This window comes from Streptomyces sp. NPDC031365 (assembly GCF_055569765.1).
In genome coordinates this window covers 92,201-147,924 of the sequence record NZ_JBVIIM010000015.1, presented here as the reverse complement: position 1 = coordinate 147,924, position 55,724 = coordinate 92,201, and the positions used below count along the sequence as shown (strand labels likewise).

Genomic DNA, 55,724 nt, shown 5'->3' with positions numbered 1-55,724 from the left:
GATCTGCACTCCGGGCACGTGGGACGGCGACCGGGTGGCCGCGGCGGTCAGCCCCGCCTGGTCGGCCATGTCGGTGTACGGGGTACCGGCCAGACCCGCGGTGGTCAGATCGGCCAGACAGGCACTGCGCTGATGTGCCGCGCCAGGTACGGGCACCCGCTTGTGGCGCGCGCACTGGCCGTCCCCGGCCGCACCGGCCGGAGTCGGGGCGGTGAGGGCGGCCGCGGCGAGGACGGCGGCGAGCAACGGAACGCCACGGGAGGGGCGCATGACGGCCTCCGAAAGGACGGACAGCGGAACGGGGCAGGGGGTTGATCGTGGAACTGCCCCATGGTGAGGGTCCGACCTCGCGGTCCTCGATAGGGCGGGGCCATACGGAACGGCGCCCGTACGTGGGGCCGCAGCACACGCTGACGTCCGATACCCGTGCCCCTGCCGAAGGCCGCGCCTGCTCAGAGCGGCCGTACGGCCATCCGGTCGAGTGCTTCGAGCAAGCCCGGCAGCTCCGGTCCCCGGCCCACCGGGAGAACCTCACCGGGTTCGTCGTCGAGCAGCACGAACGCGATGTCGTCCGTCCTGGCCACCAGCGACCAGCCGGGGCCGTCGGCGCGCAGCGTGCGCGCACCGCCCGGAGCGAACGACGAGCGGACGCGGCCGAGCGGCGGCGGCGAGTCGACATAGGCGCGCGCTTCGGCCAGGACCCGCCGGATCCCGCCGTGCCCGCCCGGCGGCGCCTCCCGGCTCCCGCTCTCCCGGTGCTCCTCGCCCTCCTCGTCCCTCCGGCTGCCCTCCATGGTGTCCTCCGGGCCCTTTGGCGCCTCCGCCGAGCCGTCCGGTGCCGGGAACGCCGTGTCGTCGACCTGCTCCCGCCAGGTCGCCCACTGGAGCGCGATCTCGTCGGCACCCAGACGGCGCTGGGCCGGGCCCCATACACCGGCGTCCGGCGGCGTCAGTGCGGGACCGTCCGCGGCGTCGGGGCCGGGATCGTGCGGCGCCGGCACGTTCGGCGCCGCGACGGCGACCGCGAGGGGCCATCCCGCCAGCGCGGTGACGACCGTGCGCTCGTCCGGCGACAGATCGTGCTCCATGCCGCAGTCCCAGGAAGCGATCGCGACGGCGACCAGCGAGACGTCGTCGACGACGACGGTCCACCGGGCACCCTCGGCATCCTGACCGAGCACCAGCCCGTACCCGTCCGCGAGAGGCGGAAGGCCGAGCGCCGCGCACGCCTCCGGATAGTCGTCGCCCAGCACGCTCGGGAACTTCGCCGGCGTGAGCAGCGCCGCCGTCAGCACATAGAGCGCGTCGTCCGCGGCGGCGACGGCTTCCTCGTCCGTCCCGGCCATCCCAGCCTCCCCATCGGTTCGTCCATCGGCGCGCACCCTATGCCGACCCCGAGCCCCTTGTCACGACCCCCCAGCCGCTCCCGGAGCTGCAGGTTTCCGGCCGGACAGGGCGAATCGCCCACGCGCCGGCGAGGATGCCCGGACGGCCGGAAGCCCCAGCGGCGCCCGTGCGACCGCTCCCGGGAACGCGTCGCGCTCCCCGACGAGCGCGACGACCGCACGGCACGCCGACTCGTCCACCCCGCACGGCAGCGCCTGCGACGACACCCAGACGGCCGCCTCGCCGATCCGGTCCCGATCGGCCTCCGCCCACACCGAGGCACAGGCGGAGTCCGCCTCGGACAGGACAGGCGGTGAGGACGCTGCACCGGTCCGGACGCCCGGTCTGCGCAGTCGTGCTCGCCGACCGTTCATCTCCCACTACTCAACGTAGAGTTGCAGCGTCGACGGCAGAAGGGGGCGGCACGGTGCGGCGCTTCGAACGACTGGAACGGATCCGGCGAATGGATCCCCGCCGGGAGGCCACGGAGATCTACCGGCTCAGCTCGGCCTACGAGTTCCCCTGGGACTTCACCCGGTCCCTGGAACTGGCCCTCTACCGCACCTACGCCGTCCCCCGGATCGGCCGGCTGCTCGCGGAAACTCAGGAACTCACCGACCGGTCCCAGAAACGCTACGACGACACCTCGCTCCTCCTGGACGCCATCGTCGAACACGGCTTCGGCAGTGACCAGGGCCGGACCGCGATCCGCCGTATCAACCGGATGCATCACGCCTACGACATCCCCGACGACGACATGCGGTACGTCCTGTGCACGTTCGTGGTGATGCCCAGGCGATGGATCGACGCCTACGGATGGCGCAGGCTGTCCCGGCACGAAATCACGGCCAGTGCCGTCCATTACCAGACCCTGGGCCGGCACATGGGCATCAAGGACATCCCCCGGTCCTACGAGGAGTTCGAAAGCTGCCTGGACGCCTACGAGGAGGCCCACTTCGACTGGGACGAGGGGGCGCGCCGGGTCTCGGACGCCACCCTCGACCTCATGGCCTCCTGGTACCCGCGCCCGCTCGCCCCCGTGCTGCGCACCGCCACGCTCGCCCTGCTCGACGAACCCCTTCTGCGCGCCTTCCGCTACACCCCTCCGAGCGCGGCCACGCGCGCGTGGGTGCGTCGCGCGGTACGGCTGCGGGGCCGGGCCGTGCGCCTGCTGCCGCCCCGCCGGGCCCCGCACTTCGCCCGGCAGAACCGGGAGATCAAGAGCTACCCGGACGGCTACCGGCTGGCGGACCTGGGCACCACCCCCGTACCGGGGCTGCGGGGCTGTCCGGTACGGCACCCGGACTGACCGCCGGACGTACGGCGGAGGTTCAGTCCGGGCGCACGGCCAGCGCCAGGAATCGGGTGTCCTCGTCGGTGTACGACGCCATGTGCCAGCCCGAACGCGTCAGCAGGGCGCGGAGATTCGGCTCCGCGCGGAGGTCGTCCGGTGTGATCGTGCGGCCCTGTCGCGTGGCGAGTGCCGCCCGTCCGACCGGATGGAACAGTGCCAGCACACCACCGGGCCGCACCACCCGCGCGATCTCCCGGAGGTTCCCGGCCGGGTCGGGCAGATGCGCGATCAGCCCCGCCGCGAACACGGCGTCCAGCGAGGAGGAGCGCAGCGGCAGCGCGGCGACGTCGGTCAGCAGCAGCGCCCCGTCGCGGTCCCGTCCGGCCCGTGCCGCCGCCCGCAGCATGGCCGGGGTCAGATCGGCGCCGAGGACCACGCCCGAGGGCCCCACCGCCGCCCGCAGCGGAGGCAGGGCACGCCCGGTGCCGCAGCCGGCGTCGAGCACCCGGTCGCCCTGCCGCAGCCCGAGTTCGGCGACGGCGGCGGCGTAGGCCGGGCCGTCGTCGGGGAAACGGCGGTCCCAGTCGGCGGCACGCGCGGTGAAGAACTCCTGGACGTGTGTGTGGTCGTCGCTCATGCTCCGCATGATCCCTCACCGGGACGAGCGACACTGCTGTGTGCCCGTCCGGACGTGACGCGGTCGTTCCGGTGCACCACCGCGTCAGGCTCCAGCCGCTTGCGAAACGCGCTTCCTTCACGCGCCCGCCCCCTCCAGTGTCCCGGGGCCATGGGACACCTGGACCACGGCACGGTCGGTCGCCGAACCCGCAGCGCGGACCGGCCTGTCCGTCGGCGGGGGCCGGGTGATCTCTGCGACCTGGCGCGGCGCGGTTGCGTCACCGGCGGCCGCCCCCGTACCACCGACTCTCCGGTCCCTTGGCACACCCCTGCCCTGCCGATCGCGGCCGGCACTCTGCTTCGCGGGAACCCGGCGCCACGACACGCGGAACGTCTGCCGTGCACTCGACCTGGACTCCGGAACGCCCGTCCTGCTGTGCGACGCACGCGAGCGCGACTCGGGCAAGGAGGTGCTGATCCGGCTCGTCGAGTACGCCGGACGGATCCACACCGTCCGGCTGCCCGGCTCAGTGGGATGACCGCGGGAGCCGCCGCCCCGCGGTCGTGTCACCCCGCGACGTCCCCTTCCGCCACGACTTTCTCGATCACGACCCGCACGAGGAGTTCGCCGGGCACGGCATTGCGTGCCCCGAACTCCTCGGCGCGGTCCTCGCCCATGTACCGCGCGCCGATCCGGGTGGCCCAGCGCCGGAGCTCCTCGGGATCCTGCGAAAGCCGCGCCCGGCCCTGCAGCACCACGAACCCGAAGGGGGGCCGGTCGTCGTCCACGCAGAGGGCGACCCGCCCGTCTCGTGCCAGGTTGCGTCCCTTCACGGTCCGCTCTCCGGTGTTGAACACCACCTCGTCCCCGTCGACCAGGAACCAGATCGGGGCCACATGCGGGCTGCCGTCGGCACGGACGGTGGACAGCTTGGCGGTGCGGGTGCCGTACGAGACGAACTCCCGCCACTCTTGGTCGGTCATCTTGTGTCCCATGGCTTCCATCCTCCTTGCCCGGCGCCCGGTCGTGGGGAAGGCTGGCGGCGGGGACCCTCCCGAACGGAGGGGACGGCACACGGGGCAGACCACGGGGAAGATCAGGGGGAGAATCACGACATGGGGCAGAACCACGGACTCGACTGGCTGCTGGACGACCTGACCCAACGCGTCGAACACGTACGGCACGCGCTGGTCCTGTCCAACGACGGGCTGGTGACGGGTGCGAGCACGGGGCTGCGCCGTGAGGACGCGGAGCACCTCGCCGCCGTCTCGTCCGGACTGCACAGCCTCGCCAAGGGCTCGGGACGGCACTTCGGCGCGGGCGGGGTACGCCAGACGATGATCGAGTTCGACGACGCGGTCCTCTTCGTCACGGCCGCCGGCACCGGCAGTTGTCTGTGCGTGCTCAGCGGCGCCGAGGCGGACATCGGCCACATCGCCTACGAGATGACGCTGCTGGTCAACCGAGTCGGCGAACATCTGGACGTGGACGCCCGCCGACCGGAACCCGGCACAGACCTCTGACATGGGGTTTCGCGCCCTCATACGGAGTTGTCCACAGGCTCGCCACGGAGTGTGACGGAGCGGCTACGGTTTTTCGGAGCGGGCGCACCCGGCGCCGGCCGCGCACACTCCACGGGGGAAACGAGCATGCCCGGACACCACGTCCTCACGCACGACGCCACCGGCACCGTCGGCGCCGAACGGATCACGGCAGACGGTGACGCCTGGATCACAACGAGCCGCGCGGCGCGAGAACTGTGCCTCGAACGTACCGAGTTCGACCTCGCCGTACATCTCGGCCGGGTGCGTACGGACCCCGGCGACGGTGGAGAAGGCCGACGCGTCGCCCGGGCCGAGATCGAGCGGCTCCGCGCCGGTCCGGGCTTCCCCGAGACGCTGCGCCGGAGCGTGCGGGCCGTGGGGACCACGGAGGGCGCAGCTCTCCTGGAGGTGCCGAGGACCCGGTTCACCCGCCTGGCGCGGCTGGGACTGCTGGTGCCCGTGAGTTTCTGTCCGAACCGCTACCGCGCCGTGGTCTGGCTCTATCTGGCGGAAGAACTACGGCTGTTCGGGGGCGACGACAAGAACACACCGCTGTTGACGGGGCGCATGGCCGAAGCGCTCAGGAGCCAGCTCGACTCCGGCCTCGACCTGCGCCCCCGCAACTGGCGTACCCGGCACCTGGGTTTCCTGCTCCGGCGGGCCGACAGCCCCTGGGAACGGGCCGGCGCCGTGGCGTCGCTGCTCGACCCGCTCCACGTGGCGCAGGCCGTCACGGACCCCTGCGACCGGTCCCATCTGAACAGGTTCCGCGAGCCACCGCCCTCCGCTGGGGCGCCCGGCCCACCGACCGCCCACCTCGCGGAGGACCTCATGACGGCCCAGGACCCGGACGAGATCGCCTGGTTGCAGTCCGAACTGACCCGGCTGACACACGAGGCACGGGAACACCGTCAGGCGCCCCGCCCCTCGCTGCCCGGGCCGGACCACCGGCCGCCCCGGACCGTCGAACCGGCCCGGCGGAGGTCCGGAGGCGTGCTCGCCCGCCGGCGCCGCAGAAACCGGTGATCTACAGCGCCCGGAAGAGCCCCTCCTGTACGACGGACACCAGCATCCGGCCCTCCGGGTCGTAGATCCGCCCGCGGGCCAGACCCCGGCCGCCCGTGGCGATCGGTGACTCCTGGTCGTACAGGAACCACTCGTCCGCGCGGAACGGACGATGGAACCACATGGCGTGGTCCAGCGACGCCATGTCGAAACCGCGCGGCCCCCACAACGGCTCCACCGGGATGCGCACGGCGTCCAGCAGGGTCATGTCACTGGCGTAGGTCAGGGCGCAGGTGTGCACCAGCGGATCGTCGCCGAGTGGGCCCACCGCGCGCATCCACACCGCGCTGCGCGGCTCCGCGTCCTTGACCTCGTCGGCACCCCAGCGCAGCCGGTCGACGTAGCGGATGTCGAAGGGCTGCCGGCGCGCCATCCGCTCCAACTGCTCCGGAAGCGCGCCCAGATGCTCACGGATCTCGTCGGTGACCGATGGCAGCGACTCGGGGGCCGGGACCTTGCGGGCCGGCGGCAGCTGGTGCTCGAAACTCCCCTGTTCAGGCTTGTGGAAGGAGGCGGTGAGATTGAAGATCGTGCGGCCCTGCTGCACGGCGGTGACCCGGCGGGTGGTGAACGACCGGCCGTCCCGCACCCGTTCGACCTGGTACACGATCGGCACCCCCGGTCGGCCCGGACGCAGGAAGTACGCGTGCAGCGAGTGCACGGGACGGTCGCCCTCCGTGGTGCGGCCGGCGGCGACCAGCGCCTGCCCGGCCACCTGCCCTCCGAAGACCCGCTGCAGCGACTCCTGCGGGCTGCGGCCACGGAAGATGTCGACCTCGATCTGCTCCAGGTCGAGCAGGGCGACGAGGCTCTCCGCCGGATTGGTCATGGGTGGGATCCTCCGGTGCTCACAACTGGCCGACATCGGTGACACGGACGACCGCACGGCCCTCGGTGTCGGAGGCGGTGAGGTCGACATCGGCGCTGATGCCCCAGTCGTGGTCCCCGTTCGGGTCGTCGAAGATCTGCCGGACCCGCCACAGCCGGTTCTCCGGCTGTTCCTCGATCAGCAGCAGCTTCGGGCCGCGGGCGTCGGGACCGGTGCCCAGCTCCTCGTACTCGTCCCAGTACTTGTCCATCGCCTCGCCCCAGGCGCCGGCATCCCAGCCCCCGTCAGCGTCCAGTGCGCCCAGCTCCTCCACCTGGTCGAGGGCGGCGAGCTCGACCCGGCGGAACATGGCGTTGCGGACCAGGACCCGGAAGGCGCGCGCGTTGGCGGTGACCGGCTTGACCTCGTCGGCCTTCTCCTGCGCCTCCTCGGCGGTCATCACCTCCGGATTGGCCAGCTGCTCCCACTCGTCCAGCAGGCTGGAGTCGACCTGGCGCACCATCTCGCCCAGCCAGGCGATCAGATCCTCCAGGTCCTCCGACTTCAAGTCGTCGGGAACGGTGTGCTCCAGCGCCTTGTAGGCGCCGGCGAGGTAGCGCAGCACGATGCCCTCGGTGCGCGCCAGCTCGTAGTGGGACACCAGTTCCGTGAACGACATCGCCCGCTCGTACATGTCCCGGATCACGGACTTCGGCGACAGCGGGTGGTCACCGACCCAGGGATGGCTCTTGCGGTAGGTGTTGTACGCGTGGAAGAGGAGCTCCTCCAGTGGCTTCGGGTAGGTGACGTCCTGGAGGCGCTCCATGCGCTCCTCGTACTCCACCCCGTCGGCCTTCATCGCGGCGACCGCCTCGCCACGGGCCTTGTTCTGCTGGGCGGCGAGGATCTGGCGCGGATCGTCCAGCGTGGACTCCACCACGGACACCATGTCCAGCGCGTACGACGGCGATTCCGGATCCAGCAGCTCGAACGCCGCCAGCGCGAACGTGGACAGCGGCTGGTTCAGCGCGAAGTCCTGCTGCAGGTCCACGGTGAGCCGGACGACACGGCCTTCGGCGTCCGGCCGGTCGAGCTTCTCGACGATGCCGCCGTCCAGCAGCGAGCGGTAGATGGCGATCGCACGTCGGATGTGCCGCAGCTGCTGCTTGCGCGGTTCGTGGTTGTCCTCCAGCAGCCGGCGCATCGCCTCGAAGGCGTTGCCGGGCCGGGCGATCACCGACAGCAGCATCGTGTGCGTGACCCGGAAGCGGGAGCTCAGCGGCTCCGGCTCGGATCCGATGAGTTTGTCGAAGGTCTGCTCGCTCCAGGCGACGAATCCCTCGGGCGCCTTCTTGCGCACGACCTTGCGGCGCTTCTTCGGGTCGTCACCGGCCTTCGCCAGGGCCTTCTCGTTCTCGACCACGTGCTCGGGGGCCTGGGCCACCACGAAGCCCTCGGTGTCGAAGCCCGCGCGTCCGGCGCGTCCCGCGATCTGGTGGAACTCACGGGCCCGCAGGGTCCGTACGCGAGTGCCGTCGTACTTGGTCAGGGCCGTGAACAGCACCGTGCGGATGGGGACGTTGACGCCCACACCGAGCGTGTCCGTTCCGCAGATGACCTTCAGCAGACCTGCCTGCGCGAGCTTCTCCACCAGCCGCCGGTACTTGGGAAGCATGCCGGCGTGATGCACACCGATGCCGTGCCGGACGTAACGGGACAGGTTGCGGCCGAACTTGGTGGTGAAGCGGAAGTTGCCGATGAGTTCGGCGATCCGTTCCTTCTCCTCACGCGTGCACATGTTGATGCTCATCAGCGCCTGTGCCCGCTCCACCGCCTGCGCCTGGGTGAAGTGCACGATGTAGACCGGCGCCTGCCGGGCCGCCAGCAGATCGGTGAGCGTCTCGGTGAGCGGTGTGTACCGGTACTCGTAGGAGAGCGGAACCGGCCGGGACGCCGAGCGCACCACGGCGGTGGGGCGGCGGGTGCGGCGGGCGAGGTCCTTCTCGAAGAAGGACATGTCGCCGAGAGTCGCCGACATCAGCACGAACTGCGCCTGCGGCAGCTCCAGCAGGGGGATCTGCCAGGCCCAGCCGCGGTCCGGTTCCGCGTAGAAGTGGAACTCGTCCATCACGACTTGACCCACGTCGGCGTGCTTGCCGTCGCGCAGCGCGATCGACGCCAGCACCTCGGCGGTGCAGCAGATGACCGGGGCATCGGCGTTGACGGAAGCGTCGCCGGTGAGCATGCCGACGTTCTCCGTGCCGAAGATCTTGCACAGTTCGAAGAACTTCTCCGACACCAGCGCCTTGATGGGTGCGGTGTAGAAGGTGACCTCGTCGCGCGCCAGGGCGGCGAAGTGGGCGCCCGCCGCGATCATGCTCTTGCCGGAACCGGTGGGCGTCGACACGATCACGTTCGCGCCGGAGACCACCTCGATCAACGCCTCCTCCTGGTGGGGATAGAGCGTGAGACCGCGTTCCTGGGCCCACGACTCGAAGGCTTCGTAGAGGGCGTCGGGGTCGGCGGTCGGCGGCAGCTGATCGATGAGGGTCACGTCCCCATCTTGCCTCTCCGCCCGTCCGATGCGGGAATCGGCTACTGGTCCGAAGATCGCGAACGCTACGCTGTGTCGCCGGTGGGGCGTCCATGCGACCGGTCAACCGGACAGCGGCGAACGAGGAATGGGGCGGGCAACGGCGATGATGGGACCAGCACACTCACTTTCGGGCGCCGCGGCCTGGCTCGGGGTCGGTGCGGCCGCGGCCGCGGCCGGACACGCGATGCCCTGGCCGGTGCTCCTGGCCGGCGCCCTGATCTGCGCCGGTGCCGCGCTCGCCCCGGACCTGGACCACAAGGCGGCCACCATCTCGCGGGCCTTCGGGCCCTTGTCCCGCTGGCTGTGCGAGATCGTCGACAAGCTGTCCTACGCGGTCTACAAGGCCACCAGGAAACAGGGCGACCCACGCCGCTCCGGCGGACACCGCACGCTGACGCACACCTGGCTGTGGGCTGTTCTCATAGGCGGCGGCGCCGCCGCCCTGGCGATCACGGGCGGCCGCTGGGCGGTGCTGGCGATCCTCTTCGTGCACATGGTGCTGGCGATCGAGGGCCTACTGTGGCGGGCGACCCGCGGATCGAGCAGCGACGTCCTGGTGTGGCTGCTGGCGGCAGCCAGTGCCTGGATCATCGCCGGCGTCCTGGACCAGCCGGGCAACGGCTCCGACTGGCTGTTCACCGCGCCGGGCCAGGAGTACCTGTGGCTGGGGCTGCCGATCGTGCTGGGAGCGCTGGTGCACGACATCGGGGACGCGCTGACCGTCTCCGGTTGCCCGATCCTGTGGCCCATACCGGTGGGCCGCAAGCGCTGGTACCCGATCGGCCCGCCCAAGATGATGCGGTTCCGCGCGGGCAGCTGGGTGGAGCTGAAGGTGCTGATGCCCGTGTTCATGCTGCTGGGTGGCGTGGGCTGCGCGGCGGCGCTCAACGTGATCTGACGGTCCGCCCCGCCCGGGGGTCAGCCGCTGCCTTCACCGCCGTAGCGGCGCTCGAAGCGGGCCACGCGACCTTCCGTGTCCACGGTGCGGGCCTTGCCCGTGTAGAACGGGTGGCTCTCCGAGGAGATCTCCACATCCACCACCGGGTAGGTCTCGCCGTCGTCCCACTCGATGGTCTGGTCGCTGGTCGCGGTGGACCGTGTGAGGAAGGCGTAACCGGCGGCACGGTCGCGGAAGACGACCGCACGGTAGTCGGGGTGCTTGTCCTGCTGCATGAATGCTCCTCGGGCGACTCGGGTCCGCGCTGCGGCGGGGGAGGAGGGGCGGGGTCAGCCGGGCAGGGTGTCCTCGTCGACGACGTGCATGGCGGCCTCCTCGGCGGAGGCGGCCGCGCCGTCGATGCCGACGTCCGTGGCGACCAAGGCCTCCTCCTCGTCCTCGTGCGCCCCTTCGTCGGGCGCCACGAGCCGGCCGGAGCGTTCGGCGCCGACCTCGTTGTCCAGGAGTTCCCCGTCGGTGCCCGGCGAATCACCGAGCCCGTCGCCGTCGGAGGCGGCAGGATCCGGAAGCTCCTCGGCGAGCCGCTGGTCGAGCGTCTCGCCCTCATGGCGCTCGGCCGCCGTCACGCCGTGGTGCTCCACGGCCCACGGCCGCTCCGGAGGCGACCAGCCCCGGTCGAGCGGGTCGGCGACGCCGTCGTTCTCCAGGGTGTCCTCCGCGTCGAGCAGTCCGGCGTCGTCCTGAATCTCGGACGCGTCGGGCTGGTAGACGTCGTCTCCCCAACCGTCGGCGCTGTTCACGGGTACCTCCAGGGGGTGGGGACGGGCCCGTTCCCGACGCGGCCCGCGCCGGGCCGTCCGAACGGGGCACTGGCGCCACCCGTTCCCGGTCCGTCAGGATCCGGGTGCTCCCCGAGCCGGTGTCTGACTCCAGCCTTCCACCGGAGCTCCCCACCGCGCAACGGCACGCCCGGCGCGGGTGGTGCGTGGGCCCTCGCGTCGGTCCCGGGGGAGGAGGAAGCCAGCCGTGCCGTGGCCTGTGGCCGGGTGGTGCGGTCGAGTGTGTGATGCGGACCAGGCCCTCGTGGGGCGCCCCGCCAGGAGGAAGGCACCTCGGGACGGTGCGGGGTCACCCGTGCCAGGACCGCCACAGGGCCGCGTACGCGCCGTTCGCCGAGACGAGTTCGTCATGGCTGCCCAGTTCAGTGATGCGGCCGTTCTCCACGACGGCGATGACGTCCGCGTCGTGCGCGGTGTGCAGCCGGTGGGCGATGGCGACCACCGTCCGGCCGTCCAGGACCCGGGCCAGGGAGCGTTCCAGGTGACGTGCCGCGCGCGGGTCGAGCAGCGAGGTGGCCTCGTCCAGGACCAGCGTGTGCGGGTCGGCCAGCACCAGCCGGGCCAGCGCGATCTGCTGGGCCTGGGCCGGGGTGAGCGCGAACCCGCCCGAGCCGACCTCGGTGTCGAGGCCGTCGTCGAGCGCGCCCGCCCATCCGTCCGCGTCGACCGCCCCGAGCGCCGCCCACAGCTCGGCGTCCTCGGCGTTCGTCCGGGCGAGCCGCAGATTGTCGCGCAGGGAGCCCACGAAGACGTGGTGCTCCTGGTTGACCAGGGCCACGTGTTCCCGGACCCGTTCGGCGGTCATACGGGACAGCTCCGCGTCGCCCAGGGTGACCCGCCCGTCCCGGGGCGCGTAGATCCCGGCAAGCAGCCGGCCCAGCGTGGACTTGCCCGCGCCCGAGGGACCGACCAGCGCCATCCTGGTGCCGGGTGCGACCTCCAGGGACACCTTGCGCAGGACGTCCACGCCCTCCCGGTAGCCGAAGTGCACCCGGTCCGCGTGCACCCGGCGTCCGTCGGGGGCCAGAGCGGCATCCCCGGCGTCGGGCTCGATGTCCCGGACCCCGACCAGCCGGGCCAGCGACACCTGCGCCACCTGCAGCTCGTCGTACCACCGGAGGATGAGCCCCACCGGGTCCACGAGCATCTGCGCGATCAGCGCGCCCGTGGTCAGCTGGCCGACACCGATCCAGCCCCGCAGGACGAACACCCCGCCGATCATCAGCACCGAGCCGAGCACGGTCACATGGGTGATGTTGACGACGGGGAAGAGCACCGAGCGCAGCCAGAGCGTGTAGCGCTCCCAGGCCGTCCACTCCCTGACCCGCTGGTCGGTCAGCGCCACGCGACGCGTGCCGAGGCGGTGCGCCTCCACGGTCCGCCCCGCGTCCACGGTCTCGGTGAGGGCGGCAGCCACGGCGGCGTACCCGGCCGCCTCCGAGCGGTAGGCGGCCGGCGCCCGCCGGAAGTACCAGCGGCAGCCGGCCACCAGCAGCGGCACCGCGACCAGGACGGCCGGTGCCAGTTCGGGCGCCGTGACGACCAGCCCGCCCAGCAGCAGCACCACCCACACCACGCCGATGGCCAGCTGGGGCACCGCCTCCCGCATCGCGTTGCCGAGCCGGTCGATGTCGGTGGTGATCCGCGACAGCAGATCACCCGTACCGGCCCGCTCCAGCACGCCCGGCGGCAGTCCGACCGACCGCACCAGGAAGTCCTCGCGCAGATCGGCCAGCATCCGTTCACCGAGCATGGCCCCGCGCAGCCGGACCTGCCGGACGAACGCCGCCTGGACGGCCAGCGCGAGCACGAAAATCCCCGCGGTGAGCTCCAGACGCAGCTCCCGCTCCCCGGCCGAGACCCGCTCCACAAGCCCGCCCAGCAGATACGGCCCCACCATGGAGGCGATCACGGCGACCGTGTTCACGGTGATCAGCAGCAGAAAGGCCCGCCGGTGCCGGCGCAGCAGTTCCGTGACATAGGCACGCACGGTCGCGGGCGCGCCCACGGGCAGCGTGGCCGCCGCCGTCGGGGCCGCCGGGTCGTAGGCCGGTCGCGCCACGCCGATCATGCTGTCTCCTCGATCTCTTCGAGCTCTTCCAGCTGTTCCAGTCGACGAAGGGCCCCGTCCTCGCGCAGGTCCTGTGCGACGGCCGGCGCGGCCCCGTCCTCGGTCTCGCGCGTCACCACGGCCCGGTACCGGGGTTCGGTGCGCACCAGATCGCGGTGGCCGCCGACCGCCACGACGGTGTCGCCGTGCAGGAACACCACCCGGTCGGCGCGGTCCAGCAGCAGCGGGGACGAGGTGAACACCACGGTGGTGCGGCCCGCACGCAGTCCGCGCACGCCTTGGGCGATCCGGGCCTCGGTGTGCGAGTCGACGGCCGAAGTCGGCTCATCCAGGACGAGCACCTCCGGGTCCGTGACGAGTGACCGGGCCAGCGCGAGCCGTTGGCGCTGCCCGCCCGACAGGGACCGGCCGCGTTCGGTGATCCGGGCGTCCATGGGTTCCCCTGCGCCCTGTGAGCCCTGTACCAGAGCCGCCAGCACGTCCGCGCACTGCGCCGCGTCCAGCGCGTCGCGCGGGTCGACCGCACCGGACGCGGGCACGTCGAGAAGCTCGCGCAGCGTGCCGGACAGCAGCACCGGATCCTTGTCCTGCACGAGGACGGCCTCCCGGGCTGAGTCCAGCGGCAGTTCGTCGAGGGGCACCCCGCCGAGCAGCACCGCGGTGCCCTGCTCCGAGGCGTGGCCGCCGAGCCGTTCGGCCAGCCGTCCTGCCGCGTCGGGATCCCCGCAGACCACGGCGGTGAGCCGGCCCGCTGGGGCGAGCAGCCCGGTCGCCGGGTCGTACAGGTCACCGGCCGGGGCCCCGGCGGTACGCGATCCCGCGGTGTCCGTGGCACGTTCCAGCGACAGCACGTGCGCGGCCCGCCTGGCCGAGGGGCGCGAGAAGGAGTACGCCATCGCGATCTCCTCGAAGTGCCGGATCGGATAGGTGAGCAGCATCACCGAGCTGTAGACGGTGACCAGTTCACCGACGGTGATGTGGCCCTTGCCGGCCAGATGGACGCCGTACCAGACCACCGTGATCAGCAGCAGACCCGGCAGCAGCACCTGGATCGCGGCGATCAGCGACCACATCCGCGCACTGCGCACGGCGGCGTGGCGCACCTCCTGGGAGGCACGGCGGTAGCGGTCGAGGAACAGGTCCTCGCCGCCGATGCCGCGCAGCACACGCAGCCCCGCGACGGTGTCGGAGGCGAGCTCGGTGGCCCGCCCGGCCTTCTCGCGCTGGACGTCCGCCCGCCGGGTGGCACGGGGCAGCAGCGGGAGGACAGCGATCGCCAGCACGGGCAGGCCCACGGCGACGACGACCCCGAGCGCCGGCTGGTATATCACCAGACCGGTGCAGACCAGCACGATCGTGGCCGCCGCCGCGGTGAACCGTGACAGGGCTTCCACGAACCAGCCGATCTTCTCGACGTCACCGGTGGAGACGGCCACGACCTCGCCGGCCGCGACCCGCCGGGTCAGCGCCGAGCCCAGCGTCGCGGCCTTGCGGCCCAGGAGCTGCTGCACGCGGGCGGCGGCGGTGATCCAGTTGGTGACGGCGGCGCGGTGCAGGAAGGTGTCACCGACCGCGTTGCCCACGCAGGCCAGCGCCATCAGACCGCCGGCCAGTGCGAGCCGGCCGCCGGAGCGGTCGACCGCGGCCTGGACGGCGACACCGACGCAGAACGGCAGCGAGGCGACGGAGACGAAGTGCAACAGACCCCACGCCAGCGACTGGAGCTGCCCGGACAGTTGGCCGCGGAAGAGCCACCACAGGAATCGGGGACCCGAACGGGCGTCGGGCATCCCCGGGTCGGGATACGGAAGGTCTTGAATCTGCATGACGTCCCAGTGGCTCGGGTCAGGGGGCGGCGGAAGGGCAGGACGAGGGGGCACAACGGTGCCGGTGAAGATCCACGGGCACGCCTGCGCGCCGTCCGCGGACGGCAAGCAGCAAACCGTGACAGGTTGACGCCGCCACGCACGGGGAGGCAAGCGGTTTTCCGCACCACGGCGCGGAACCGGCAGCCCGGCGGACCTTCACCCGACAGGCATCAGGCGGGCGTCTCGCGGCACGACGGGACGGCCTTCCCGTCGATCAGGGTGTCCAGCAGCTCGCCCAGTGCCTCGCGCTGCTCGTGGCCGAGCGGGGCGAGGATCTCCTCCGCCGCGCCCCGGCGAGCGGCCCGCAGTTCCCGCAGCGCCGCGCGCCCGTCGTCGGTGAGCTCGATCCGGATCACCCGCCGGTTGGCCGGATCCGGCACCCGCCGCACCTTGCCGTTCGCCTCCAGCCCGTCGACCAGCGTGGTGACGGCCCGGGGGACCACCTCGAGCCGCTCGGCCAGATCGGCCATGCGCGGCGGTGAGCCGTAGTGCGCGAGCGTGCGCAGCAGCCGGGACTGGGCGGGGGTGATGCCGAGCTCCCGCCGCTCCAGATGGCGCTTCTGGATGCGATGGACCCGGCGGGTGAGCCGAAGCAGCTGCTCGGCCAGCAGGCCGTCGGGATCGGGGGCGGTCATGCGGGAACAATATCAGGATGATGTTCATTGTGAATATAGGTAACAATGAGCTAGGTTCCGCTTGACCCGGGGCACCTCCTCCGGGCGTCCGTCCCTGAGGAGACCATGCACCCCGACCACGAAACCGGCTGGACCCCGCCCGCCGGCACCGAGGAGCAACCCCGGCAGGTGCGGCGCATCCTGAGGCTCTTCCGCCCCTACCGCGGGCGCCTCGCGGTCGTCGGCCTGCTCGTCGGCGCCGCCTCGCTGGTCTCCGTCGCCACACCGTTCCTGCTGAAGGCGATCCTTGACGTCGCGCTCCCCGAGCGCCGCACCGGACTGCTCAGCCTGCTCGCGCTCGGCATGATCCTCAGCGCGGTCCTCACCAGCGTCTTCGGTGTACTGCAGACCCTGATCTCGACGACGGTCGGCCAGCGCGTCATGCACGACCTGCGCACCGCCGTCTACGGGCGGCTCCAGCGCATGTCGCTCGCCTTCTTCACCCGCACCCGCACCGGCGAGGTCCAGTCCCGCATCGCCAACGACATCGGCGGGATGCAGGCCACCGTGACCTCCACGGCGACGTCCCTGGTGTCCAACCTCACCAGCGTGGTCGCCACCGTCGTCGCGATGCTCGCGCTCGACTGGCGGCTGACCGTCGTGTCGCTGGTGCTGCTGCCGGTCTTCGTCTGGATCAGCCGCCGTGTCGGCAACGAACGCAAGAAGATCACCACCCAGCGCCAGAAGCAGATGGCCGCGATGGCCGCCACGGTCACCGAGTCGCTCTCGGTCAGCGGCATCCTGCTCGGCCGCACCATGGGCCGGTCCGACTCCCTGACCGGGGCCTTCTCGGACGAGTCCGAGCGCCTGGTCGACCTGGAAGTGCGGTCGAACATGGCCGGCCGCTGGCGCATGGCCGTGATCACGGTCGTCATGGCCGCGATGCCGGCCGTCATCTACTGGACGGCCGGCATCGCCCTGCAGACGGGCGGCCCGGAGGTCTCCATCGGCACGATCGTCGCCTTCGTGTCGCTCCAGCAGGGCCTGTTCCGCCCGGCCGTGAGCCTGCTGTCCACCGGCGTCCAGATCCAGACCTCGCTCGCTCTCTTCCAGCGCATCTTCGAGTATCTGGACCTCCCCATCGACATCAGCGAGCGCGAGGACCCGGTGCGCCTGGACCGGATCAAGGGTGAGGTCCGCTTCGAGGACGTCACCTTCGGCTACGACGGCAAGAGCGGCCCCGTCCTCGACGGCATCGACATCACCGTGCCCCCGGGAGGCACCCTCGCCGTCGTCGGATCGACCGGTGCCGGCAAGTCCACGCTCGGTCATCTCGTGCCGCGGCTGTACGACGTCACGGGAGGCCGGGTCACCCTCGACGGGGTCGACGTTCGCGATCTCGACTTCGACACGCTGGCCCGCGCGGTCGGCGTCGTCTCCCAGGAGACCTATCTCTTCCACGCCTCCGTCGCCGACAACCTGCGCTTCGCCAAGCCGGACGCCACCGACGAGGAACTGCACGCGGCGGCGAGGGCGGCCCAGATCCACGAGCACATCGCTTCGCTGCCCGACGGGTACGACACCGTGGTCGGCGAGCGCGGCCACCGGTTCTCCGGAGGCGAGAAGCAGCGTCTGGCGATCGCCCGCACCATCCTGCGCGACCCGCCGGTCCTGGTGCTGGACGAGGCCACCAGCGCCCTCGACACCCGTACCGAGGCCGCCGTCCAGCAGGCCATCGACGCGCTGTCGGCCAACCGCACCACGCTCACCATCGCCCACCGGCTGTCCACCGTTCGCGGCGCCGACCGGATCGTGGTGCTCGACTCCGGCCGCGCGGTCGAAAGCGGCACGCACGAGGAACTGCTGGAACAGGGAGGGCGTTACGCGGCTCTCGTGCGCCGGGACGCCCGACTGGAGCCGACAAAATGAAGATATGCCGGGTTTATGGGGGTGTGCGGGTTACCGTGCCCGCATGCAGACGAACACTCCGTCACGGAGCACGATCCGACTGACGCGCCGGGGCCGCCTGGCCCTCGCGACGCTCGGAGCCGTCGTGGCCGGCACCGCCGTGGCGGTGCCGCTGCTGGTCATGGACGGCGACGACGCGTCCCGCCCCACGGCCCTGGTCGTCCCGGAGGGCTGGCGGGCGAGTCAGGTGTACGCCGCCATCGACAAGACCCTCGACCTGCCGGCGGGTACCACGAAGAAGACACTCGCCAGGGCGGACCTGAAACTGCCGAACGAGGCCGAGGGCAATCCGGAGGGCTACCTCTTCCCGGCCACCTATCCGCTTCAGGAGAAGGCCACCCCCCAGAAGCTGCTCGCGCGGATGGTCGACACGGCCGACAAGAAATTCAACGGAGTCCCTGTCGCCGCCGGCGCCCAGCGCAACGCGATGAACGTCTATCAGGCGGTCACCGTCGCGAGCATCGTCCAGGCCGAGGCCGCCACCAAGGCCGACATGGGCAAGGTGGCACGCGTGATCTTCAACCGGCTGGAGCGGGGGATGCCGCTGCAGATGGATTCGACCGTCAACTACGCCCTGGGCCGCTCGGCACCGCGCACGACAGAGGCCGACACCAAGATCGACAGCCCGTACAACTCCTACCAGCGCATGGGACTGCCGCCGACCCCGATCGACAACCCCGGCGAGGACGCGGTGCGCGCCGCGATCAGCCCGACCCCGGGCGACTGGCTCTACTTCGTCACGGTCAAGCCCGGCGACACCCGCTTCACCGCCGACTTCGCGGAACACGAGCGCAACGTGGCCGAGTACAACGCCCGGCAGAAGAAGGCGGACGAAGCGGCGAAGAAGTGAACCGCACGGCCCAGGCCGTCATGCCGCGACCTGCTCCTCCTGTGCCAGCAGCCGTTTGACGTCCCGGACCGCCGCGCGTCCCGCCCGGCCGGCGCCGATGGTGCTCGCCGAGGGGCCGTAGCCGACCAGATGGACACGCGGATCGGCGACCGCGCGCGTGTCCTCCACCCGGATCCCGCCGCCGTGCTCCCGAAGCCGCAAGGGGGCGAGATGGTCGACGGCGGGACGGAAACCGGTGGCCCACAGGATGACGTCGGCCGTCACCTGCCGCCCGTCCGCCCACTCCACACCGTCCGGCGTGATCCGGTCGAACATCGGCTGCCGGTCGAGCACGCCGTCCGCCAGACCCTCTCGGATCGCATCGTCGAGTGGGAGACCCGTCACCGAGACGACACTGTGCGGCGGCAGCCCCCGTCGCACCCGCTCCTCGACGAGCGCCACGGCTGCCCGTCCGGCCTCCTCGTCGAACGGGCCCTCACGGAAGACCGGGGGCCGCCGGGTCACCCAGGTCGTGGCCGCCGCGTACGGGGCGATCTCCAGCAGATGCTGGGTGCCCGAGGCGCCGCCCCCCACCACGACCACCCGCTGCCCGGCGAACGCTTCCGGCCCCGGGTACTGCGCGGTGTGCAACTGCCGCCCCCGGAAGTTTCCCTGGCCCGGACAGCGAGGCCAGAAGGGCCGGTCCCAGGTGCCGGTGGCGTTGACCAGCGCCCGTGCCGACCAGGTGCCCTCCGACGTCTCCACCAGCAGCCGCCCGCCGGCCCCCTCCCGCACCGCCCGCACATCCACCGGCCGCCGCACCCGCAGGCCGAAGGCCCGCTCGTAGCGGTCGAAGTACTCGCTGATCACCTCGGAGGAAGCACGGCCCGGATCGGCGTCGTGGAGCTCCATGCCGGGCAGCGCGTGCATCCCGTGCACCTTGCCGTACGTCAGTGAGGGCCAGCGGAACTGCCAGGCACCGCCGGGGCGGGGGGAGCGGTCCAGCACCACGAAGTCGCGGTCCGGCTCGAACCCGTTGCGCCGCAGATGATAGGCGCTCGACAGTCCGGCCTGCCCGGCCCCGATGACGACTGCCTCGACCTCGTGCGTATCGTTCACGCTTCTACCAACGGCGGGCAGGCCGCGGATCTTCCCTCGGCGCTCCCGCGCGCATCCCGCCGCGTCGGCCAGGATGGAGGGCATGTCCCATGCCTTCACCACCCGAGTCCAGAACATCGCCACCGGCTCCGACGAGAGGGTCGTCGATCTCACCGGCGACTGCGAGTCCTTCCTGCGGGAGGCGGCGGCCGGCCGCGACGGCCTGCTGAACATCTTCGTGCCGCACGCCACGGCCGGGATCGCCGTCATCGAGACGGGCGCAGGCAGCGACGACGACCTTCTGTCCGCCCTGCACACCCTGCTGCCCGCCGACGACCGCTGGCAGCACCGGCACGGCAGCCCCGGCCACGGCCGCGACCACGTCCTGCCCGCCTTCGTACCGCCCCACGCGACGCTCCCGGTGGTGAACGGACGGCTGGAACTGGGCACCTGGCAGTCGGTGTGCCTGGTCGACACCAACAAGGACAACCCCGACCGCCGCGTACGGCTCAGCTTCCTCGGCTGACGCGAGCCGCACCCGTCGCCGACGCCCCTTGCGGAGAGCGGGTTCCACGGATACGCAATCAATCCGAAGCCGGCCCGAGGGCCCGGGCGAGCTGCTGGCGGGAGTGCACACCGGTCTTCTGCAGGGCCCGTGCGACATGCTGTTCCACGGTGCGCGGCGAGAGATGCAGCGTGGTGGCGATCTCCCGGTTGGACATGCCCGCAGCGGCGAGTTCCGCGACCTCCTCCTCCCGCGGCGAGAGTACGTCCCCGTACCGGGGACGGCCGGGTGGCCGGCGTTCCGCCGCCGGCTGGTGCCGGCGCAGCTCGGCGCGGGTGCGGGCGGCGTCCCAGGTCGCGCCGAGGGCGTCGAAGGCCGAGGCGCAGTCGGAGAGGGCGGCGACGGCCGGTCCGCCGTCCCCGCCGAGGGCGAGGGCGCAGCGGGCGGCGCCCGCCGCGGTGAGGGCCGCGTGATAGGGCCGGGGCAGCTTCCGGTAGGCGGTGGCGCTCTCCTCGTAGCAGCGTGCGGCCTCCGCCGTCCTTCCCGTGTGCTGGGCGAGGACCCCGCGGGTCCATGTGAGCGCGGCATCCGCCGACGGCGCGTCGCGCCCGTCCAGGCCCGCGGCGAACTCGTCGGTCATCGCGGCCGCGGCGGGCATGTCCCCGGCCCGCACGGTCGCCTCCACCGCCCACGGGGCGAGTTCGGCGCCCCAGGCCCAGACCCCCTTGGCGCGCAGCCGCCGCCACGCGACGTCCGCCTCGTCGGCCGCGCCGGTGACATCGTCGTGGGCGAGGGCGAGCCTGATCAGAGCGCCGGACACGGTCGCCGAGATCGGCACCGGGCCGGTGTCCAGGCCGGCCGCACCGGGTCCGGTCAGATGGTCGAGGGTGTCGGCCCACTCACCACGGGCCAGGGCCAGCAGGCCGAGGACCATCCGGGCGTCGGAGGCGAGGTAGGGCATGTCGCCGGACTCGTCGACGAAGGCCCGGCACCGCTCGGCGAGTCCGGACCAGTGCCCGCTCGCCCAGTCGACGACGAGCGCGCAGCCACGGCCGGTCTGCTCGGCGTAGGCGGCACCGCTGCGCGCGGCCAGGGCGACGCCCTCGGCGAGCAGGGCGCGGGAGGTGTCGTAGTGACCGAGCCACACCACCGCGTCCGCCGCGTTGCACAGGCCTCGGGAGGTCTGCTGACGGCAGCCGACGAGATCGCTGTCGCGGGGCAACCGCTCGATGAGCGGCCAGGCCGCAGGGTCGCCGCCGTTGAGCAGGACGCTCACCCGGTTCGCTGCCACGGCCGTCTGTACCACGGGGTCGCCCGACTCCTCGGCCACCGTCACGGCCCGCTCGATCCAGGCGACGTTCTCGGCGAACGACGCGTCCGGTCCGTACGGCATCGCGAGTGCCGACATCGCCCGGGCCAGGGGGACCGGCTCGCCCGCCAGGTCGTCCACGGCACGGGCGAGCTCGTCCCGCCCTTCCAAGACCTCGCCCGTCTGGTTGCACAGCAGTAGCCCCAGGTCCAGGCGGATCTCACCGCGCACGGCCGGGGGAAGACCGGGGTCCGCCGCGATGTGCCGGAGCACCTTCAGCGTCTCGTCGGAGCGCAGACCCACCACGGCACAGCGGGCCAGCAGTCTGGCGAGCCGGGACCGGGCCTGTTCGGGGACCGGACCGGTGGCGAGCGCCGACTCCAGCAGGCCCACCGCTCGCTGCTGTTCGCCGGCGTCCTCGAACTGCAGGGCCGCCCGCTCGACGGCGTGCAGCCAGCCCCGTGCGTCACCGCAGGCGCGGCGGTGGCCGGCCACACGTTCCCACGGGACGGGCTGACGTCTGGTGAGCAGGTGTGCGGCCCGCCGGTGCAGCGCCTCGCGAACCGGACCGTCCGCCGCGCGGCGGACGGCGGCCGCGGCGAGGGGTGAGCCGAAGCCGTACCGGCCGTCACCGCGGTCCTCGAGCACGGCGGCCCGCAGGGCGGCGGACAGGGCGTCGGCGCCCATCCGACCGGGGAGACCGGCCACGACGGCGAGGTCGCGGGAGGTGGCGGGTTCGTCCAGAACGGCGGCGGCGAAGACGATCTGCCGGTGTTCCTCCGTCACGGCGGCCGTGCGCCGCAGGGTCAGGGTGTCGAGCCGGGGCGGTATGCCGAGCCGGTCGAGTTCGGAGGAGAGCGGCCGGCCGGCGGCACGTGGGCCCGTGACGAGCAGGTCGAGCAGGTCCGCGACGGTCTGGGCGACACCGCCGGAGGCACGGTGCAGCGCGGCGGCCAGAGCAGGCGTGCAGCGGTCCGCACCCAGGGCGGCTGCGGCCATCCGGTGCACCTCGGTGACGCCGAGCGGCTCCACGACGTGCCGTGCGACCGTGAGGGCGGCCGGGAAATCGGTGTCGGGTCCGAGGACCAGTCCCGGTGCGGTGAGCTCCTCGGGGCGGTAACTCAGAACGCACGCGAAGTGAGCGGGCGGGGCGGCCAGCAGAGCGCGCAGCCGGGTGGCGTCGTCGACTGACGCCCGGTGCACGTCCTCGACGACGAGCAGCCGCGGACCGGCGCCGGCCGGCTGCTCGACGGATGCCGTCCGACGGGCGGCGCCCGCCATCGCCGCACCGAGCCGGTTCACCAGGCGAGTCTTGCCGGTGCCCGCCGCGCCCTCGACCAGCAGCAGCACCGGCCGGCCGGCCCCCTTCGGATCGAGCGCCGAAGCGAGCCGTCCGCGCAGCGCCGTCTCGGCATCGTTCGCCGTCCCAGCGCTCTCCGGCATGGTTCGTCACCCCGTTCCACGCGTGTCTCCGGTTGTTTGCGTATCCGTACTCAGTCTGCCCTGATTGCCGGGCACCGCGGACGGCGGGCAGCGTGGAGCACGTAAGGCCTCCTGATCCCGAGGGATCGGCGGGCCCCGCTGCCGACTGGGTCGGCTGCGCAGGTAGGAGTCCGGTGTGATGAAAGTGACTGATCCGAGCCCGGCCGGGGCAGCCCTCGGGGCGGTCGGGCCGACGGGATGCGACCGGCTGCACGAGAGCGTGTCGCCGAGCACCAGGGGTTTCCGGGTCGCGACCGTTCTTCCGGCTTCCCCGCGAGCCGTACCGCGGCTGCGGCGGCTGGCGCGGGCGGTGGTCCGCAGCCACCGACTGCCCGAAGCGGCGGAGGAGGCCCTCACCGTGATCGTCAGCGAACTGGGGACCAACGCCGTCCTGCACAGCGGCAGCCCCGACCTGGAGGTGACGTTCGAAGTCGACGAGGCCTCCCTGACCGTGCGGGTGCGCGACAGCGGGCGCTGGCGGCAACGTCCCGCGCCCCGTTGTGAGCCGGCCGACATGGATGCCACGTCCGGCCGCGGCCTCGCGCTGGTCGACGCGTACTCCGTGGACACCTCGGTGCTGTGCTCGGCCGAGGGAACACTGGTGCGCGCCGTGATCGCCCTGTGAACCGGCCCAGCCGGGCGCTGAGGCCCGTCACCGTCCTGCGCGAACCGGGCGGGATGTGCCGGGGCCGGGCCGCACGCGTCCCGGCCCCGTTGTCGGCGGCGGGCACCGCGTCCGGGACGCCCTCGTGAACGATCGAGACGACCGTGCCGCCGTCGGCGTCGGTGAGCGTGGGGGGGGCATGGCCCTCAGTCCATGGCCCTCGTGCCGCGCAGCGCGGGGTCCCGGGTCTCGGACTCGAGGACCTCCACGACCGCTTGGTCCGGGACGAGCCGGGCGAAGTGCCCTGGTAGGTGCCGGTGCGCGCGGCCGGCTTGCCGACCGCATCCGGTGCGTCGTACGTGAGCGAGACACGGACTCACCCGTCCTCGCGCGCCTCGAACTCGTGCACCGCGCTCCGCATGCCCGGAGGCCCGCGTCGTGTACATGGCTTCACCCGGGGCGTGCGTCTGGCAGTTCCCGCCTGGCCGGTGGCACCGGCGCGTGCACTCGACGGCGCCGCCGGGCCGGCCACCGGGCGGACGACGCGAACTGCCAGCCAGACCCTGGGGCCCGTCCGGGGGATCGGGCGGAACTCAGGGCAGGCAGGCCCTCATCCGCTGCCCTCTGAACGGACGACGGTGACCGGGCAGTCGGCGTGATACAGCAGTGCCTGGCTGACCGAACCGAGCAGCATCCCGGCGAAACCGCCGTGCCCCCGGGCCCCGGCCACGACCAGTTGGGCCTCCCGGGCCGCGTCCAGCAGCGCGTGACGCACCCGGGCCCGCTCAAGGCGCAGCTCCACCGGGACCCGTGGGTGAGCGGCCCGCCACGGCTCAACCGCCTCCTCCAGCAGCCGCCGGTGCCGCTCCACGAGCAGGTCGAGGTCCACGACCACGCTCAACGGATCGGCAGGTCCCTCGTACGGCGTCGGCTCGCCCCAGGTGTTCCACACGTGCATCGCGACCAGCGGGGCCCCGCGCAGCGTTGCCTCGGCGAAGGCGAAGGCCGCCGCCGCGTTTCCGGCCTGCGAGCCGTCCACGGCGAGAAGAACGGGGCCCTGCGGATTCTCCCGGCCGCGGACCACCATCAGCGGGCCGTGCCCGTGCGCCGCCAGCTGCACGACCGTCGAGCCCAGCAGCAGACCCCCGAACCCGCTGCGGCCGCGCTCGCCGACCACCGTCAGCACCGCGTGCCGTGACTCGCTGCGCAGCACCGTCAGCGTCTCGCCGGACGCAACGGTCCGGGTGATCTCAAGACCCGGCGTGCGGTCATGGGCACGCTGCTCGGCCTGTGCCAGCACCCCGTGGATCATCGGGTCAAGGTCGGCCGGACGGCTGAAGGCGTGCACGATCCGCAGCCGCGCGCCGCGCAGCCGCGCCTCATCGGCCGCGACGTCCACAGCGGCGACACTGGACGGCGAACCGTCCACTCCAACGATCACCGTGTCGTCCACTTCACACTCCCGTCCCCGGCGGCGCTTCCGAGTACCACGGCGGACGCCACGTACTCGTCATCGCGCGCACCGGTCCGTGAGGAAGACTCCCAGCTGCGGCAACACGCTTTCCCCCGCGATCCTTTTCCGCAGCACCGGCCCCTGTCCATCCGTGGCAGCACCCATGTTCCGGCCGTTTGGCGGGATGGCACCATTACCCCGTGGGGGTGGACACCAGTGCCGTGGGACGGCCGGTCCGGCACCCCGCACCGGATCACATCAGAAGAATCGGGAAGGGGACGGGCTGTGCCTGCTCCACGGATGAGCGCGACGCCGCTGCCGGGCATCGGCGTGAAATACGACCTCACCACGCGTGAGCACGAGCACCTGTCCGTCATCGCGCACCGCGACGGTGCCCGCACGGTCAACGTCTACCGTTCCGACGACCCGGACGCCTGCGCCCGGTCGCTGCGCCTGACCGTCGCGGAGTCGGCAGCGCTCATCGACGCGCTGATGCCCGCCCACCACAGCCCCAACCTCCTGCACACCACCGACCTCGGGTTGGTCGCAGAGCGCATCGAACTCTCCTCCGTCTCCCACTGGAACGGCCGACTGCTGGGTGAGACCCGGATGCGTACCGACACCGGAGCGTCCATCGTGGCCGTGCTGCGGAGGGCCGAGGCGATCCCGTCCCCCGCGCCGGACTTCCGGCTGGCCGGAGGGGACACGCTGATCCTGATCGGCACCCGTGAGGGCATCGACGCCGCCGCTTCGATTCTCGGTCGGGAGTGAGCGCGTGCACTCATCCGCGATCTTCCTGATCGAGTTCGGTGCGATCATCCTCGGGCTCGGTCTGCTCGGCCGCCTCGCCGGCCGCCTCCAGTTCTCCCCGATCCCCCTCTATCTGCTGGCCGGCCTCGCGTTCGGCGAAGGCGGGCTGCTGCCGCTCGGCGCGAGTGAGGAGTTCGTGGCGATCGGCGCCGAGATCGGCGTGATCCTGCTGCTGCTCATGCTCGGACTGGAGTACACGGCCAGCGACCTGGTCTCCAACCTCAAGACCCAGTACCCGGCCGGCCTCGTGGACATGACGCTGAACGCGCTGCCGGGCGCCGCCCTCGCCCTGCTGCTCGGCTGGGGCCCGGTCGCCGCGGTGGTGCTGGCCGGCGTCACCTGGATCTCCTCCTCCGGTGTCATCGCCAAGGTGCTCGGCGACCTCGGCCGGCTCGGCAATCGCGAGACCCCGGTGATCCTCAGCATCCTGGTGCTCGAGGACCTGGCGATGGCGGTCTACCTGCCGATCATCACCGCTCTGTTGGCCGGCGTCAGCATCGCCACGGGCAGCGTCACCCTGGGCATCGCGCTGGGCGCCGCGGGGCTGGTGCTGTTCGTCGCCGTCCGCTACGGGCGGGTCATCTCCCGGTTCGTCTCCAGCGACGACCCGGAGAAGCTGCTGCTGGTCGTGCTGGGGCTCACGCTGCTGGTCGCGGGACTGGCCCAGCAGCTTCAGGTCTCGGCGGCCGTGGGTGCGTTCCTGGTGGGCATCGCCCTGTCCGGTGAGGTCGCCGAGGGCGCGCACAACCTGCTGGCGCCGCTGCGTGACCTGTTCGCCGCGGTGTTCTTCGTCTTCTTCGGCCTGCACACCGACCCGCAGTCCATTCCGCCGGTGATCCTGCCCGCCCTCGCGCTGGCCGTCGTCACCGCTCTGACGAAGATCGCCACCGGGTACTGGGCCGCCCGCCGGGCCGGCATCTCCCCCAAGGGGCGCTGGCGCGCGGGCGGCACCCTGGTCGCCCGCGGCGAGTTCTCCATCGTCATCGCCGGCCTCGCGGTCACCGCCGGTATCGAGCCGGACCTCGGCCCGCTGGCCACCGCGTACGTTCTGGTCCTGGTCGTCCTCGGCCCGCTGACCGCCCGCTACACCGAGCCCATCGCCCTGCGCCTGACCACACGTCGTACGGCATCGGCCGACGCGGTACCCGTGCAGGGCACGACGCAGGCCGCGGCGACGCTGGAACCGGTGGAGGACAGCGGCGTCGAACGGTGAAGCGGCCCGGAGGGCGCCGTCCGCAGGTACGGACGGCGCCCTCCTGGTTCTCCGGCCGGACCGGGGTCTGTCCGGCGGATCGGAGCCCTCTCCTCCGCCGTGTCGCCGGCCGCGCCGGACCCCGCTCATCCGGGCTTCGAGGAGCGGTCAGTCCTCCCCGGCCTGATCCCGCAGGCCAGACCCCTACTCCTCCAGCCGTACCGGCATCAGAAGCGAGAAAACGTGCTCGTCGTCCGGCCGGCGGACGGCGAGGGGCGCCGTGGCGGAGCCGAACTCCAGGACCAGCCGGTCGCGGGCTCCCGCGCTCAGTGCCTCCAGCAGGAACGCACGGTTGACGCCGACGAGGTCCTGGCCGGCGGCTCCCTCGCCGACGAGGGTGACCGATCCGTCGTCCGACACCGCCAGCACGCTCAACTCGAAGGAGACCCCGTCCTGCTCACGCGCCTCGCCCGCGCGGACGGGGCCGGTGCGCACCGCCTCCCGGAACGCCGGCACGTCCACGAGGGCGCGGCGCCCGGCCGGGAGGCGGACCAGGCGCCGGTAGTCGGGGAAGTCGTGGCCGAGGCACCGGCCGGCCGTCTGCCGGTCACCGGCCTCGAGGGTCACGCGGTCACCGTCCACGGCGAGCCGCACCTCCTGATCGCAGTCCAGCAGTGCCCGCATCGCGTCGGCGAGCGGGAGGGGCACGGTCATCTGCACGCGGGGCCCGCCGTGCCCGTCGGCGGCGGTGCGCGCCACGGCCATCCGGTACCGGTCGGTGGCCACGACGTGCAGCGCGCCGTCGTCGATGTCGAGATGGATCCCGCCGAGCATCGGCAGTTCCGGGTCGGTGCCGGCCGCGAACCGGACGGCGTCCAGCGCGGCGGCCAGTCCGGGGCCGGAGAGGGACAGCCGGACGGCGGTGTCGGTGCGGAGCGAGGTCATGGGGTTCTCCCTTTGGTCCAGTAGGGCTCGGAGCGTGGAGAACTCGTCGCGGGCGTCGGACAGCCCTTCTTCCAGCCGGCGCAGATGCGCCTCGAGAAGCTGCCGGACGAGATCGGTGTCGGGGCCCGCCCAGCCGGCCAGCACCAGCCGGATGTCCGCCAGCGGCATGCCGGCCCGGCGCAGCCGGGCCAGCAGCCGGGCCTCGTCCAGCTGCCCGGGCGCGTACCAGCGGTAGCCGCTCACCGGATCCACCCGGTCCGGGACCAGGACACCGGCACGGTCGTAGAACCGCAGGGCACTCACGCCCAGCCCGCTGTACCGGGCCATCTCACCAATGCTGCGCATCTCGCTCTCCACACCCGTGACCCTGGTCCCTCGACAAGGTCGAGGGTCAACCCCGGCCCGGCACGGACCGGCGGCCGGTCATCGTGCGCGGTTCCGGCTGCGGGTCCTGATCCGGAACACGGCCAGCCCCACCGCGCTGAACGCGGCCGCCCACGTCAGGCCGAGGGCGAGGTGCCCCCACAGGACGGTGTCCCCGAAGGAGCCGCCCACCGCGAACTGCATGGGGCCGAAGGAGGGGAACCACCGCAGCGCGGGCTCGTTGGCCAGCGGATTGCCCAGGGGGTTCTGCAGGAAGGTGTCCATCAGCCCGCCCATGATGATCAGAAAGAAGCCTTCCAGGTCACGCTTGACGACCACTCCGAGCAGCAGGCCGAGCGCACCGTAGGTGAGGGCGATGACCGTGAAGCCCGCGAGCACGGCGAACCAGCCCTCCATCGAGGGACGCCAGAAGAAGAGCAGGGCCAGCGCCGTGTAGAGGGCGATGGCGGTGGCGACGGTCACCACGGCCAGGGATTTGGCGCCGATGAGGGTGGCCTGACCGTAACCGGCGAACACGAGTCGCCGGTCGAACGCCAGCGCCTTGCGTACGGCGTCGAAGACCACGAAGCCGGCGATCATGGTGACACAGTTCAGCCCGGCCGTGATCAGCGTGAGCCTGCCGCCGTCGACACGCAGCACCTCACCGGTCGCGTACAGCCTGAACTCCAGTACCTCGCCCGCGGCCAGGGCGTCCATCAGCAGGTACCAGGCGGGCACGAACAGCACGAGCAGCAGTCCGGCGAGCCGGTTGCGGGTCTGGTCGCGCACCGAGAAGCGCAGGGCGGTGGGGAACGGCCGGTACGGCAGCCGCGGCTGTTCCGTGTCAGGCGTCCGCATGGCGGGCCTCCTTCGTCCTCGTGGCGCCCGTGGCGCGGGTGACGAGCCGTCCGTCGGCGAGGTCGGCCAGGTGGTCGAAGCGGTCCTGTTCGAAAACGAGATGGGTGATGACCACGACCGCCTTGCCACGGGAACGCAGCTCCTCGGCCAGCTCCCAGAAGCGCAGATACGTCTCCCAGTCGAACCCCTGGTAGGGCTCGTCCAGCAGCAGCACGTCCGGGTCGTGCAGCAGGGCCAGCGTGAGGTTGAGCTTCTGCCGGGTGCCGCCGGACAGCTCCCCGGTCACCGTCGCCAGGTACTGCTCGTACCCCAGCTGCCGGACCAGTTGGTGACCACGCTCCAGGCCGGGCAGCCGCCGGGCGGCGGCGAAGTACCGCAGATGCTGCTCCACGGTGAGACTGCCGTTCAGCACGGGCTCCTGCGGGCAGTGGCCGAGCGTCCCGCGGCAGATCACCTCGCCCCGGTCCGCGGTGAGGACCCCCGCCAGCGCCTTGAGCAGCGTCGACTTCCCGGCACCGTTCTCGCCCACCACGGCGACGAGTTGTCCGGGCGCGACGGTGAGGTCCACACCGCGCAGAACCTGCTGGGTGCCGTAGGACTTGTGCAGGTCACGAGCCTCGAGCGCGGGTGGTGCGAGTACGGTCGCGGATGGCATGCGAAGTCTCCCTAGGTCTTGGGGGGCGCCTCTTCCGGTGGTGTCGCGTTCAACCCGCCCGCGTAGATGCCGAGCAGCTCCGGGGCCCAGCGGGCCATACCGGCGGCGGACAGCGGATCGGTGCCGAGGACGTCGGCGAGGTGGTCGCGCAGCAGGAAGACGGCCAGGTCGTTGGCGAGCAGCAGGGCCGCCCGGACGGCGGGGTCCCCGCCCGGTGCCGCCAGCCCGGCCGCCGACAGTTCGTCCAGGGTCCGGCGGCTCAGCTCGAACAACCGCCGGAACAGGACCCGGCCGGTGTCCGACCCGGTGAGCAGCAGACGGCGCAGATAGCCGGGCAGGGGCGAGTCGGCCGGCAGATGCCGGGTGAACGCCTCGCTCAGGGAGACCGCCTCGGCGTCAGGACCGAGCAGCAGCTCCCGACCGCCCCCGTCGGTCAGCTCGCGGAGCATCGCCTCGAACACGGCCAGGACGTACTGGTCGACCTCCTGCCGCAGTCCGTCCTTCGACCCGAAGTGGTGCACCACGAGTCCGGCCGACACACCGGCCGCCCCGGCGATCTGCCGCACAGTGACCGACTCAGGGCCCCGCTCGGCGAACAGCCGCAACGCCTCGTCACGGATGACGGCCCGGGTGGTCCGGTCGTCCTGGAGTGAACGCATGTACAGTATGCTAAACAATTGTTCAGTCCGTGTCCAGGATGCCGCGTCCGGCCTCTACGGCCGGTCGGGTGACGCCTTCATCCGGCCGGGCGGACCGGGAGTCAGCGGCGTACCCCGGCGCACGACGGCGCGTTGCTCCGGCATGGACAGCACTGGGACGGCGCGGCGCCTTCTCGGGCACGACGCCGCGGGCCGGCCGTACGCCGAACTCACCAGCGGGTATGCGGGTCACACACCGATCTACACGGCCCTGGTCGCGGAGTGGCGGGCCAGGGGGCACACGGTCCCGGAGCACCGCGACGGCCTGTGGGCCTCCTTCGCCGCCTCTACCGTGAGCGAGCGTGCGACGGTGCTGCCCGTGCCCTTCCGCGTCCCCCTCCTCGGGCGGCCCGCCGAGGACTCCCGCGAGCGGTTCACCAGCAGTCCGGCCCCGCCGGCTCCGCACTGACCGGCGCCAGCACGGCGAGTGTGCCGGTCGCCCTGCGCAAGGCCAGTTCGAGCGGGCCGGGGGAGTGCAGGCTGCCGGTGCCGTCCGGGGGGACGAGCCATTCCAGCCGGCCGGCGGGCCGGTACGGCGGCGGTACGGCGACCCAGGAACCCCGGCTCACGTGCCGTACCCCGAAGCCCACCCACTCGCTGACCGGGTCGGGCGGCAGGAAGAAGCCCACCCTGCGGGCCGTGACGTCCACCAGCGTGGGCCCGGGGGCCTTCAGCGGATCCCGCCACAGGAGGTCCAGGGCCAGCAGTCCCAGCCGGTCGGGCACGCTGAGCACGTCCCAGTAACGGCCGGCCGCGAGCAGCGCCGTCCCCTTGCCGTGGTCCCACTCCCGTTTGCACTCCTGCGGGTCCGTGGCCGCCGCGGCCAGCCACTCGACGGCTTGCTTCCACATGACGCTGTGCATGTCCCCACCCCGGGCACGGTCGGCCGCGCCGCTGCGGGCGCGTGCGGTACGGGTCATGCTCGTAGATATTTCTAAGCACCGGAAGGGTGGCGCGGGCTGGCGTATTTCGGCCACCGGGAAGGGAACGCCCCACGGAGACCGGAACGCCCCCGGGAGCCGGAGACCCGGCCGGGGGCGTTCGAAACGGCGTGCGGGGACGTGTCAGTCGTCGCGTTCCGCGCGCTCAGCGTCCCGCTTCTTGATGCGTGCCCCCTCCTTGCGGACCTCGGCCTGAGTGGCACGCTCCCGCTCCAGCCACTCGGGGCGCTCCTGCTTGAGCGCCTCGATCTGCTCGGTGGTGAGGGGCTCGGTGACTCCGCCGCGCGCCAGACCGGCGATGGACACGCCCAGTTTCGCCGCGACCACCGGCCGAGGATGCGGGCCGTCGCGCCGCAGGTCCCGCAGCCACTGCGGCGGCTCCGCCTGGAGCGCGTTCAGTTCGGCGCGTGAGACGACACCCTCCCGGAACGCGTCGGGGGTGGCCTCGAGGTACACACCCAGCTTCTTCGCCGCGGTCGCGGGCTTCATCGTCTGGGTGCTCTGGTGTTGCGTCATGGCGTCCAGGGTATCGAGCGTGTGCGCCACCACCGACCACGGCCGGTAACCTGGCCCGGTGACAGGCTCGGAAGTGTCCCCCTCGTTCCGGCTCGTGTACGTACCCGGGGTGATGCCCGGCAAGTGGGTGCGTATCTGGAACGAGCGGCTGCCCGGCGTCCCGCTGATCCTCACCCAGGTGCCCGCGGAGGCGGCGCAGGACCTGCTGCTGGGTGGCGACGCCGACGCGGGCCTCGTCCGGCTGCCCGTCGACCGTACGGTCCTCAGCGCGATCCCCCTCTACACCGAGCAGACGGTTGTCGTGGTTCCGAGGGACCATCTCGTCACGGCGGCAGACGTGGTGTCCGTGGAGGATCTGGCCGACGAAATCGTGCTGCACCCCCTCGACGATGTCCTCGAGTGGGAGAGCCTGCCCGGGCGGCCGGCCCTGGAACGGCCCGCCACCACCGAGGACGCGATCGAGCTCGTCGCGGCCGGGATCGGCGTGCTCGTGGTGCCGCTGTCGCTCGCCCGGCTGCACCACCGCAAGGATCTCACCCACCGGCCGCTCGAGGCGGCTCCCGAGTCGGCAGTGGCGCTGGCCTGGCCCGAGGCGGCGACGACGGACCAGGTGGAGGACTTCATCGGGATCGTCCGGGGCCGGACCGTCAACAGCACCCGCGGCCGCACGCAGCAGCCGGAGCAGGAGAAGAAGCGCGAGCGGACCGACGCCGGCGGCGCGCGGCGACGGCTGACCGCTCGCGGGCCGGGGGGACAAGGCCGCCGGTCGGGCAACGGCGGCACGACGAAAAACCCGCGGCGGGGCAGGCCCCGTCGCGGGTCGTGACCGTACGGGTCCGCCGCGGCCTGCGTGAGCGCGCCCTTACTTGACCGTCGGTGAGGGTGACGGTGCCGGAGAGGCCGTGTTGAGGTCCTCCAGCTCCTTGGGGATCTCCAGCGCGAGGACCGGCGCGCCCGCCTGCGGCGCCGGCGGGGTCACCTGCTCCTGCGGCATCTTGGGCGGGCTGGTCTGCTGGAAGTTGACCTGCTCGTGGTTGACCAGTCCGGTCCTCTCCAGCACCGTGATGTGGTCGAGCACCGTGTCGTTGGCCTGGTCGGCAAGCTGCCGGACGAGCGTGTTCCTGGTGTTGGCCCGGATGTTGGCGATGGCGGGGAAGATCTGCCCGTGTGTCACCCGCATGATGTTCACCGCCGTCGAGTCGAACTCCTTGCCGGTGGTGGACTTCACGGTCTCCACGAATCCCTGCTGCTGCGGTGACGCCTGGTTCGGCAGCGTGATGCCGAGCTCCAGGGAGATCCTGCGGCAGGAGTCGTCGAGCCGCCCGTGACCGACGACCAGGTGCTCGCCCGCCTCCTTCATCTCCGGCGTCGTCCCCCTCTCCATCGCCAGCAGCCCCAGCGGGTGCTCCCACAGCCCGGCCGCGCGCACCTTCACCACGAAGTCACGGTCCGACTCGGTCAGCGGGCCGTAGTTCGTGTTGGCCACCACCCGGTCCTGCTTGGTCGACGTGTTCTGTACGCCCAGCATGGTGGGATAGGCGAGCGCGGTGAGGGTGAGGATCATGGCTCCGCCCACGAACGCGGTTCCTGCCGTGCTGCGCGAGATGCGCATCGTGCCTCCTGGGATGTCAACGGCCCAACAGCAGGGAGTACGGACGCCAGGCGCGGGACAATCACCGTTCGGGAAAGAATTTTCCGACGGTCTCGGCGGGCCCACGTGGCCTTCCGTGCCGTACGCACCACCGTGTCGCCCTCGGCGCGGCTTCAGCAGACCGGCGTCCACCCGAACATCCACCATGGATCAAGCGTTGCCACCAGTGCTTCCTCGCCGCGGAAGGGCGCGCCGGCCCGGACCGGTCGTCGAGCAGTGCGGTGCCGTCCTCGTTCCGGCCGGTGCCGGCGACGTCGGCGTCCGACGTGCCGGAGATCACACACGGTTCCGCGCGCCGGACGTCCGCGGACGTCGGGACACCCCGGTGCCCTCGGCGAACGGGGCCGGCTCGAGGCCGTCCAGGGCGTGACGCGGCGCAACTCCCCGGCACCGGGGTCTGAAGGGGCAGCAGGCCGCCGGAGAGGCGGGTTTGTCACACAGCCCGAACCGCACCGCCTCGGGTGGACGGGTGACCATCCCGACCGGCCCGTGGAACACGAACGTCTCGTCGAGATCGAAGACGAACGAGAGGGTGCAGAGCGTGCTCATGGGTCCGGCATGGCAGGGCTCACTTCCGCGCCGTCCGGCCGACCGACTCCACCAGCGGCAGCAGCCGGTGCGGGACACGCTCGCGCAGTGCCACCTCACTGCGCGTGCGGACCACCCCCGGCAGGCTGATCAGCTTCTGGATCACGTCCTCCAAATGAGCGTTGTCGCGCGCCACGACCCGGGTCAGCAGATCACCGCCGCCCGTGATGGAGAAGGCCTCGACGATCTCCGGTACGGCGGCCAGCGCGTCGCCCACCTCGTCCAGGTGCCCCTGGGTCACCTCGATGTGCACGAACGCCAGTACGGGATGGCCCAGCGCGGCGGGGGAGAGCCCGGGTCCGGTGCCGGTGATCACGCCCTCGCGCTCCATCCGGTCGAGACGGGCCTGCAGGGTACCGCGGGCGACCCCGAGGATCCGGGCGTACTCGCGCACGCTGGTGCGCGGCCGCTCCAGCAGCAGCCGCAGGATGCGGGTGTCGAGTTCGTCCACGGCCATGAGGTCTCGGGTCCCGGTGTCGGCCATTGGCACGGCGATGGCCGTAGAAGTGCCATGGGAACTGTACCAATGGCGCACCTTTGCGGAAGGTAGTTGAGCCACTGGGGGAAGTAATGCTCATATGGAGGGGTCGATGGCGCTGCGGATCCCCGCGGCGCCTTTCTCATGCCACGGCGCACACCATCGGATTCCAGGGGGCAAGCGGTGCTGAAGAGGGCGTTCACGGTCCCGGACCCGGGCCGGACACGGTTGCGCTTCGCGGCGCGTGCCGTGCTCGGCGTCGGGCTGGCCGTCGTCGTCTGCGGTCTGGCCGGACACTCGCTCACCGGCGTCGTCACCGGTGGGCTCGCCGCGCTGCTCGCGCTGTTCACCGTCACCGACGCCACGGTCCGCGGACAGGCCGTCACCACCGCACTGCTGCCCGCCGTCGGCCTGCCGGTGCTCGCCGCCGCGGCCGTGCTGCACGGCCAGCCGGTGGCCCGCGACCTCACCTTCCTCGCCGTGGTCGGGCTCGGCGTGTACGCCCGGCGCTGGGGGCCCCGCGGGCACAGCCTCGGGGTCTTCGCGTTCATGACGTACTTCGTGGCGCAGTTCCTGCACGCGAGGACGGAACAACTGCCCGAGCTGTACGCCTCCGTCGTGCTGTCCGTGCTCGCCGCCGCCGCGGTGCGCTTCGGAGCGTGGTGCTACGAGCGCCGTCTGCCCCCCGCCACCGTTCCGGCACCGCCCGGTGGCACGGGGCTGGCCCGGGTGACCACGCGCCAGGCCGTCCAGGCGACCGCCGGCGCGGGCTTCGCCCTGGTCGTGGGCCAGCTGGTGTCCGGGCAGAGGTGGTACTGGGCGGTCGGCGCCACCTGGTGGGTCTTCGTCAACACCACCTCGCGCGGCGAGACCCTGGTGCGCGGCTTCCGGCGGGTGCTGGGCACGGTCATCGGCATCGGGTTCGCGCTGCTCGTCGCCGTCCCCGCGCACGGGGAGGGGCTGCTCACGGCCCTGGTCGTCGCCGTCTGCGTCTTCGGCATCTTCTACACCGCCGCCGTGTCCTACACCTGGATGATGCTCTGGGTGACCGTGCTCGCCGCCATGCTCTACGGCCTGCTGGGCGTGTTGTCCCCCGCTCTGCTGGCACTGCGGGTCGTGGAGACCGGCATTGGCGCGCTCGGCGCCGTACTGGCGGTTGCGTTCGTCCTGCCCGTGACCACGCACCGCATCACCGACATCTGGATCCAGCGGGCGCTGCGCTGCGTCCACGCGTGCACCGCGGAGGCGGCCGCGCGGCTGGCCGGATCCGCGGACGCCGACCCGGCACCGATGGTGGCCGAGCTGGAGCAGCTGCTCGCCCGGGTGCGCCTCTCGGTCGCCCCGCTGGTGCACCCCCTGAACCCCGTGCTCGGCCGCAAACGGCGTGCCCGCCGCGTGCTCGCCCTGCTCGACGACTGCGCCCGGGAGATCCGAGGCCTCGTCGCCGTCGCCGCCGACCCGGAGGCCTCGCACGACGCCCGGCTGGCCGCCGCCTGCTGGCGCGTGGAGGCCGCGGTCGAGGCGCTCACCGGCGGAGGGGACATCGCGGTACGGACGGCCCCGGCGGCTTCCGAGCCCGCCCTGGCCCACCTCCACGGCCTGGAACGTGCCCTCGCCGAACTCGCCGCACCGCTGCGCACGCCGTCCCGCTCCCCGCTGCTCGGGGCCTGACCCGCGGGGTCGTTCCCGCATGCCTCCCGATCCGGGCCACGTATGACCGACTGTTACCGTCACCCGGTCGGCATGGGACGAGAGGGGACAGCCGTGGCGGACGGCAGGCGGGCGTTCATCGGATCGTTCACGGCGGCGGGAGGCCCGGGCATCGTCACCGCGGCCGTCGCCCCCGGGAGCGGCGCGCTGACGCCCCTGGACACCGTGAACGCCGTACCCGACCCGTCGTGGCTGGCACTGTCGCCCGACGGCCGCATGCTGTACGCGGTCAGCGAGACGGCCGAGGGCGCCGTGGCCGCGTTCCGCGTGACCGGGGGCGGCCCGGAACCGGCCGGGCGTGAGGTGTTGGTGGACGGGAGCGGGCCGACCCACGTCAGCCTCTTCGCCGGGCACGTCCTGACCGCGAACTACGGCTCCGGCAGCATCAGCGCCGTCCCGGTCCGCGCGGACGGCAGTCTCGCGCGGACCGTCTCCGGGGTGCTCCGGCACAGCGGCTCCGGCCCTCATCCGCAGCGCCAGCGGGGCCCGCACGCCCACCAGGTGCAGCCGGACCCCAGCGGCCGCTGGGCGGTCGGTGTCGACCTCGGTACGGACTCGGTGCGGGTGTGCGCGCCGGTCGACGGCGTGCTCGTACCGCACCGGGAGATCGCCCTGCGTCCGGGCTCGGGACCGCGGCACCTTGCCTTCCATCCGGGCGGTTCGTACGCGTACGTGCTCAACGAGCTCAGCCCCACGCTCGTGGTCTGCCGCTGGGACGCGGCCGACGGCGCGCTGAAGCCGCTCGCGGAGATCCCGGTCCTGCCCGGCACCCCGGCCGGCGACGCCTTCCCGTCCGGTGTGGCCGTCTCGGCCGACGGCCGCTTCGTGTGGACCGCGACCCGCGGCGAGGACGTTCTGTCCGTGTTCGTGGCAGAGGAGGAGGGAGCGGCGCTGACCCCGCTCACCACCGTGTCCTGCGGCGGCCACTGGCCCCGGGCGATCACCGCCTCGGACGGCATCCTGTACGTCGCCAACGAGCGCTCGGGGGACGTGACCTGGTTCTCGCTCGATCCTGACACGGGAGTGCCACGGCGCGGCGGCTCGATCCCGGTACCCGCCGCGTCCTGCGTGGTGGTCACCCGCTGACCGGGGCGCCCGGACACGACGAAGGGCCCGCCCCGGAGAACCGCGGAGAACCGGAGCGAACCCTTTCGGCGTCCTGCGTGCGCCGGCCGCGTCAGTGGGCCGCGGTGTTCTGCGCCTGCTGCGGGGCGATGCCCAGGGCGGTCGTGTACTTGGCCAGGGCCAGCTTGCCGATCGCCGGGTACGGACCGAGCGCCTCGGCGGCGGAGCAGCCCGCCTCCCTCGCGGCCTCCTCGATCAGGCTCGCGTCGATCTCCGGGCCGATCAGGTAGGGCGCGAGCGCCAGCTGCTGCGAACCGGAGCCGCGCAGCTGCTCGGCCACGGAGGCGATGGAGCCCTCCTGGTCCAGGGCCGCCGCCATTACCGGCACGGCGAGGCGCGCGGCGAGCAGCATGCCGGTGATCCCAGCCGCCTGGACGGCCTCGTCACCGCCCACGGAGGCGAGGATGATGCCGTCCGCGGCGGTCGCCACGGTGAACAGACGGGCCCGGTCGGCGCGGGCCAGGCCGGCCTCCGACAACCGTACGTGCAGCGCCTCGGCCAGCAGCGGGTGCGGGCCCAGCACATCGGTCAGCTCGGCGGCGACGCGGCTGTCCATCACGGCCTGGCGTACCTGACGCAGCAGTGCGCTGTCCGGACCGGCGAGCAGCGGCACGACGACGGCGACGGGGCCGTCGGGCTCCTTGACGTCCATACCGGCGGCACGGGCCTGCTCGAAGCGGGCGGTGCGCTCCTCGGCCGCGTGCGCGAGGACGGACGTGATCGAGGGGAACTCGTCGTCGCCGTCGAGGTAGCCGATCCGGGCGTCCAGACCGGGCAGCTCGGAACGGGCGATGCTCACGACCTCGTCGGCGAGCGAGCGGGTGGCACTACTGGGCGCACCCGGCACGGCGAGGACGAGCGCGGGCGCGTCCTCGGGAGCCACCAGCGGCTCGGGACGGCGGTGCCGCCCGGGCTGACGGGGGCGCGGCATTCGTACTGGCAGGCCGGACGCGGGCCCAGTGGGGGTGCTCATGTTGCGGCATGTTAGTGGTTTCCTGGGCTCCCCTGTTCGGGGAGGGTGCAGGTGAGCGGTATCCGTCCGGTTTTGTCGGATGAGTTACGTTCGGGCGTCGTCCGTGCGTGTGACGTCCTCACCTGCCGGGCTCGTCACGCAGAGCATCCTCGCGTCGCCCGGAAGGGTGAAGGAACCGGTGGTCAGGTCCTCCGCCACCCGCACCGCTCCGTGCAGCGGATCGGCCTCGGCCATGACCCGCCGGGCTTGGGGCAGCCGCTTCGCCAGTTCCTCCTCCACGAGGCCGAGCAGAGGAGCACCCATCCGGAACAGGCCGCCGGTGAGACCGACCGCCGGCTCACCCTCCGCCGGGCACACCGCCACGGCGGAGTCGGCCATGTGCCGGGCGGCCGCCCGCAGAATCTCCACGGCCACCCGATCACCCCCGGTCGCGCACTCGCCCACCCGCGGCGCGAACGACGCCAGAACGGCCGGCCGGTCGGTACGCGGATACAGCCGGCCGGGCAGGCCGGCCGCCGGCCCGAACATGTCCTCGGCGCTCGCCAGCAGCCGCGCGGAGCCGCCTTCCCGCCCGTCGTGGGCGCGCAGTGCCGCCTCCAGGCCCGCCCGCCCGATCCAGGCACCGCCGCCGCAGTCCCCGAGCAGATGTCCCCACCCGTCCGCCCGGCGCCAGGCCGTCAGATCGGTGCCGGTCGCGATGAGGCCCGTACCGGCGGCGATCACCGCGCCGGGCCGGGACCCGAGGGCACCGACGTACGCGGTGACCGCGTCGGCCGCCAACGCCACACGCCGCACGCCCAGCTCGCGGGCCAGCGCGCCGGGCAGCTCCGCGCGCAGCGCGTCCCCCAGGCTGGCCATCCCGGCCGCGCCGACCACGGCGACCACCGGCGCCCCGATGCCGGCCTCGGCGCACAACGCCCGTGCCACCGGCACCAGTTGTTCCATGAGGTGCCCGGGGTCAATGCCTCGTTCCCCGGTCCGTACCGGTTCTCCCGACTCGGCCCGGGCCAGCGGACCGCGCCCGCCGGCCCCGACGGCGACCCGCAGGCCCGAGCCTCCGGAGTCCACGGCGAGATAGCCGGTCCCGGTCACGGCAGGCGCCAGTCCACCGGCTGGCCGCCCTGACGGATCAACAGGTCGTTGGCCCGGCTGAACGGGCGCGAGCCGAAGAACCCGCGGTCGGCTGACATCGGGGACGGGTGCGCCGACTCCACCGCGGGCAGATCCCCGAGCAGGGGACGGCAGTTGCGGGCGTCCCGCCCCCAGAGGATGGAGACCAGGGGCTTGCCCCGCCCGGCCAGCGCCTGTATCGCCTGCTCCGTGACCTCCTCCCAGCCCTTGCCGCGGTGGGCACCCGGCTTGCGCGGTGCCGTCGTCAGCGCCCTGTTCAGCAGCAGCACCCCCTGCTCGGTCCACGGTGTGAGATCACCGCTGGACGGCTGGGGCAGGCCCAGGTCGGTGCTCAGCTCCCGGAAGATGTTGATGAGGCTGCCGGGCAGCGGCCGTACCTCGGGCGCGACCGAGAACGACAGCCCCACCGCATGTCCGGGGGTCGGGTACGGATCCTGCCCGACGATCAGAACGCGCACCTCGTCGAAGGGCTGCTGGAAGGCCCGCAGGACGTTCGCTCCGGCCGGGAGATAGGTGCGTCCCGCGGCGATCTCCGCGCGCAGGAAGTCCCCCATCCCGGCGACCTGTCCGGCCACCGGTTCCAGGGCCTTCGCCCAGCCCGCTTCGACGATCTCATTCAAGGGTCGTGGTGCCACGCGCGTCACCCTACTGCCGCAACGGCTGCGGAGATCAACCCGTGGCCACGACCCGGCGGGGTCCCTCCCAGACTCATCCGACGACCGCGGCACGCACGCACAGCACGTCCGGCAGATGCGACGCCAACTGCCGCCAGCTGTCGCCGTCGTCGGCCGACGCGTACACCTCGCCGTTGCGGTTGCCGAAGTAGAGGCCGGCCGGGTCGGTCCCGTCGTGGCACATCGCGTCGCGCAGCACCGTGCCGTAGTGGTCCTCCTGTGGCAGCCCCGCCGTGAGCGGCTCCCAGCTCCTGCCCGCGTCCGTCGTCCGGTAGACCCGGCAGCGCCGGCCGGCGGGCACCCGGTCGGAGTCGGCGTTGATCGGGAACACATATGCCGTGTCACCGCGGTGGGGATGGGCGACCACCGCGAAGCCGAACGTCGACGGCAGTCCCTCGCCGATGTCCGTCCAGTGCCCGCCCGCGTCGTCGCTGCGGTACACCCCCCAGTGGTTCTGCAGATACAGCCGGTCGGGGTTCACCGCGTCCCGGGCGACCTTGTGCACGCACTGGCCGAACTCCGGGTCGGGGTCCGGCAGGAACACCGCGGACACACCGGAGTTGGACGGGGCCCAGCTCATGCCTCCGTCCAGGGTGCGGAAGACGCCCGCCGTGGAGACCGCCACCGTCACCGCGCGCGGGTCGCGTTCGTCGGTCAGCACGGTGTGCAGCCCTTCACCACCGCCGCCCGGCACCCACTTCGCGCGCGTGGGGTGCTCCCACAGCGGCCGGATCAGCTCGAAGGTCTCCCCGCGGTCCTCCGAGCGGTACAGCGCGGCCGGTTCCGTGCCCGCGTACACCACGTCGGGTTCCGCCGCGGCCGGGTGCAGCTGCCAGACCCGCTCCAGCGAAGCGCCCGTGTCCTTCGGGAACCTGACGGCAGGCTGAGCCGGTTCGGTCCAGCTGCGGCCCAGGTCGTCGGAGTGGAACACCGACGGGCCCCAGTGCGAACTGTCCCCGCCGGCCAGCAGCCGGGGGCTCGCCCCCCGGGTGTCGATCGCGACCGAGTACACGGCCTGTGCGTTGAAGCAGGGGCTTTCGTCGAACTCCCAGACGCCACCCCGTCGGCGCCCGATGAACAGTCCCTTGCGGGTGCCCACGGCGAGCAGTACTTCGGTCATGCCGATCACCTCCGCGACGTCGTCTTCGACGTCCTGTTTTTCGGTCACCGGTCAGTCTGCACCCCACCACTGACAGTCGCCTGCGGCTCGGGTCCCGCCGCAGGTCGCGTCGTGCGGCAACCGGCAACCGGCAATCGGCAATCGGCAACCGGCAATCGGCAGCCCGCCGCCGGCTGCGCGCTCACCAGCGCCTGGCCGCTGCGCGGCAATCGCTCGTCCCCGTGGATGTCGCACCTGCCACGGCCCCCGGAACCCGCCTGGTGCCGGCGCGGCGCACCACGGCACCGGCAACCAGGCGCGCAGGGCGGGGGTGATGGTGCGCGAAACGGTGCGCGGGGCTTGACGACGTGTCAGCCGCTCTCGGGCAGTGCACGCGCGACGATCGCGTCCAGTGCTGCCGTCGACGGCAGCGTGCCGAAGGAGTGCCCCCAGTCACCGCCCAGTCGCGTCGCGCAGAAGGCGTCGGCGACCGCGGACGGGGCGTGCCGGACGAGGAGTGAGCCCTGGAGGGCCAGGGCCATCCGCTCCACCAGCCGCCGGGCGCTCGCCTGCGATCCCTCGGCCAGCTGGTCCTTCAGCCCGGCCACGGCCGCGTCCAGCCGGGCGTCCGCCCCCCGCGTCAGGGCGAGTTCGTCGAAGAGCGCCTGCGCGGTGGCCACGTCCCGGCCGACCGCACGGAGCACATCGAGGGCGTTGACGTTCCCCGAGCCCTCCCAGATCGACAGCAACGGGGCCTCGCGGTAGTGCCGCGGCATGCCGGAGTCCTCGACGTAGCCGTTACCGCCCAGGCACTCCAGGGCCTCGGCGGTGAAGGCCGGGCCGCGCTTGGTGACCCAGTACTTGCCGACCGCCGTCGCGATCCGGCGGAACGCGGCCTCCCCTGCGTCTCCGCGCACCGCGCGGTCGGCCGCTCCGGCCAGCCGCAGGGTGAGCGTCGTCGCGGCCTCGGACTCCAGCGCCAGATCGGCCAGCACATTGCGCATCAGCGGCTGGTCCACCAGCCGTGCCCCGAAGGCGCTGCGGTGCCGCACATGATGGCCGGCCTCCACGAGCGTCTTGCGCATCAGTGCCGCCGACATCATCACGCAGTCCAGCCGGGTGCAGTTGACCATCTCGATGATGGTCTTCACGCCCTGTCCCTCCGGACCGACCAGCCAGGCCACGGTCCCGTCGAACTCGGGCTCGGAGGAGGCGTTGGACCGGTTGCCCAGCTTCTCCTTCAGCCGCTGGATGCGGAAGGTGTTGCGAGTGCCGTCCGGCAGCACACGCGGCACCAGGAAGCACGAGAGCCCGTCCGGGGCCTGCGCGAGCACCAGGAACACGTCGCACATCGGCGCGGAGGTGAACCACTTGTGCCCGCGCAGGGTGTGGACGCCGGGCTCGGCGGTCGGCGTCGCCGTGGTGGTGTTGGTCCGGACGTCCGAGCCGCCCTGCTTCTCGGTCATCCCCATGCCGGCCAGCAGCCCGCGCTTCTCGGCCGGCACCCGAAGGCCCGGCTCGTACTCCCGGCTGGTCAGCAGCGGCTCGTACACCTTCGCCAGCTCCGGCTGCCGGCGGAGCGCGGGAACGGCCGCGTACGTCATCGACGTGGGGCAGCCGTGTCCCGCGTCGGTGTGCCCCCACACCAGCCCGCCCGCGGTACGGACGACATGGGCGCCGGGCCGGTCGTCCGCCCAGGGTGAGGCGGCCAGCCCCTCGGCGACGGCCGTACGCATCAGGTGGTGCCAGCTCGGGTGGAAGTCGACCTCGTCGATCCGGTGCCCGTACCGGTCGTGGGTGCGCAGCTCGGGCTCGTGACGGTTGGCCTGATCGCTCCACTCCTGTGCCTGCGCGCTGCCGGCCAGCCGGCCCAGCCGCCGCAGATCCTCCTCGGCCCACCCGGCACCCTCGCGTCGCAGGCCCTCCAGCAGTGCGGTGTCCTCGGAGGCGTCGTACGGGGTCAGGGGAGGGGGCTGATTGGTGACGTCGTGTGTGAGGTCACGATCGGCGCCGCGTGCTGCGGGATGCGGCTGCCGCGCGTCCGGGAGTGTGGTGGCCATGACCCCGAGTGTTGCATCGTCCCTGCGGTTGCAGCAATCATGCAACATGAGCGGAGACGTAGAGTACGGCCCCATGCGGAGGAACGAGCCGGCGCCGGCAACGGACGACCTGCTGCTGCGTCCTCTCTCCGCGCGGTCGGTCGTCCTGAGCCTGCTGCTCGGCTCCCACCCGCCGCAGCTCTCGGCGAAGGAACTCGGGCGGCTCCTGGAGGGCTTCGGCGTCGGCGGCTCCACGCTCCGCGCGGCGCTCAGCCGGATGGCCGCTGCCGGTGACCTGCGGCGCACGGACGCCGGGTACCGGCTCAGTGACCGGCTGCTGGAACGCCAGCGCCGCCAGGACGAGTCCGTACGGCCGCGCACGCGCGCGTGGGAGGGCGACTGGGAACTGGTGGTGATCACCGCGACGGGCCGGGGCCCTGCCGAACGGGCGGACCTGCGCACCCGGCTCGCCGGACTGCGGCTCGCCGAACTCCGCGAGGGGGTGTGGCTGCGTCCCGCCAATCTGGAACGCCGCCTGCCCGCGGCCCTGGACGGGGTGGCCGAGCGCTGTACGGCCCGCCCGGGCCGGCCGGCCGGTGAGCTCGCCGCGAGCCTGTGGGCGCTGGACGCCTGGTCCGGGATGGCCCACGCGCTCCTCGGTCATGCCGGCCGCGCCGCCCGCCCCGCCGACCGGCTCACCGCGTTCGCCGCCGTCGTGCGGCATCTGCTCACCGACCCCGTCCTGCCCGCCGTTCTGCTGCCCGCCGACTGGCCGGGTGAGATGCTGCGGGCCGCGTACGCCAGCTACCGGCGGGAGCTCGCGGGGGAGGTCCGGGCGCGGGTGGGCGGGGCATGAACGCGCGTGCGCGCGGAGAGCGGACGGCCGTACGAAGCGCCCCGCGCGGCGCCTCGTACGGCCGTCACCCGTGGGGGGCTACCGGTAGGTGATGTCGGACGACGCGTACTTGCAGTGCGTGCTGTCGGGGCCCGAGCCGTTGCTGTCGGGCTCGTCACCGTCGTCGTTGCCGATGTACTTCTGGCAGGGAATGATCTTCTTGCTGCTGTCCCCGATGATCGTGATGTTCCGCAGGGTCGCACTGTCGCCGTAGTTGGTGTTGATGCCGGCGATCCTGCCGCCCTTCCAGTTCACCTCGATGGTGTTGAGGTTGATGGTCCGCTGGTACTGCGTGGAGCAGTTGCCGCAGGAGCGGACGAAGGTGCCGAAGTTCTTGACCGCGAAGTTCGACACGTTCAGCGTTCCGGCGCCGTTGAACTGGAACACCTTGTCGCTGGCTTCCTTGGCGCCGCCCCCGCTGACGGTGTAGACCGAGCCCGACGACTTGCCCTTGAACGTGGCGGCGTCCTCGCCGACGTCCTCCCACCAGACGTTCTGCAGGGTGCAGGAGCCCTTGCAGTGGATGCCGTCGGCCGCGGGGGCGCCCAGGATGACGTTCTTCAGGACCGCGCCGTCCGCCAGCTCGAGGATCGGGCCCTGGTCCTCGTCCTGGCCGCCCGAGCCCAGGTCGCCCGTGCCGTAGAGGCGCTTCATCGCGTAGTCCTTGGTGCCGGACACGGAGATGGTGGAGGAGACGCCCTGGCTTCCGTTGGGGGTCGGCCAGGTGGCGGCGTCCGCCGCGGATGCTTCGACGGTCATGGCCATGCCAATTGAGAGGCCCAGGGTGGCGAGCGCGCTCGTCAGCGCGCGCCCTCCGGTGCGTGGTCGTGTCGTGGGAGTCATGTCGTTCCCTCTGTCGTGGTGTGGGGGTGCGGACCATGCTCATGAACATGGTTCAGAATGATGGCCCTATGGTGACTGGCTGAGTGCACCGGTCACACTGCTGAACGGAACGTAGAGGGAAAGCGCTTTCTGGTCAACGCCGTGCGTGGATCGTATTCGGTCAGGAATGGGCATGCCGATGGCCCGGGTGCGACAGGCACCTCGGGCCATCGGCGCGGAGCGTGGCGGACGGGTCAGGCGGAGCGGTGGTACTGATCCGGGACATGGACCGTGCCGCCCAGTTCGCGTGCCGCGTGCCTGGCCCACGAGGGGTTGCGGAGCAGCTCACGGCCGAGGAGTACCGCGTCCGCCTCTCCGTTGGCGAGGATCTTCTCCGCCTGCCCGGCGTCGGTGATCAGGCCGACGGCGGCGACCGGCATCGGCGTCTCGTTCCGCACCCGCGCGGCGAAGGGGACCTGGTAGCCGGGTCCGGCCGGGATGCGTACACCGGAGGCGTTGCCGCCGGTGGAGACATCGAGCAGGTCGATGCCGTGGGCGTGCAGCTCGGAGGCGAAGCGGACCGTGTCATCCGGGGTCCAGCCGGACTCCTCCAGCCATTCCGTGGCCGAAACGCGGAAGAACAGCGGCTTGTCCTCCGGCCAGACCGCACGCACGGCATCGACGACCTCGAGCGCGAAGCGCGTCCGGTTCTCGTACGAACCGCCATAGGTGTCCGTGCGGTGGTTGGAGTACGGGGAGAGGAACTCGTTGATCAGATAGCCGTGGGCGCCATGGATCTCGGCGATCTCGAAACCGGCGGCGAGCGCCCGGTGAGCGGCGTCGCGGAACTGGCCGACGATCTTCTTGATCTGATCCGCGGACAGCTCGTCGGGCGTCGGGTGGGTCTCGGTGAAGGCCATGGCGCTCGGCGCCACCGGCTGCCAGCCGTGCTCCTCCGGGCCGACCGGTGTGCCGCCCTTCCAGGGCCGGCCGGTCGACGCCTTGCGGCCGGCGTGCGCGAGCTGGATGGCGGGGACGGTGCCCTGGGAGGCGAGGAAGCGGGTGATCCGGCGGAATGCCTCGGCCTGGGTGTCGTTCCATATGCCGAGGTCGTACGGCGAGATGCGGCCCTCCGGCGACACGGCGGTGGCCTCGGTGACGATCAGACCGGTGCCGCCGGCCGCGCGGGCCGCGTAGTGCGCGAAGTGCCAGTCGTCGGGGGCGCCGGCCCCTGATCCGTCGGGTGCGGCCGAGTACTGGCACATCGGGGCCATCCACACCCGGTTGGGGATCGTCACGTCGCGCAGGGTGTACGGCTCGAACAGTGTGCTCACGGTGGGCTCCATTCGGCGAGGACCGGGACCGGGGAGGTGCGGGTCGTACGATACTCGTCGTAGTACGGCGAATGTCAAACTACGACGCTTCTCGTACCATGGAGGTTCCTCCCGGAACGAATGTGGAGCCGCCGCCGTGCCGACCGCCGCCCCCAGCAGTCGTGATCTGCCCCACCCCACGCGTGGGGAGATCCGGCTGGAGGGCGTGCTGCACGCGCTCTCCGATCCCGTACGCCTGCGGATCGTCCGCGAGCTCGCCGCCGAGGACGTCGCGCTGTCCTGCTCGCACTTCGACCTGCCGGTCACCAAGTCCACCACCACCCATCACTTCCGGGTGCTGCGTGAGAGCGGCGTGATCAGGCAGATCTACGAAGGCACCGCCAAGATGAACGCCCTGCGCCGTGACGACCTGGACGACCTCTTCCCGGGCATGCTCGACTCCCTGCTCACCGCGGCCATCCACCAGGCGGGCCGCCGCAGCGAGTCCTGACGGGCCAGGGGAGGAGGAGCTCTCCTCCCTCCGGGGGTTCTCGCCCGGCGCGATCGGCCGTGGTGCCTGTTCCCGGCGGAGACGGAGCGCCTCGTCCGGCGATGTCCGGGCGCCGGCGCTCTCGGGGCGTTCCAGGCGTGGCCGGCCTGTGGGATCCGTCCGTGGCCGGGACGGTCTCACGTGCCGGCCGTCCGGGCCGCCGACAGCAGGGACTCCCAGTCGGGGAGTTTGACGATGCCCCGGCCGAGGGAGGCGCCCAGCCGTGCCTCGGCCTCCTCGATCGCCCGCCAGCCCTGCCACAGGACCGGTTCGATGCCGTCGGCCCGCAGCGCCGCAAGCGGATCGCCGGGAAGGTCATGGTCGGTGAACAGGGCGGCGTCCTGCAACAGGGACGTCACCGTCTCCTTCGCGCAGGACCGGTTGGTACCGATGACGCCCGTCGGCCCTCGCTTGATCCAGCCCGCCACGTACTCGCCCGGAGCGACGGTGCCACCGCGCAGCACCCGCCCCGCGAGATGCGGCACCGTGCCCCCGGCCGTGTCGAACGGCAGCCCTTCCAGCGGCACCCCGCGATAGCCCACCGACCGCAGCACCAACTGCGCCTCGATGTCCTCGAACCGACCGGTGCCCGTGACACCACCGCGTCCGTCCGGCATCGTCCGCTCGAAGCGCACCGCGCCCACCCTGCCCTCCCGGGCGACCAGTTCGGCCGGGCGGAGGAAGAAGCGCAGCCGGATCAGCCGCCGGACGCCCGGCTCCACGGCCTGGGCCGACCAGCCCCGCAGTACCTCGACGTTGCGGCGCTGCGGGGTGGGCAGGGCGGACGGGTCCGTGTACGCCGGATCCAGCGCGGACTCCGCCGGATCCACGGCGATGGCGGTGTCCGGCAGGGTGCCCAGTTCGCGCAGCTCCTTGGTGGTGAAGCGGGCCTGGGACGGGCCGCGCCTGCCCACCAGGTGAACGCGCGTCACCCGGCTCGCCGCGAGTGCGGTCAGGGCCGCGTGCGGCATGTCGGTCGGGTTCAGTTCCGTCGTGCCCCGGGCCAGCATGCGTGTGACGTCCACGGCGACGTTGCCCATGCCGATGACGACCGCCGACCGCACCCCGCCGAGGACACCGTCGTACACCGCGTCCGGATGCGCGCTGTACCAGGACACGAACTCGGTCGCCGACCAGCTGCCCGGGAGCTCCTCGCCCGGGATGCCCAGCCGCCGGTCCGTCGCGGCGCCCACGCAGTACACCACCGCGTGGTACAGCTCCCGCAGTCGCGCGACCGGCACCCCGCCCGGTCCCACCGGCACCCCGCCGAGAAATCGCACCCGCTCGTGCTCCAGTACCGCGCGGAGGCTGTTCTGCAGGGATTTGATCTTCTCGTGGTCCGGGGCCACGCCGTAACGGACCAGGCCGTACGGGCACGGCAGCCGGTCCAGGACATCGACGTGCGCCCGGAGGTCCTGTTGGACGAGACTCTGGGCGGTGTAGCACCCGCTCGGCCCGGAACCGATCACGGCGACTCGCAGCACGGCGCAACTCCTCACCCCGGGGGATCGACAGGAGATCGCTGATGTGTCTTCCAGCATGGCACCTCCGCGCTCCGCTGACAGGGTGCGTCCGCCGCGCGGGGTGCGTGTTCCTACGGAGGGAAACTGATCACACCGTTACGTTGCCTGTGTGCTCGAGGCATCTTTTCTTCATCTTTCCGATCGCTCTCCGGCGGAGGGTGCGGTGTCCGTGTGGCCCGCGTGGGAGGTGCGGGAGGGGGAGCGGGCGACCCGGTGGCTCCATGTCCGACTGGCCTTCGGGGACGGGGCCAGAATCGACGCGCTCGCGACCGTGTCCGAGGGATGGGTCTGCGTGGAGGACGTACAGGCCAGGCCGGCGCTTGCCCTTGAGGACCTGGCCCTGTTCGCCGACTGGATCGAGGGCCCGCTGGCGCGGGCCTGCGGGGAGGAGGCCGGGCCGGACCCCGACGCCGGGGCCGGTACGGGCACGCACCGTGACGCATCCGCCCGGCCGCGGGGGCCGGGGGAGTGGCGGCTCGTGGCGCGGGCGTACCGCGAGGCGCAGGAGCGGGGCGCCGATCCGGTCCTCGCCGTGATGGACGAGACCGGATACAGCCGGCGCGGCGCGCTCCGGCTCATCGGCCGGACGCGCGACGCCGGTCTGCTGTCCCCCCGGCACGCCCGCCACTGAGCAGCGCCCCTGGTGTGCCCGCGGCCGAGCGGTGGCCCCGGCCGGGCGGAACGCCCCGCTCAGCGCCCGCCGCCTCGGCGCAGGACGCCGGTCATCCGCCGGCACCGTCACAGCAGGTCGCGCATCCGGCTGATCTCGCTCGTCTGCTGGGCCACCACGTCGTCCGCCATCTCCTCGATCCAGATGTTGTTGCCCTGCCCCTTCACCTCGGCGGACATGGTGATCGCTCCCTGGTGATGGGTGATCATCAAAGTGAGGAAGAGCTGGTCGAAGGCCTTGCCGTCGGCCGTGCGCAACTGCTTCAGCTGGGCCTGCGTGGCCATCCCCGGCATCGTCGCGTGGTCGTGCCCCGCCCCGTGCCCGCTGTCCCGCTCCGCCTTGTCGTGGCCCTTCAGCCAGCCCTTCATCGCCTTGATCTCCGGCTGCTGGGCGGCGGCGATGCGCTCGGCCAGCTTGACGATCTTCGGCGACCCGGCGCGGTCCGGCACGAGCCCGGTCATCTCCAGCGCCTGCGCATGGTGCTCGATCATCATCCGCGCGTAGGACACGTCGGCGGAGTTGGGGGAGTCGTCCTCCGCGCGCTGCCGCAGGGCCTCCTCGGCCGACAGGGTCCGGTTCTCCTCTCCGGGCGCACCGGGCGCGATGACCGAAGGCCCCTCCGCCGCGGACGACTTGCTGTCGTCCGTGCCGGAGTCACAGCCCACGAGCCCGAGCACGGCCAGAGCGGTCAGCCCGGTGGCGACGACGGACAGGCGCGGCACACGGCGGTAGTGCACAAGGACCTCCTGTGGCTGGAGTGTCCCCTCTTGTCGAGGGGTGCGGGACGCCTCGTGAGTGGCGACGACTGTCCTAGCACGCTTCCGCACGGCATTGATCAAGAAACTTCATTTGCGGCGAGGTTGCCCTCTGTTGGTATGTGCATGCCCAGACGATACTGCCGTTGCGGAAACCGTTCCGACACGAACGGAACCAGGGAGGAAAGACAGTGATCCTGTTGAGAGGTTCCCGACCCCGGCGCAGACGGCTGGGGGTTGCCACGGCAGCCGGTGGCCTGCTGGCCGCCCTGCTCACCGCTTCCCCCGCCGCGGCCATCCCCGACCCCGGGGACTCACCCGCCGATCGGACGGAGGTCTCGCGCAGCGACCAGGCCGAGGTCCGCGAGGCCATCGAGAGCGGCGAGATACCCGGACAGGACGAGATCGTCCATTCCGGCAACATCCGGCACGTGGCCAACATCCCCAAGGACGTGCTCTCCGGCACCAACTCGGACCTGGCCTTCCAGGGCCGGTACGCCTTCGCCGGCAACTACGACGGCTTCCGCATTTTCGACATCAGCAACCCCAAGGCGCCCCTGACTGTGGCCCAGGTCCTGTGCCCCGGCTCGCAGAACGACATATCCGTCTCCGGCGACCTGCTGTTCCTGTCCACCGACTCCTCGCGCAGCGACAGCAGTTGCAACAGCACCACGCAGCCGGCGACCGAGAAGTCCTCGTGGGAGGGCATGAAGGTCTTCGACATCAGTGACAAGCGGAACCCGCGCTACGTCGCCGCCGTCGAGACCGCCTGCGGCTCGCACACCCACACGCTGGTCCCCGAACGTAAGAACGTCTACGTCTACGTGTCCTCGTACTCGCCGAACGCGGCGTACCCCGACTGCCGGCCGCCGCACGACGGCATCTCCGTGATCAAGGTGCCGCGCAAGGCCCCGCACAAGGCGGCGGTCGTGGGCTTCCCGGTGCTGTTCCCGGGTGAGGGGCCGGACGGCGGCGGCAACCCGGGCGCGCCCACCAACCCGGGTGTCTCCAAGACCACCGGCTGCCACGACATCACCGTCCTGCCGTCGAAGGACCTGGCCGCCGGAGCCTGCATGGGCGACGGCATCCTGTTCTCCATCGAGAACCCGGAGCGTCCCCGGGTGATCGACCGGGTGCAGGACAACGTCAACTTCGCCTTCTGGCACTCGGCGACCTTCAACCAGAAGGCCAGCAAGGTCGTCTTCACCGACGAACTGGGCGGCGGCGGCGCCGCGACCTGCAACGCTGAGATAGGCCCGGACCGAGGCGCGGACGGCATCTACGACATCGTGGGCAAGGGCGAGCGGAGCAAACTGGTCTTCCGCAGCTACTTCAAGATCCCGCGCCACCAGGCGGACACCGAGAACTGCGTGGCCCACAACGGCTCGCTGATCCCGGTCCGGGGACGGGACCTGATGGTCCAGGCCTGGTACCAGGGTGGCGTCTCCGTCTGGGACTTCACCAACTCCTCGAAACCCAGGGAGATCGCGTACTTCGAGCGTGGCCCGCTGTCCACCGACCGGATCGCCACCGGCGGTTCCTGGTCGGCGTACTACTACAACGGCTACATCTACTCGAACGACATCGCCAAGGGCTTCGACGTCCTGAGGATCGACGACCGGCGCACCGACCCGGCCCGCTGGGTCCACATGCGCGAGCTCAACGTGCAGACCCAGCCGGACTACTTCGACTGACCGTCCGGCTCCGTCGCGAAGAACCGGGCCATGTCCGTCCGGTCCTTCTCACACGTCCCGCCGGGTGCTCCGGTGTCCGGCGGGACACCCATCTCCCAGCCGAGCCGGTAGCGCTTGAACAGCTCCGCGCGCAGTACGGGCACGGGCAGCGGCGCGCCCGGCATCACGGCCGCGTACACGGCGCCCATCAGCAGGGCGCGCAGCATGGGGTAGTCGGCCTCGACGTCGGGTGAGCCGTGCCGGGCGACGGTGTCGCTCAGCAGTTCGGCCAGGCGCCGCTGTTCGGGGCAGGGCAGGAACCCCTCGGCCTGCAACAGTCCGGCCATGTGCTGGCGCATCAGTATCGGCCGATCCCGTGCCAGGCCGAGGATCGCGTCGATGGCCCGCGCCATCCGCTCCCGGCCGTCCTCGGCGCGCGGCTCGCGCTCCAGGGCCTCCTCCAGCGTGCGGTGCATCAGGCGGTGCACGGCGGACTGTACGAGCTGGCGTTTTCCCGGGAAGTAGTACGAGATGAGGCCCCGCGCGGAACCCGCCCGGTCGGCGATGTCGCCGAGTGTGGTGGCCTCGAACCCGCGCTCGTCCACCAGCTCCACGGCGGCGTGCAGGAGCCGTTCCTTCGAACGCCTCCGCAACTCTTCATTGACCAGGGCGCTGCGCGGGGACATGCTGGACTCCTGCGTTGACTGGCTGCCAGCCAACTATACTCAACGCGTGCGGACGGGCCCTTTCCCGGGCCTGTTCCGGGCTGTCGGCCACCTCGGGCGACGCGGGGGATCGTCCGAGGTGGCCGACCCGGTCCCGGTGCACGTTCGCCGGGTGGCCGGCGCGTGTGGGCCGGGAATGTTCGCGCGGCCCGGCGCTCACGGGATGCCGTCGCGATCGCCCCCACTCCCGGCTACGTCCGAGCGGGGGGACCCCCGTCACCCGGCGGCACGACTGCCCGCGGCTGTGCGGCGACGCGTGGGTGCCGCTGCCTGTGGACCCCCACGGCCGCCGTCACCACCAGGGCGCCGAACAGCCAGCCGCCGACGACGTCCGTGGGCCAGTGGACTCCGAGCCAGACGCGGGTGAGGCCCACGCCGGTCACCGAGATCACCGCCACCGTCAGCGCCGTGCGCCACAGGACGCGGCGTACACGATGACGGTGCAGGAGCCACAGCAGGAGGCCGCAGACGACCGTCGCGGTCATGGCGTGGCCCGAGGGGAAGGCCGCGTAGTGGGCGGAGTCGACCGGGTCGGGCCAGGCCGGGCGGGCACGGTCCAGCGCGGCCTTCACGCCCTGCTGCACGGCCGTTCCGACGGCGACCGTCAGGACCAGCCACATCGCGGTCCACCGGTCCGCGTACCGCCACACCAGCAGTCCCGCCGCAACCCCGCACAGCACACGCATGGTCCACGGGTCCCAGACCCAGTCCGTCAGGATGCGGGCGGTGTGGGTCAGTGCGGGCTCCGCCACCGCCCAGCCGTGGGTGGTGCGGGAGATGTCGCCGTCCAGAGCGAGCAGCGGGTTCCACTCGACGGTGACCAGTGTCAGTAACAGGGCCGAGCACAGTGCCAGCACGCCGGTGGACAGCGTGGCGGGACGGTGCCGCGGGGGCCTGGGCGGGGAATCGGTGTGGGGGGTGTGCATGGGGCGATCCTTGTCGACCGGCGGTGTCCGGGGCCAGTCCTGTCACCGCCGCCGGACCCTTGCGGTCCGCGGACTACCCCAGTGCCCGCAATCCCGGTACGAACGCCACCAGGATGGGAATCACCGGCACCATCGACGCCACGGCGGTCAGCCGCAGCCGCCGCCCCGCGGTGAGCCGGTCCGCGGGGGTGAGCAGCCGGTGCACACGGGCCGGGACCTCGGCCTGTGGGTCCGAACAGGGACCGAACACCCCTCGGTGCTCGTTGAGTTCGACCAGGGCGAGGGCCGTGGTCAGCCGGCCGAAACGGCGGGAGGCCGTGTCGTCCGCGGAGAGTTCGACCAGCCGGTGCATCTCGTCGCGGAACGCGGCGAAGACCGGCACCTGGGGGAACCCGCCGGCCAGCGCGGAGGAGCAGTTCAGCAGCCAGTCGTGCCGGGCCCGCGCGTGCCCCCGTTCGTGGGCGAGGACGGCGTCCAGTTGTCTGCCCTTCAGCCGGCGCAACGCGGCCGTGGTCACGACCAGTCGGGGCGGACTCCCGGGCAGCCACCAGGCGTCGGGCTGCTCGCCCTCGAGGACCACCAGCCGCTCGGAGCCCGGCTCCTCGCCGGGCAGCAGGGGGACCCGCAGGCGCAGTTGGGCCCGCCGCGTCCGGCGCCGGGCGCGGGCCCGTACGATTTCCCGGACCAGCATCGCCGCGCTCCAGAGTCCGCCGCACGCCAGCGCCACCGCGGTGGTCGCCGCCCAGAGTCCTGCCGTGCCGAGGGAGTACGCCTCCACGACGGCACGGGGCGCGGTGGCGAACACCTGGCCGCCCACCGCCTGCCAGGCGGCCGCCGCGCTGAACGTCATCGACAGGGCACAGCACAGCAGCACCGCCGCGATCACGCATTGCCACGCCCACAGTGCCACCACCGGTTCACGGTCCGGCCAGTCGGCCCGGGCGAGCAGCCGGGGACCCACGACAGCGGTCAGGACGCCGAGCACCAGCAGGACCGCGGGGAGGATCATGCCTGCAGCTTATGAGCGTGGACCGCTCAGCGGTACGGACCAGAGGTCCGAAGTGACGCAGACAACGGTCCCGGAACCGCAATCACGGCCCTACATCGTCAGCAGCATCGCCACCATCCCGATCGCCATGGACAGCCGGCAGGCCCGCGCCAGCTCCGGCCGGTCGCCCCAGCCGGGGCCGGGGCCCGGGCCACCGCCCGCCACGGCGGTCACGGCGGTCACGGCGGTCACGGGCGCCAGGCCTACCCCCGTCATCAGTACGTACCCGGCGAAGTAGAGCAGCAGGGTCCCGGTCAGCAGGGGTATGCCCGATCCGCCGTGCCCGTGCGTGGTGCCGGAGGCGGTGGCCATGGTCACCGCCATGTACACCATCGCCCCGGCCCCCATCAGGTGGTGCAGATGGCGTGCGCCCGTGCGGGCCGCCCACAACGCGTGCAGCCCCGCCGCACCGAAGACCGCCGCATGGGCCGGCCACGCCCAGGGCGGCGGCGTGAACACCGTTGCGGGCACGGCCATCACGGCCATGCCGAACCCCATCAGCGCCTCGCCGCCCGCGGAACGGCGCTGCTCCTCCACGCGGCTGCGCATGCGCAGCAGACAGTAGGCGCCGGTCGCCGCGCAGAGCGCGACCAGCAGCCAGCCGGACGACGCCGGTCCGTGCACGTGAACCTCCCCCTCCGGACCCGTTCGACGGTCGGTCAGGGGATGCCCGCCCCCGGTGGCGGACACGCGGGCGCACAGGAGTGCACAGGGAGCGTTCGGGGGAGCGTAGCAGGTCAGCGGCTATATTTTATGAGTAAATGACCTGCCCGCCCTCAGCGAGGTCGCCGCGGTCACGCCGCTGAGCCTTCCTCCGGTCGCCGCCTCGCTCACCGGGGAACACCGGCGCGCACCGCCCAGGAGCGGGTCGTGCTCGCCGAGCAGCCGGGACGCCGTACGCTCGCGGCGACGGTACGACGCCAGGGGCTGCTTCCCGGCGCGAGCACGCACACGGAGGACGTACGGCCATGACGGCGACCCAAGGACCATCGGCGACCGGCGACGAGGGCCCCCGGAACGCCGGCCGGGAGCCGTCCGGCAGAAGGGGCGACACCGTTGCCGCCGTCGTCCGGCAGTGGCGGGCCGTCCACCCCGACCTGGACACCGGGCCCATGGAGGTCATCGGCCGCATCCACCGCTGCGCCGCCCTCCTGCAGCAGGCGGAGGATGCCCCGCTGCGCCGGGCCGGACTGTCCCGCGCGGAGTTCGACCTGCTGGGCGCGCTGCGCCGCACAGGACACGAGCTGACCCCGAGCGAGCTGGTCCGTGAGACCTTCTCCTCGGGCGCCGCCGTCACCAAACGCCTCAAGCAGCTCAGCGAACGCGGGCTGGTGGAGCGCCGCGGCGACACCCGGGACCGCCGGGTCGCCCACGTCCGCCTCACCGACGCCGGACGCGACACGGTCGACGGCATCCTGCCCGCGCAGCTCGCCTACGAGACCGCCGTACTGTCCGGCCTGGACAGCCCGGAACTGGGCGAGCTCGCCGCCCTGCTCGGTGAACTGCTCGGGCAGTTGGAAGGGCGCCT

Annotated in this window: 53 protein-coding genes and 2 pseudogenes (1 of these 55 cut by a window edge); 20 read left to right on the top strand and 35 right to left on the bottom strand. The window is 72.2% G+C overall.

From position 1 onward, the window contains the following. On the bottom strand, positions 1–270 hold the beginning of the coding sequence (locus tag ACZ5C2_RS22605) for a tannase/feruloyl esterase family alpha/beta hydrolase (protein WP_468793737.1). 1,116 nt of this gene lie to the left of the window's left edge; 270 of the gene's 1,386 nt are visible here — the first part of the coding sequence; its start codon is at positions 268–270; its stop codon lies beyond the left edge, outside the window. Positions 271–452: 182 nt separating this feature from the next. Beyond that, positions 453–1,346 carry a hypothetical protein gene (locus ACZ5C2_RS22600; RefSeq protein WP_468793734.1) on the bottom strand — a complete coding sequence of 298 codons (894 nt, stop codon included), beginning with the start codon at positions 1,344–1,346 and terminating at the stop codon, positions 453–455. Between the two features lie 467 nt (positions 1,347–1,813). Between ACZ5C2_RS22600 and ACZ5C2_RS22595 the strand changes: the two genes are divergently transcribed. Further along, positions 1,814–2,695: an oxygenase MpaB family protein gene (locus ACZ5C2_RS22595; RefSeq protein WP_468793731.1), complete on the top strand. Its 882-nt coding sequence runs from the start codon at positions 1,814–1,816 to the stop codon at positions 2,693–2,695. Between the two features lie 22 nt (positions 2,696–2,717). On the opposite strand, the gene ACZ5C2_RS22590 is transcribed toward ACZ5C2_RS22595, so the two are convergent. Beyond that, the gene (locus ACZ5C2_RS22590; protein ID WP_468793728.1) at positions 2,718–3,317 is read right to left on the bottom strand and encodes a class I SAM-dependent methyltransferase; all 600 of its coding nucleotides are present in this window, start codon (positions 3,315–3,317) and stop codon (positions 2,718–2,720) included. Positions 3,318–3,654: 337 nt separating this feature from the next. Between ACZ5C2_RS22590 and ACZ5C2_RS22585 the strand changes: the two are divergent. Then, positions 3,655–3,837: pseudogene (locus ACZ5C2_RS22585) on the top strand (ATP-binding protein); the annotation flags it as partial. 28 nt (positions 3,838–3,865) lie between these two features. Here ACZ5C2_RS22585 and ACZ5C2_RS22580 read toward each other — a convergent pair. Next, on the bottom strand, positions 3,866–4,294 hold the full coding sequence (locus tag ACZ5C2_RS22580) for a PPOX class F420-dependent oxidoreductase (protein WP_468793725.1): 429 nt from the start codon (positions 4,292–4,294) through the stop codon (positions 3,866–3,868). Positions 4,295–4,414: 120 nt separating this feature from the next. On the opposite strand from ACZ5C2_RS22580, the gene ACZ5C2_RS22575 reads away from it, so the two are divergent. Both ACZ5C2_RS22575 and ACZ5C2_RS22570 read left to right on the top strand, forming a co-directional pair. After that, positions 4,415–4,822 (top strand): roadblock/LC7 domain-containing protein, encoded by a 408-nt coding sequence (locus ACZ5C2_RS22575; RefSeq protein WP_468793722.1) that lies wholly within the window; start codon positions 4,415–4,417, stop codon positions 4,820–4,822. A 126-nt stretch (positions 4,823–4,948) separates the two neighbouring features. Next, positions 4,949–5,869, top strand: a complete 921-nt coding sequence (locus ACZ5C2_RS22570) for a DUF6397 family protein (RefSeq protein WP_468793718.1) — start codon at positions 4,949–4,951, stop codon at positions 5,867–5,869. Between the two features lies 1 nt (position 5,870). On the opposite strand, the gene ACZ5C2_RS22565 is transcribed toward ACZ5C2_RS22570, so the two are convergent. Both ACZ5C2_RS22565 and ACZ5C2_RS22560 read right to left on the bottom strand, forming a co-directional pair. Further along, positions 5,871–6,737 (bottom strand): acyl-CoA thioesterase, encoded by an 867-nt coding sequence (locus tag ACZ5C2_RS22565; RefSeq protein WP_468793715.1) that lies wholly within the window; start codon positions 6,735–6,737, stop codon positions 5,871–5,873. 19 nt (positions 6,738–6,756) lie between these two features. Then, positions 6,757–9,270: a DEAD/DEAH box helicase gene (locus tag ACZ5C2_RS22560; RefSeq protein WP_468793712.1), complete on the bottom strand. Its 2,514-nt coding sequence runs from the start codon at positions 9,268–9,270 to the stop codon at positions 6,757–6,759. A 145-nt stretch (positions 9,271–9,415) separates the two neighbouring features. Here ACZ5C2_RS22560 and ACZ5C2_RS22555 point away from each other — a divergent pair, with 145 nt between their 5' ends. Next, on the top strand, positions 9,416–10,210 hold the full coding sequence (locus ACZ5C2_RS22555) for a metal-dependent hydrolase (RefSeq protein WP_468793709.1): 795 nt from the start codon (positions 9,416–9,418) through the stop codon (positions 10,208–10,210). 20 nt (positions 10,211–10,230) lie between these two features. Here ACZ5C2_RS22555 and ACZ5C2_RS22550 read toward each other — a convergent pair whose 3' ends face one another. From ACZ5C2_RS22550 to ACZ5C2_RS22530, 5 genes are all read right to left on the bottom strand, one after another. Next, on the bottom strand, positions 10,231–10,485 hold the full coding sequence (locus tag ACZ5C2_RS22550) for a type B 50S ribosomal protein L31 (RefSeq protein ID WP_468793706.1): 255 nt from the start codon (positions 10,483–10,485) through the stop codon (positions 10,231–10,233). A gap of 54 nt (positions 10,486–10,539) precedes the next feature. After that, complete coding sequence (locus ACZ5C2_RS22545) at positions 10,540–11,010, bottom strand: DUF5709 domain-containing protein (protein ID WP_468793703.1); 471 nt, start codon at positions 11,008–11,010, stop codon at positions 10,540–10,542. A 328-nt stretch (positions 11,011–11,338) separates the two neighbouring features. Further along, positions 11,339–13,120, bottom strand: a complete 1,782-nt coding sequence (locus ACZ5C2_RS22540) for an ABC transporter ATP-binding protein (RefSeq protein ID WP_468793700.1) — start codon at positions 13,118–13,120, stop codon at positions 11,339–11,341. Then, positions 13,117–14,946, bottom strand: coding sequence for an ABC transporter ATP-binding protein (locus ACZ5C2_RS22535; RefSeq protein ID WP_468793697.1), 1,830 nt, complete (start codon positions 14,944–14,946; stop codon positions 13,117–13,119). The genes ACZ5C2_RS22540 and ACZ5C2_RS22535 overlap by 4 nt, the downstream gene beginning before the upstream one ends. Positions 14,947–15,158: 212 nt before the next feature. Next, complete coding sequence (locus tag ACZ5C2_RS22530) at positions 15,159–15,623, bottom strand: MarR family winged helix-turn-helix transcriptional regulator (RefSeq protein ID WP_468793694.1); 465 nt, start codon at positions 15,621–15,623, stop codon at positions 15,159–15,161. A gap of 105 nt (positions 15,624–15,728) precedes the next feature. Between ACZ5C2_RS22530 and ACZ5C2_RS22525 the strand changes: the two genes are divergently transcribed. Together ACZ5C2_RS22525 and mltG are read left to right on the top strand one after the other, a co-directional pair. Further along, positions 15,729–17,531, top strand: a complete 1,803-nt coding sequence (locus ACZ5C2_RS22525) for an ABC transporter ATP-binding protein (protein WP_468793691.1) — start codon at positions 15,729–15,731, stop codon at positions 17,529–17,531. Positions 17,532–17,574: 43 nt separating this feature from the next. Beyond that, positions 17,575–18,420 (top strand): endolytic transglycosylase MltG, encoded by an 846-nt coding sequence (gene mltG / locus ACZ5C2_RS22520; RefSeq protein ID WP_468793688.1) that lies wholly within the window; start codon positions 17,575–17,577, stop codon positions 18,418–18,420. Positions 18,421–18,438: 18 nt separating this feature from the next. On the opposite strand, the gene ACZ5C2_RS22515 is transcribed toward mltG, so the two are convergent. Next, positions 18,439–19,518: an NAD(P)-binding domain-containing protein gene (locus tag ACZ5C2_RS22515; protein ID WP_468793685.1), complete on the bottom strand. Its 1,080-nt coding sequence runs from the start codon at positions 19,516–19,518 to the stop codon at positions 18,439–18,441. A gap of 82 nt (positions 19,519–19,600) precedes the next feature. On the opposite strand from ACZ5C2_RS22515, the gene ACZ5C2_RS22510 reads away from it, so the two are divergent. After that, positions 19,601–20,023: a secondary thiamine-phosphate synthase enzyme YjbQ gene (locus ACZ5C2_RS22510; protein ID WP_468793682.1), complete on the top strand. Its 423-nt coding sequence runs from the start codon at positions 19,601–19,603 to the stop codon at positions 20,021–20,023. 58 nt (positions 20,024–20,081) lie between these two features. On the opposite strand, the gene ACZ5C2_RS22505 is transcribed toward ACZ5C2_RS22510, so the two are convergent. After that, complete coding sequence (locus ACZ5C2_RS22505; RefSeq protein ID WP_468793679.1) at positions 20,082–22,754, bottom strand: helix-turn-helix transcriptional regulator; 2,673 nt, start codon at positions 22,752–22,754, stop codon at positions 20,082–20,084. 178 nt (positions 22,755–22,932) lie between these two features. On the opposite strand from ACZ5C2_RS22505, the gene ACZ5C2_RS22500 reads away from it, so the two are divergent. Beyond that, positions 22,933–23,418 carry an ATP-binding protein gene (locus tag ACZ5C2_RS22500; RefSeq protein ID WP_468793676.1) on the top strand — a complete coding sequence of 162 codons (486 nt, stop codon included), beginning with the start codon at positions 22,933–22,935 and terminating at the stop codon, positions 23,416–23,418. Between the two features lie 589 nt (positions 23,419–24,007). Here the strand turns inward: ACZ5C2_RS22500 and ACZ5C2_RS22495 are convergent. After that, entirely contained in the window at positions 24,008–24,850 is an 843-nt protein-coding gene (locus ACZ5C2_RS22495) for a universal stress protein (protein WP_468793674.1), read from the bottom strand. A 300-nt stretch (positions 24,851–25,150) separates the two neighbouring features. On the opposite strand from ACZ5C2_RS22495, the gene ACZ5C2_RS22490 reads away from it, so the two are divergent. Both ACZ5C2_RS22490 and ACZ5C2_RS22485 read left to right on the top strand, forming a co-directional pair. Beyond that, a complete protein-coding gene (locus tag ACZ5C2_RS22490; RefSeq protein ID WP_468793671.1) occupies positions 25,151–25,621 on the top strand; it encodes a cation:proton antiporter regulatory subunit in 471 nt (156 codons plus the stop codon). A gap of 4 nt (positions 25,622–25,625) precedes the next feature. Continuing rightward, positions 25,626–26,873, top strand: a complete 1,248-nt coding sequence (locus ACZ5C2_RS22485) for a cation:proton antiporter (protein ID WP_468793668.1) — start codon at positions 25,626–25,628, stop codon at positions 26,871–26,873. 183 nt (positions 26,874–27,056) lie between these two features. On the opposite strand, the gene ACZ5C2_RS22480 is transcribed toward ACZ5C2_RS22485, so the two are convergent. From ACZ5C2_RS22480 to ACZ5C2_RS22465, 4 genes are all read right to left on the bottom strand, one after another. After that, positions 27,057–28,142, bottom strand: coding sequence for a DNA polymerase III subunit beta family protein (locus ACZ5C2_RS22480; RefSeq protein ID WP_468793665.1), 1,086 nt, complete (start codon positions 28,140–28,142; stop codon positions 27,057–27,059). A gap of 78 nt (positions 28,143–28,220) precedes the next feature. Then, a complete protein-coding gene (locus ACZ5C2_RS22475) occupies positions 28,221–29,018 on the bottom strand; it encodes an ABC transporter permease (RefSeq protein ID WP_468793662.1) in 798 nt (265 codons plus the stop codon). After that, positions 29,005–29,673, bottom strand: a complete 669-nt coding sequence (locus ACZ5C2_RS22470) for an ABC transporter ATP-binding protein (protein ID WP_468793659.1) — start codon at positions 29,671–29,673, stop codon at positions 29,005–29,007. Before ACZ5C2_RS22470 ends, ACZ5C2_RS22475 begins: the two co-directional genes overlap by 14 nt. 11 nt (positions 29,674–29,684) lie before the next feature. Then, the gene (locus ACZ5C2_RS22465) at positions 29,685–30,332 is read right to left on the bottom strand and encodes a TetR/AcrR family transcriptional regulator (protein ID WP_468793656.1); all 648 of its coding nucleotides are present in this window, start codon (positions 30,330–30,332) and stop codon (positions 29,685–29,687) included. Positions 30,333–30,474: 142 nt separating this feature from the next. On the opposite strand from ACZ5C2_RS22465, the gene ACZ5C2_RS22460 reads away from it, so the two are divergent. Then, entirely contained in the window at positions 30,475–30,780 is a 306-nt protein-coding gene (locus ACZ5C2_RS22460; protein WP_468793653.1) for a hypothetical protein, read from the top strand. Here the strand turns inward: ACZ5C2_RS22460 and ACZ5C2_RS22455 are convergent. Together ACZ5C2_RS22455 and ACZ5C2_RS22450 are read right to left on the bottom strand one after the other, a co-directional pair. Beyond that, entirely contained in the window at positions 30,746–31,234 is a 489-nt protein-coding gene (locus ACZ5C2_RS22455) for a hypothetical protein (protein WP_468793859.1), read from the bottom strand. The two genes, ACZ5C2_RS22460 and ACZ5C2_RS22455, sit on opposite strands and share 35 nt — an antisense overlap. Before the next feature lie 201 nt (positions 31,235–31,435). Then, positions 31,436–31,828: a DUF5997 family protein gene (locus ACZ5C2_RS22450; protein WP_468793651.1), complete on the bottom strand. Its 393-nt coding sequence runs from the start codon at positions 31,826–31,828 to the stop codon at positions 31,436–31,438. A 58-nt stretch (positions 31,829–31,886) separates the two neighbouring features. Here ACZ5C2_RS22450 and ACZ5C2_RS22445 point away from each other — a divergent pair, with 58 nt between their 5' ends. After that, the gene (locus tag ACZ5C2_RS22445; RefSeq protein WP_468793648.1) at positions 31,887–32,654 is read left to right on the top strand and encodes a LysR family transcriptional regulator substrate-binding protein; all 768 of its coding nucleotides are present in this window, start codon (positions 31,887–31,889) and stop codon (positions 32,652–32,654) included. Between the two features lie 36 nt (positions 32,655–32,690). Here ACZ5C2_RS22445 and ACZ5C2_RS22440 read toward each other — a convergent pair whose 3' ends face one another. Both ACZ5C2_RS22440 and ACZ5C2_RS22435 read right to left on the bottom strand, forming a co-directional pair. Next, entirely contained in the window at positions 32,691–33,440 is a 750-nt protein-coding gene (locus tag ACZ5C2_RS22440) for a DUF4142 domain-containing protein (RefSeq protein WP_468793645.1), read from the bottom strand. Between the two features lie 607 nt (positions 33,441–34,047). Next, positions 34,048–34,524 (bottom strand): Lrp/AsnC family transcriptional regulator, encoded by a 477-nt coding sequence (locus tag ACZ5C2_RS22435; protein WP_468793857.1) that lies wholly within the window; start codon positions 34,522–34,524, stop codon positions 34,048–34,050. A 204-nt stretch (positions 34,525–34,728) separates the two neighbouring features. Here ACZ5C2_RS22435 and ACZ5C2_RS22430 point away from each other — a divergent pair, with 204 nt between their 5' ends. Both ACZ5C2_RS22430 and ACZ5C2_RS22425 read left to right on the top strand, forming a co-directional pair. Continuing rightward, entirely contained in the window at positions 34,729–36,216 is a 1,488-nt protein-coding gene (locus ACZ5C2_RS22430) for an FUSC family protein (RefSeq protein WP_468793642.1), read from the top strand. Positions 36,217–36,309: 93 nt separating this feature from the next. Further along, positions 36,310–37,341 (top strand): lactonase family protein, encoded by a 1,032-nt coding sequence (locus tag ACZ5C2_RS22425; protein ID WP_468793639.1) that lies wholly within the window; start codon positions 36,310–36,312, stop codon positions 37,339–37,341. Between the two features lie 91 nt (positions 37,342–37,432). Here ACZ5C2_RS22425 and ACZ5C2_RS22420 read toward each other — a convergent pair whose 3' ends face one another. The 5 genes and pseudogenes from ACZ5C2_RS22420 to ACZ5C2_RS22400 form a co-directional block, all read right to left on the bottom strand. Next, the gene (locus ACZ5C2_RS22420) at positions 37,433–38,353 is read right to left on the bottom strand and encodes a sirohydrochlorin chelatase (RefSeq protein WP_468793636.1); all 921 of its coding nucleotides are present in this window, start codon (positions 38,351–38,353) and stop codon (positions 37,433–37,435) included. 84 nt (positions 38,354–38,437) lie between these two features. Next, a complete protein-coding gene (locus ACZ5C2_RS22415; protein ID WP_468793633.1) occupies positions 38,438–39,445 on the bottom strand; it encodes an N-acetylglucosamine kinase in 1,008 nt (335 codons plus the stop codon). Next, entirely contained in the window at positions 39,442–40,119 is a 678-nt protein-coding gene (locus ACZ5C2_RS22410; RefSeq protein WP_468793631.1) for a uracil-DNA glycosylase, read from the bottom strand. Before ACZ5C2_RS22410 ends, ACZ5C2_RS22415 begins: the two co-directional genes overlap by 4 nt. Before the next feature lie 73 nt (positions 40,120–40,192). Further along, a pseudogene (locus ACZ5C2_RS22405) lies at positions 40,193–41,348 on the bottom strand (WD40/YVTN/BNR-like repeat-containing protein). 280 nt (positions 41,349–41,628) lie between these two features. Then, positions 41,629–43,317: an acyl-CoA dehydrogenase family protein gene (locus tag ACZ5C2_RS22400; RefSeq protein WP_468793629.1), complete on the bottom strand. Its 1,689-nt coding sequence runs from the start codon at positions 43,315–43,317 to the stop codon at positions 41,629–41,631. A gap of 73 nt (positions 43,318–43,390) precedes the next feature. Between ACZ5C2_RS22400 and ACZ5C2_RS22395 the strand changes: the two genes are divergently transcribed. After that, a complete protein-coding gene (locus tag ACZ5C2_RS22395) occupies positions 43,391–44,152 on the top strand; it encodes a PaaX family transcriptional regulator C-terminal domain-containing protein (RefSeq protein ID WP_468793855.1) in 762 nt (253 codons plus the stop codon). A gap of 78 nt (positions 44,153–44,230) precedes the next feature. On the opposite strand, the gene ACZ5C2_RS22390 is transcribed toward ACZ5C2_RS22395, so the two are convergent. Both ACZ5C2_RS22390 and ACZ5C2_RS22385 read right to left on the bottom strand, forming a co-directional pair. Next, a complete protein-coding gene (locus ACZ5C2_RS22390; protein ID WP_468793627.1) occupies positions 44,231–45,034 on the bottom strand; it encodes a pectate lyase in 804 nt (267 codons plus the stop codon). A gap of 233 nt (positions 45,035–45,267) precedes the next feature. After that, positions 45,268–46,347: an NADH:flavin oxidoreductase/NADH oxidase gene (locus ACZ5C2_RS22385; RefSeq protein ID WP_468793624.1), complete on the bottom strand. Its 1,080-nt coding sequence runs from the start codon at positions 46,345–46,347 to the stop codon at positions 45,268–45,270. A gap of 136 nt (positions 46,348–46,483) precedes the next feature. Here ACZ5C2_RS22385 and ACZ5C2_RS22380 point away from each other — a divergent pair, with 136 nt between their 5' ends. After that, entirely contained in the window at positions 46,484–46,837 is a 354-nt protein-coding gene (locus ACZ5C2_RS22380; protein ID WP_468793620.1) for an ArsR/SmtB family transcription factor, read from the top strand. A gap of 176 nt (positions 46,838–47,013) precedes the next feature. Here the strand turns inward: ACZ5C2_RS22380 and ACZ5C2_RS22375 are convergent, their stop codons facing one another. After that, the gene (locus ACZ5C2_RS22375) at positions 47,014–48,360 is read right to left on the bottom strand and encodes an FAD-dependent oxidoreductase (protein WP_468793617.1); all 1,347 of its coding nucleotides are present in this window, start codon (positions 48,358–48,360) and stop codon (positions 47,014–47,016) included. A 202-nt stretch (positions 48,361–48,562) separates the two neighbouring features. Between ACZ5C2_RS22375 and ACZ5C2_RS22370 the strand changes: the two genes are divergently transcribed. Beyond that, positions 48,563–49,030 carry a DUF6214 family protein gene (locus ACZ5C2_RS22370; protein WP_468793614.1) on the top strand — a complete coding sequence of 156 codons (468 nt, stop codon included), beginning with the start codon at positions 48,563–48,565 and terminating at the stop codon, positions 49,028–49,030. 107 nt (positions 49,031–49,137) lie between these two features. Here ACZ5C2_RS22370 and ACZ5C2_RS22365 read toward each other — a convergent pair whose 3' ends face one another. Continuing rightward, entirely contained in the window at positions 49,138–49,806 is a 669-nt protein-coding gene (locus ACZ5C2_RS22365) for a DUF305 domain-containing protein (RefSeq protein ID WP_468793611.1), read from the bottom strand. A gap of 209 nt (positions 49,807–50,015) precedes the next feature. Between ACZ5C2_RS22365 and ACZ5C2_RS22360 the strand changes: the two genes are divergently transcribed. Continuing rightward, on the top strand, positions 50,016–51,518 hold the full coding sequence (locus ACZ5C2_RS22360; protein ID WP_468793608.1) for an LVIVD repeat-containing protein: 1,503 nt from the start codon (positions 50,016–50,018) through the stop codon (positions 51,516–51,518). Here ACZ5C2_RS22360 and ACZ5C2_RS22355 read toward each other — a convergent pair. The 4 genes from ACZ5C2_RS22355 to ACZ5C2_RS22340 form a co-directional block, all read right to left on the bottom strand. Further along, positions 51,506–52,183, bottom strand: coding sequence for a TetR/AcrR family transcriptional regulator (locus ACZ5C2_RS22355; protein ID WP_468793605.1), 678 nt, complete (start codon positions 52,181–52,183; stop codon positions 51,506–51,508). The two genes, ACZ5C2_RS22360 and ACZ5C2_RS22355, sit on opposite strands and share 13 nt — an antisense overlap. A 230-nt stretch (positions 52,184–52,413) precedes the next feature. Then, positions 52,414–53,148 carry a phosphatase PAP2 family protein gene (locus ACZ5C2_RS22350; protein WP_468793602.1) on the bottom strand — a complete coding sequence of 245 codons (735 nt, stop codon included), beginning with the start codon at positions 53,146–53,148 and terminating at the stop codon, positions 52,414–52,416. Between the two features lie 73 nt (positions 53,149–53,221). Further along, complete coding sequence (locus tag ACZ5C2_RS22345; RefSeq protein ID WP_468793599.1) at positions 53,222–54,157, bottom strand: M56 family metallopeptidase; 936 nt, start codon at positions 54,155–54,157, stop codon at positions 53,222–53,224. Between the two features lie 90 nt (positions 54,158–54,247). Beyond that, positions 54,248–54,820: a DUF5134 domain-containing protein gene (locus tag ACZ5C2_RS22340; protein ID WP_468793596.1), complete on the bottom strand. Its 573-nt coding sequence runs from the start codon at positions 54,818–54,820 to the stop codon at positions 54,248–54,250. Positions 54,821–55,164: 344 nt separating this feature from the next. On the opposite strand from ACZ5C2_RS22340, the gene ACZ5C2_RS22335 reads away from it, so the two are divergent. Continuing rightward, positions 55,165–55,724, top strand: a 560-nt coding sequence (locus ACZ5C2_RS22335) for a MarR family winged helix-turn-helix transcriptional regulator (RefSeq protein WP_468793593.1), incomplete at its 3' end; no start/stop codon positions are given.

Excerpts from the sequence above, each read along its gene's own strand:
- ACZ5C2_RS22450 (WP_468793651.1), bottom strand. The coding sequence starts at position 31,828 with ATGACGCAACACCAGAGCACCCAGACGATGAAGCCCGCGACCGCGGCG.
- ACZ5C2_RS22525 (WP_468793691.1), top strand. The coding sequence starts at position 15,729 with ATGCACCCCGACCACGAAACCGGCTGGACCCCGCCCGCCGGCACCGAG.
- ACZ5C2_RS22600 (WP_468793734.1), bottom strand. The coding sequence starts at position 1,346 with ATGGCCGGGACGGACGAGGAAGCCGTCGCCGCCGCGGACGACGCGCTC.
- ACZ5C2_RS22470 (WP_468793659.1), bottom strand. The coding sequence starts at position 29,673 with ATGCCATCCGCGACCGTACTCGCACCACCCGCGCTCGAGGCTCGTGAC.
- ACZ5C2_RS22440 (WP_468793645.1), bottom strand. The coding sequence starts at position 33,440 with ATGCGCATCTCGCGCAGCACGGCAGGAACCGCGTTCGTGGGCGGAGCC.
- ACZ5C2_RS22535 (WP_468793697.1), bottom strand. The coding sequence starts at position 14,946 with ATGCAGATTCAAGACCTTCCGTATCCCGACCCGGGGATGCCCGACGCC.
- ACZ5C2_RS22420 (WP_468793636.1), bottom strand. The coding sequence starts at position 38,353 with ATGAGCACCCCCACTGGGCCCGCGTCCGGCCTGCCAGTACGAATGCCG.
- ACZ5C2_RS22395 (WP_468793855.1), top strand. The coding sequence starts at position 43,391 with ATGCGGAGGAACGAGCCGGCGCCGGCAACGGACGACCTGCTGCTGCGT.
- ACZ5C2_RS22570 (WP_468793718.1), top strand. The coding sequence starts at position 4,949 with ATGCCCGGACACCACGTCCTCACGCACGACGCCACCGGCACCGTCGGC.
- ACZ5C2_RS22550 (WP_468793706.1), bottom strand. The coding sequence starts at position 10,485 with ATGCAGCAGGACAAGCACCCCGACTACCGTGCGGTCGTCTTCCGCGAC.
- ACZ5C2_RS22555 (WP_468793709.1), top strand. The coding sequence starts at position 9,416 with ATGATGGGACCAGCACACTCACTTTCGGGCGCCGCGGCCTGGCTCGGG.
- ACZ5C2_RS22505 (WP_468793679.1), bottom strand. The coding sequence starts at position 22,754 with ATGCCGGAGAGCGCTGGGACGGCGAACGATGCCGAGACGGCGCTGCGC.
- ACZ5C2_RS22455 (WP_468793859.1), bottom strand. The coding sequence starts at position 31,234 with ATGCACAGCGTCATGTGGAAGCAAGCCGTCGAGTGGCTGGCCGCGGCG.
- ACZ5C2_RS22465 (WP_468793656.1), bottom strand. The coding sequence starts at position 30,332 with ATGCGTTCACTCCAGGACGACCGGACCACCCGGGCCGTCATCCGTGAC.
- ACZ5C2_RS22345 (WP_468793599.1), bottom strand. The coding sequence starts at position 54,157 with ATGATCCTCCCCGCGGTCCTGCTGGTGCTCGGCGTCCTGACCGCTGTC.
- ACZ5C2_RS22540 (WP_468793700.1), bottom strand. The coding sequence starts at position 13,120 with ATGATCGGCGTGGCGCGACCGGCCTACGACCCGGCGGCCCCGACGGCG.
- ACZ5C2_RS22500 (WP_468793676.1), top strand. The coding sequence starts at position 22,933 with ATGAAAGTGACTGATCCGAGCCCGGCCGGGGCAGCCCTCGGGGCGGTC.
- ACZ5C2_RS22580 (WP_468793725.1), bottom strand. The coding sequence starts at position 4,294 with ATGGGACACAAGATGACCGACCAAGAGTGGCGGGAGTTCGTCTCGTAC.
- ACZ5C2_RS22435 (WP_468793857.1), bottom strand. The coding sequence starts at position 34,524 with ATGGCCGTGGACGAACTCGACACCCGCATCCTGCGGCTGCTGCTGGAG.
- ACZ5C2_RS22480 (WP_468793665.1), bottom strand. The coding sequence starts at position 28,142 with ATGCGCAGCATTGGTGAGATGGCCCGGTACAGCGGGCTGGGCGTGAGT.
- ACZ5C2_RS22575 (WP_468793722.1), top strand. The coding sequence starts at position 4,415 with ATGGGGCAGAACCACGGACTCGACTGGCTGCTGGACGACCTGACCCAA.
- ACZ5C2_RS22390 (WP_468793627.1), bottom strand. The coding sequence starts at position 45,034 with ATGACTCCCACGACACGACCACGCACCGGAGGGCGCGCGCTGACGAGC.
- ACZ5C2_RS22355 (WP_468793605.1), bottom strand. The coding sequence starts at position 52,183 with ATGTCCCCGCGCAGCGCCCTGGTCAATGAAGAGTTGCGGAGGCGTTCG.
- ACZ5C2_RS22350 (WP_468793602.1), bottom strand. The coding sequence starts at position 53,148 with ATGCACACCCCCCACACCGATTCCCCGCCCAGGCCCCCGCGGCACCGT.
- ACZ5C2_RS22590 (WP_468793728.1), bottom strand. The coding sequence starts at position 3,317 with ATGAGCGACGACCACACACACGTCCAGGAGTTCTTCACCGCGCGTGCC.
- ACZ5C2_RS22490 (WP_468793671.1), top strand. The coding sequence starts at position 25,151 with ATGAGCGCGACGCCGCTGCCGGGCATCGGCGTGAAATACGACCTCACC.
- ACZ5C2_RS22460 (WP_468793653.1), top strand. The coding sequence starts at position 30,475 with ATGGACAGCACTGGGACGGCGCGGCGCCTTCTCGGGCACGACGCCGCG.
- ACZ5C2_RS22510 (WP_468793682.1), top strand. The coding sequence starts at position 19,601 with ATGTCCCATGCCTTCACCACCCGAGTCCAGAACATCGCCACCGGCTCC.
- ACZ5C2_RS22475 (WP_468793662.1), bottom strand. The coding sequence starts at position 29,018 with ATGCGGACGCCTGACACGGAACAGCCGCGGCTGCCGTACCGGCCGTTC.
- mltG (WP_468793688.1), top strand. The coding sequence starts at position 17,575 with ATGCAGACGAACACTCCGTCACGGAGCACGATCCGACTGACGCGCCGG.
- ACZ5C2_RS22400 (WP_468793629.1), bottom strand. The coding sequence starts at position 43,317 with ATGGCCACCACACTCCCGGACGCGCGGCAGCCGCATCCCGCAGCACGC.
- ACZ5C2_RS22530 (WP_468793694.1), bottom strand. The coding sequence starts at position 15,623 with ATGACCGCCCCCGATCCCGACGGCCTGCTGGCCGAGCAGCTGCTTCGG.
- ACZ5C2_RS22565 (WP_468793715.1), bottom strand. The coding sequence starts at position 6,737 with ATGACCAATCCGGCGGAGAGCCTCGTCGCCCTGCTCGACCTGGAGCAG.